Source organism: Cellulomonas sp. P4_D11, from assembly GCF_056401915.1.
Map to the genome: position 1 here is coordinate 55,113 of NZ_JBFUIK010000010.1, position 54,253 is coordinate 109,365.

Genomic DNA, 54,253 nt, shown 5'->3' on the forward strand with positions numbered 1-54,253 from the left:
CGCCGCCGAGGCGCACGGCTGACCCGTGCGCGACCTCCTCGAGGTCGCACCTGGTGTACACGTCGCCACGAGCCTCGTGTACACCACGACGTCCACCGTCGTCGTCGGTCCCGACGGGACGTGCCTGGTGGTCGACCCGGCCGTGACGGCGGGCGAGGTCGACGACCTCGGCGCGGCGATCCAGGAGCGCGGCTGGACCCCGGTCGCCGTGTGGTCGACGCATGCGCACTGGGACCACGTCCTGGACGGCCGCCGGTTCTCCACGCTGCCCCGGTGGTCGGACGGGACCGCGGCGACCGATCCGGAGACCCTCGCGGCCGAGCGCGACGCCGACCCCGAGCTGGCGCGCACCCGCGAGGCCCGCGCGCCGATCGCCGCGGTCGTGGCTCCGTATCCGCGGCGGGAACCCGGCGTCCTCGACTGGGCCGGCCCGCCCGTGCACGTCCTGTCGCACGCGGCGCACGCCCGCCCGCACACCGCGCTCTGGCTGCCCGAGGCCGGCGTGCTGGTCGCCGGCGACCTGCTCTCCGACGTCGAGATCCCCCTCCTGGACCTGACCGCGGACGACCCCGTCGGTGACTACCTCGCTGCGCTCCACCTGCTCGCAGCGCTGCCGGCGTCGGTCGTGATCCCGGGCCACGGCCGCGTCGGAGGCCGGGACGAGCTGCGCCGCCGGCTCGTCGCGGACCGCGCCTACCTGGCCGCGCTGGTGTCCGGCACGTCGTGGGACGACGAGCGCCTGGCACTCCCCTGGGTCGCCGCCGCACACGCCGCGCAGCAGGCGGCGGTGGGACCGTGATCGGTATGGGATGGCTCATCGCGGCGGGCGTCGTCACGCTCGCGGTCCTGCTCCTCGCGCTGGACCGCATGGTCGCGCGCGGCTGGTTCGACCGGCGGCACCCGCGCGAGCGCCGCGCGGCAGAGCACGCGGCCGCGAGCGGCATGCTCGGGGACCTCATCGACGTCTTCCAGCCGAACCGGGTGCACCTGACCGCGGAGCAGGAGCGGCAGAAGCTCGACATCCTGCAGACCGGCGACGCGGCCGGGCGCCTGGACCTCGACAGCGGGGTCGTCCGCCTCGACCAGGACCCGTCCCGCCAGTAGCGTGCCGCGCATGGCACCTGTGGTCTCCCACCTGACGATCGACTGCGCCGACCCCGCCGCCCTCGCCCGCTGGTGGCGCGAGGTGCTCGGCTGGTCCTACACCTGGGAGCCGGCGGACGACGACGACGAGATCGGCATCGAGCCGGCGGACGGCCGCGGCACGGGCTGGCTGTTCCTCAAGGTGCCGGACGTGAAGACCGGTAAGAACCGCCTGCACGCCGACCTGCGCCCGCCCAACGGTTCCGACCAGGCCACCGAGCTCGAGCGCCTGCTCTCGCTCGGCGCCACGCGCGTCGACATCGGTCAGGGCGAGGTGCCGTGGCACGTGCTGGCCGACCCCGAGGGCAACGAGTTCTGCCTGCTGCGCAGCACGCCGGACCAGGTCGCGGCGATCCTCGCGTCGCAGTCGACCGCCGGCTGATCCGGTCCCCCGCACGAGTGACGTGCGGGACGAGGCTCGAAATCGGACGATTCGGTCGGTAGGTTCCTGGGATGGTCAGCGCCGCACTTCCGGTCCTGGGCGACGTCGCGTGGGAGGACTGGGAGCAGTGGCTCCCGCTCGCGCTCTCCGTCGTGACGCTCGTCGCCGCGCTCGGCGCCTGGATCCTCGCGGGCAAGGCGGCGCGGCGCAGCGCACGCCTGGCCGACGCGACCCACAAGCAGGCGAGGGCCTTCGACGAGCAGGTGGCGATCGCCCGCGAGGCACTGGGCCTGGCCCGGCAGGAGGCGCAGAACGCCCGCTCGGACGCCGAGCGGCAGCGCCAGGAGACCGATCGGACGCGGCGCATGCTCGAGGAGACCCGGCTCGACTCGCTGGCACCCAGCATCGTCGCCCGCGCGTTCCCCGACGGCTCCGGTGCGCCCGGCCGCCCCGCGCTGGAGGCGTGCCAGCTCACGGCCGGCGGCCAGGACCGCTGGCGGCCGGTCACCGGCCAGCTCCAGGTCGGCCGGGACCAGACCTACGCGTTCCGCACCGCGCTCACGCTCTGGTTCGAGAACGTGTCCGACCGCGCCGCCCAGGTCGACATCGTCGAGGCCGCCGGCGGCGAGCTGGACCTGCTGCCCGGGCACCCGCTGGTCGTCCCGGCGCGCGAGTCGCGCAGCATCACGTGGATGCGGATGTGGACCTCGCGAGACCTCGACAGCGACCAGCAGATCCAGGACCCGTCGGCGTGGCTGTTCAACCTCGCGTTCACCGCGAGCGACCTCGGCCTGCACGTCCGCGACACCTACGCGTTCGACGGCGACCTGCGGTTCTTCGACCGGGACGGCTCGTGGCTCGTCGTCATGCCCGAGCCGCCCCTGCCCTGGACGTCCGACGTGGCGTCCGTGCTGCCGGGCCGCTCCTACCAGCGGCTCGACGCCACCGTCAGCTGAGCGCCGCGCGCACCAGGGTCGACAGCTTCTTGCCGTCGGCCGACGCCCCGGCGCGCGCCGTGGCCTCCTTCATGACCGCGCCCATGTCCCGCACGGACGTGGCGCCGACGTCGGCGATGACGGACGACACCAGCGCGGCGAGCTCGCCGTCGGACAGCTGCGCCGGCAGGTACGTCTCGATGAGGTCGGCCTCCGCCGTCTCGGTCGCGGCCCGCTCGGGCGCGTTCGCGTCCGTGTAGATCTGCGCGGAGTCGCGGCGCTTCTTCACCTCGCGCGCCAGGATCTTGAGCACGTCGTCCTCCGACAGCTCCTTCTCGACCGTGCCCGCCTTCGCCTCGAACCGCACCGCACCGATGATCTGGCGCAGGATGCCGGTGCGCTCGGTGTCCCGGGCCTTCATGGCGGTGGTCAGGTCGGACGTCAACTGGTCGAGGGTGCTCATGGCAGCCATCGTGCCCCGTGCCGGGCGGTCGGCGCAGTCGGAATGCCCGAGGGGCGGATGAGTCAGTCGATACGCCGGGTTCTGTCCTCGCGCGCGGTTGCCCGCAGCTGCGCGAGTGGCGGCCATCCCTCTACGACGTACGTTGCCGCACGCCTCCAGCGGCCTACCCGGGAGCTCGGGCGAGCAGCCCTCGAACGCTCCCTGTCTGACCTTGCTCCGGGTGGGGTTTACCAAGCCGCACCGGTCACCCGGCACGCTGGTGGTCTCTTACACCACCGTTTCACCCTTACCCGACCGGCGGACCGGTCGGGCGGTCTGTTCTCTGTGGCACTGTCCCGCGGGTCACCCCGGGTGGGTGTTACCCACCACCCTGCTCTGCGGAGCCCGGACGTTCCTCGGCGAGCCCGAGGGCTCGACGCGGCCGCCTGACTGACTCATCCGCGCCGACAGCCTAGCGGGCTCCGCGCGGTCGAGTTTTTCACCCATCCTTCATCCCCTCCGCTCCGAACCAGGGGCATGAACACCACACACGGACTGACCCGGCGCGAGCGCGTGATCCTCGCCCACCTGGCCCTGCCCCTCACGCTCGGCGAGATCGCCGCATCGTTGTTCGTCACCCGGAACACGGTGAAGTCGCAGGTCCGCTCGATCTACATGAAGCTCGGCGTGGCCGACCGGGAGTCGGCGCTCTCGGTGGGTCGCGCGCGCGGCCTGGTGCCGGCGGACCTGGGGATGCCCGAGGTCGAGCAGACGCGGCGCCGCCTCATGGAGATTCCCGTGCCGGCCGTTCAGACGTCGACGCGGTAGGTCAGCGACAGCTCGTCGCCCGAGACCCCGCGGATGCCCCAGTTCTCGGGCGGGCTCTCGATGATGATGACCTCGAGATCGTCGGCCGACAGGCCCAGCGTGGGCGCGACGTCGTCGAAGAAAGCGGCGATGAGCGCGCGGCGGGCCTCCCGGCTGCGGCCGGTGAAGCAGAGGATCTCGACCACGAGGTAGTCCTTGCCGCGCGGCGCGACCAGGTCGTCGGCGTCGAGCAGCAGGAAGCGGTGGAACCGCTTGTCCTGCGGCAGCCCCCACGTGCCGGTGATGACGCGGTGGATCGCGTCCGACACCGAGCCGCGCCGGTCCTGCCAGACGTCGCGCCGGCCGTAGATCTTCACGTGCGCCATGCGGTCCTCCTCGCGCTCGGTCGTCGCGCGGAGCCTACAGTTCAGGCGTGCTCGTGCTCCTGCCGCCCTCCGAGGGCAAGACGCCGCCGCGCGCCCGCGGCCCCCTGCTCGATCTCGACGGCCTCTCCGCGCCCGGGCTCACCCCCGTGCGGGAGAAGGTGCTCGACGCGTTGATCGAGGTCAGCGCGGGGTCGGGTGCCGTTCACGCGCTCGGCGTGGGTGCCACGCTTGCCGACGAGGTCGCGCGCAACACGGACCTGCGCACCGCACCGACGGCCCCGGCGAAGCGGGTGTACTCGGGCGTCCTGTACGCGGCGGCCGGGCTCGACCGGCTCACGCCCACCGGCCGTGCCCGCGCGGCGGAGAGCGTGCGGATCGTGTCCGGGCTGTGGGGGCTCGTGGCACCCGACGACCCGATCCCGGCCTACCGCCTCTCCATGGCCACCCACCTGCCCGGCATCGGCCACCTCCCGGGTGCGTGGCGCGACGCGCTCGACCTCGAGCTCTCCGGCCGGCCCGAGGGCGAGCTGGTGGTCGACTGCCGCTCGGCGACCTATCTCGCGGCGTGGCACCCGCCCGCCACGGCGGACTGGGTGGCCGTCCGCGTGGTCCGCGAGCTCGACGGGCAGCGATCCGTGGTGTCGCACAACGCCAAGCACACGCGCGGGGTGCTCACCCGTCACCTGCTGACGCGGCGCGGCAAGGCGCCGCACGACGCGGCGTCGCTGGCCCGGGTGTCCCGAGAGCTCGTCGGCACCGCCCTGCTCGACGTCGAGCTGGGGCCGCCCGCGCGCGGCGCCCGGACCCTCACCCTCGTCGTGGCCTGAGTGGCCCGCCGCCGGCGCGTGCCCTGGTGGCTCCTCGCCGTCGTCGTCACGGTCGCGCTCGTGTCCACCGGTGCGCTGCCCGCGGCCGACGCCCGCGAGCTGGCCGAGCGCACCCTGCCGATCCTCGTGTTCGTCGCCGCACTCACCGTGGTGGCGGAGATGTGCGCGGGGGCTGGCCTCTTCGACGCGGCAGCGGGGCTCGCGTCGCGCGTCACCGGCGGGCGTCGGTGGGCGCTCTGGGGCCTGGTCGTGCTCCTCGCGACTCTGAGCACGGCGGTCCTGTCGCTCGACACGACCGCGGTGCTCCTCACGCCCGTCGTCATCGCGCTGGCGCGCCGCACTCACACGCCGCCGCTGCCGTTCGCCCTCGCGGTCCTCGCGCTGGCGAACACGGCGTCGCTGGTGCTGCCCGTCTCGAACCTCACCAACCTGCTCGCCGACCACCTCTTGCGGAGGGCCGACGTGGGGTACCTCGGGCTGATGTGGGCGCCCGCGCTCGCCGCGATCGTGGTGACCGTGTCCGTCCTGGCCGTGCGGGACCGGCGCTCGCTGCACGGCCGCTACGACGTCCACCCGCCTCGCGCCGTCAAGGATCGCGTGCTGCTCGGGCTGTGCGCGGTCGCGGTGGGCGCGCTCGGGGTCGCGTTCGTCGTCGGCGCCCCGACCGCGCCGACAGCCGTCGTCGCCGCCGTCGTCCTGCTCGGCGCCACGCTGCTGCGGCACCAGAAGCTCCCGGTCGCCGCGCGCGACCTCGTCCCGTGGCGGACGCTGCTGGTCGTCCTCGGGCTCTTCGTCGTCGTCGAGACGGCCCACGCGCACGGCCTCGGCACGTTGCTCGCGCAGGCCGCGGGCACCGGCGGCACCGCGGGCGACCTGCTCCGGCTGGCCGCGGTGGGCGCGCTCGCCTCGAACGCGATCAACAACCTGCCCGCCTACCTCGCGCTCGAGCCCGCGGCCGCCGCGGATCCGCTCCGGGTGGCCGCCCTGCTGATCGGCACCGGGGTCGGACCGCTGATCACCCCGTGGGGCTCGCTGGCGACCATCCTGTGGTGGCAGCGCTGCCGGACGGTGCTGCTCGACGTCCACGCCGGGACGATCGTGCGGCAGGGCCTGCTGCTGGCGCCGCTGACGGTCGTCGCCGCCACGCTCGCCCTCGTCGCGACCCACTGAGCGTCAGGCGCGCGCCCCCCAGCCCTCGCTCGGCACCCCCACCACGGCGATCTCGTCGCGACGGTCCTTGAACAACCGCACGATGCTCACCGACGCGGGCGCGACCCGCAGCTGGCTCCAGGACGAGGGCTGCGCGCCCATGGTCACGCCGAGCGCCGCGCGGATGGAGACCGCGTGGCTGACGACGACGACGGTGCGGTCGACGCCCCCTGCGAGCAACCCGTCCAGGCCGCCCTGGAGCCGACGCCCGACGTCCTCGATCGACTCTCCGCCGGGCGGCCGGACGTTCGCCTTGGTGTGCCACGGCTCGAGCTGGCCCGGCCACCGCTCCTCGATCTGCTCGGCGGTGAGGCCCTGCCACTCGCCGAAGTTCGCCTCCTGGAACGTGGCGTCCGTCCGGACGGGCAGCCCGAGCCTCTCGGCGATGATCCCGCCGGTCTGCTGCGTGCGCACCATCGGCGACGCGATGACCTCGCTCGGGTACTCGATGTCGCCCCACAGGTCACGGCCGACGCGGTCGACCAGGTCGGCGGCGTCGCGCGCCTGGCGGAGCCCCGTCTCGTCGAGCGGCGGGCCGGGCTCCCCCGACCCCGAGTAGCCGCGTGAGACGGTCATCGTCGTCTGGCCGTGCCGGACGAGGACCACCGTGACGGGCTGCTCCTGGTCGAACCGGACGCCGGCACCGGACGGTCGTGGCGCGCGGCCGGGCGAGCTGGGCGAGGCGACGTCGGTCACGCTCGCAGTCTTGCCCTCCCGGGCCGGGTTGGCGAGCCCTCAGCCCCGGGCGGGCTCCGGGAGCCTGACCAGGATGCGTCCGCACTCCTCGCAGCGGACCACCTGGTCCTCGGGAGCCTTGACGATCGCCTCGACGTCGAGCGGGTTGAGCTCGAGCCGGCAGCTCTCGCAGCGGCGGCCGCGCAGGGCACCGGCGCCCTTGCCGCCCAGCTGGGCGCGCAGCTTCTCGTAGAGCGCCACCAGCCCGGCGTCGAGGCCCGCGACGGCCGTGGCGCGCTCGGCGGCCACCCCCGCGGCGTCGGCGTCGATCGCGGCGAAGGCGGCGTCGCGCTCGGCCTCGACCGCGGCGCGCTTGTCGGCCAGCGACTCGTGCGCGGTGGTCACCTCGGCCAGGGCCGTCTCGTGCGCCTCGAGCCGCTCCATCACGTCCAGCTCGACCTCCTCCAGCTCCGACTGCCGACGCCCCAGGGTGCCCAGCTCGCTCTGCAGCGCCTGGAGGTCCTTCGGGGTGCCCTGCCCGGAGTCGAGCCGCGCCTGGTCCCGCGCGGCGCGGACCCGGACCTGCTCGACGTCGGCCTCGGCCTTGGTGAGCTCGCGCCGCAGGTCGCTCACCGCGGTCTGCGACGTCACCAGTGCCGTGTGCAGGTCGGTCACCTGCGAGTCGAGCTCGACCAGTCGCGCGAGCTCGGGCAGCGTCCGCTTCTTGTGGGCCAGCTGGTCCAGGCGGGTGTCGAGCTCCTGGACGTCGAGCAGTCGTCGCTGGTCAGCTGCGGGTGCAGTCGTCACGGGTGTCCTTCGGTCGAGGCGTGTGGTGCGGCAGGCTCAGGGCTCCCGACGCGACCCGTCCACGGGTCGGTGCTCAGCGTGCTGACGCGCGTGTCCACCGTAGTCCCCGCAGCGGCCGCGTCCGTCTCGAGGGCACGGGCGGCGAGCGCGAGCCACGGCCACTCGGACGCGAAGTGGGCGACGTCGACGAGGTAGGGCGTCCGGTCGCCGTCGAAGGCGGCCCGCTCCCGCAGCTCGGACGCCGGGTGGTGCCGCAGGTCCGCGGTCACGTAGGCGTCGGCGCCGGACGCGCGGACGGCGTCGAACAACGAGTCGCCCGAGCCGCCCACCACTGCGACGCGTTCGACGTGCCCGTCGGGGTCTCCCGCGAACCGGACGCCCTGGGCCGTCGCCGGCAGCGCGGCCGCGACGACGGCGGCGAAGTCGCGCAGCGTCGTCGGCTCCGCCAGGGCTCCGACGCGGCCGATCCCCGTGCGGCCGGGCCACGTCGCGAGCTCGAGGACGTCGAACGCCGGCTCCTCGTACGGGTGCGCCTCGCGCATCGCGGCGACGACCGCGCCACGCAGCCGGCGCGGCGCGACCATCTCCACCCGCGCCTCGACCACGCGCGACGCCTCCCCCGCCGACCCGATCGATGGCGACGCGTCCGGCGACGGCGTGAACGTGCCCTCGCCGGTCGACGTCCACGCGCAGCGCGAGTACTCGCCGATCGCCCCGGCGCCGGCCGCCGCGAGCGCGTCGACGAGCTGCTCCGCGTCGCCCACCGGGACGAACACCACGTGCTTGTCGAGCGCCTCGGCCGGCGCGGGGTCGAGGGGCACCGTGCGCACCAGCCCGAGGGCGTCCGCGAGCGCGTCGGCGACACCGCCGGTCGCCGCGTCCGCGTTGGTGTGCGCCGTGTACAGGGCGACGCCCGACCGGACCAGGCGGTGCAGCAGCGCACCCTTGAACGTGGTGGCCGCGATCGAGTGCACCGGTCGCAGCAGCAGCGGGTGGTGGGTGACGACGAGGTCGGCCTCCCACGCCACGGCCTCGTCGACGACCGCCGCGACCGGGTCGACGGCGTACAGGACGCGGCGCACGGGCTGGTCGGGGTCGCCGGTGACGAGCCCGACCGCGTCCCACGACTCCGCGGTGGACGGCGGGTACCGGCGCTCGAGCAGCCGCACGACGTCGGCCAGGCGGGGGGCGCTCACGTCCAGCACGCTACCGGGCACCCGCCCGCGCCCCGACGACGTCGACCACGTCGCCGACGGCGATCCGCCCGGTCCGGACAGGGACCATCTGGATGCCGAACCACAGCTCGCCGTCCCAACGCCGGTGCCGGGCCAGGGTCACCAGCGGCTCCTTGCCCTTGACCTGGGTGTCGGGGTCGATCGTCGTCATCACGCAGCGCCCGCAGAGGTCGGCGAAGCGCAGCTCGACGTCGCCGACGACGAGTCCCGACCAGCGGTCCTCCGCGAACGCCTCGAGGTCGCCGTCGACCACGAGGTTGGGCCGGAACCTGCGCATGTCCAGCGGCTGCCGGGGCGCCGGGGCCGGTTCGCCGCGCGTGAGCGCCCGCTCGACGCGTTCGTCGTGGACCTCGGCCGCCCACGCGTCGAGCCGCGCCAGGGACGCCGTCGTCGTCACGTGCAACGGCCCGCTGTCGTTGAGGGACATCGGGTCGTCGAGGGTCCCGCCGTGCTTCTCGGCCATGCCTCGCCGGGCCGGGTCGTCGAGCCACAGGAGCCTCGCGGGACGGCCCACCAGCGCCGAGCACCAGGCGTCGGCCTCCGCGCCGGCGCGCGTGGCCGACTCGAGCCGGCTCATCCGCACGGGGACGTCGGCCGGCCCGGCCGGCTCGTCGACCACGAGCGTCGGCCGTCCCGGCGCGGTGAGCCGCACGCCGCCGTCCACGGTGGTCGCGCGGGCGCCGAGCATGGCCGGGTGCTTGCGGGCCGTGAGCGTCTCGCCGGACCCGTCGACGACCATCCAGCGGCGATCGCCGCGCGGCCCCGAGGTGTCCACGGTCATCTCGTCCGTCGGCGTCCCCGCCAGGGACTTCACCGGGTAGACGGTGAGCGCGGAGACGACAGGCATGGGCGGACCCTAACAACGACCGCGACCCGAGCCGCGAGGGCGCGTCGGGCCACGCCGCGCCGTGCGACCATTGGCTGCTCGGGGCATCTGTATCGGGGCGAAGGGCTGAGGGGTGCGAGGGATCGTCGGTCGGGGCGCGCGCGGGCTGCGAGAGCTCGCGATGCTGGTGCTGCTCTGGATCGGCTACACGGTCGTCCGGGCCACGGCCGGCACGGACGTCGCCGCCGCGCACGGGTCGGCGCTCAGGATCCTGCACCTCGAGGGCGCACTCCACATCGACGTCGAGCAGGCGCTCGACCACTGGGCGGCGAGCGTCCACGGCGTCGAGGTCGTCACCTCGTTCTGGTACGCGTCGCTGCACCTGGTGGTCACGGGCTGCGTGCTGCTCTGGCTCTACCTGCGGCACCCCGAGGCGTACCGCCCGCTGCGCACGGCCCTCGTGGTGGCCACCGGTGCCGCCCTCGTCGGCTACCTCCTGCTCCCGACGGCCCCGCCGCGGCTGGTGCCCGGGTACGTCGACATCCTGCAGCGCACCGCCGACGTCGGCTGGTGGCCCGGAGCGGGCGCCGGGGGGTCGGTGCCGACGAACGAGCTCGCGGCCTTCCCGTCCATGCACGCCGGGTGGTCGCTGTGGGTCGGGCTCGCCCTCGTCGTCGCGGCACGCACGCCCGCGGTGCGGTGGGCCGGCGCGTGCTACGCGCTCGGCACCGCCGCCGTCGTGGTGCTCACCGGCAACCACTGGGTGCTCGACGTCGTCGTGGGATGGGTCGCCGTCGCCGTGCCGGCGGTCGTTCTCCTGCGCCGGGCAGGTCTCCCCGCGCACCGGTCGGGCGAGAGCCGGGAGCCGGCGGACGACGTCGTGGGCCCGGCCGGTTTCGAACCGGCGACCTCCGCGGTGTAAGCGCGGCGCTCTGACCAGCTGAGCTACAGGCCCCGACGGACACCCGGCGCACCGGGCGTCTCGACGGGCGCACAGCCTACCGGGCGGCGATCCTCAGGCCGCGAGCTCCGCCAGCGCCTCGCGGTACGCGGTGAAGTCGCGGGCCCGGCCGGGAGGGTTGACCAGGCTCCAGCGCAGCACGCCCTCGGAGTCCACCAGGAAGCTGCCGCGCACGGCGAACCCCTTGACCTCGTCGAACACCCCGTACGAGCGGGCCACCTCGCCGTGCGGCCAGAAGTCGGAGAGCAGGTCGAAGCCGAACCCCTCCTGGGCCGCCCAGGCGCGCAACGAGTGCCCGGGGTCGCAGGAGACGACGAGCACGTGGACGCCGGCCGCCTCGAACTCGGCGATGTTGTCGCGCAGCTCGCACAGCTCGCCGGTGCACGTCCCGGAGAAGGCGAAGGGCACGAACACGATGACGACCGGACCGCCTCGCAGCCCGCTGAGGGTCACGGGCGTGCCGTGGGTGTCGGGCAACGAGAAGTCAGGGGCCGGTGCGCCGAGCGCGGGGGTGCTGTCTGCCATGCCGCGGACTGTAACAACCCACGACCACTCTTTCGTGGTGAGCGAAGTGTCCACATGCTGAACACGTCGCGCGCAGAGGCCAGACCCGTCCCCGTTGACGCCGGGACCGTGCGCGTGCTCCCCCCGTCGTCATGGCTCCCACCAGGCGTTCTATAACGTTTAGGTCACGGCTTATCACGCCCGTATCCCCGGTTTCAGGGCCAACCGGGTGAAGCAGACACGAGCGGCGCAAGTGGGCGACCTGGACATCCGATCTACTCGTAGGCACCATTCTTCCCAACTCGCTCGCAGGACGGTCGTCCAGCCGTCCAGCACGATCGGGAAGAGATGCCAGAACGACGCCCGTCCCACCGCCTGGCGGGGTCCCGCCATGACAGAGGAATGTGCATGCTGACTCGCTTCCGCAAGACCCTGGTTGCCGCCGCGATCGCGGCGGGACTCCTCGCGATCCCCCTGGCACTGCCACAGATGGCCTCGGCAGACACCCAGGCGTGCGCGCCGTCGAGGAGCGACCGGCTGATCCCGGGCGAGAGCCTGACGGCCGGCAAGAAGCTCACGTCGCTGAACGGCAAGTACACGTTCGGCGTCGAGGCCGACGGCACCGTGGCCATCCGCACCGCCGCCGGAGGTGCCCTGTGGAAGAAGGGCCCGTTCGGCACCGGCTCGTCGCTCTCGGTCGAGGCCGGCAGCGACCTGGTCCTCCGGGACAAGGCCGACGTCGTCCGCTGGCACACGGGCGTGCTGTCCGACTGCGCCGCCGTGGTCATCCTCGGTGACGGCAGGTTGGTCCTCGCCGAGAACACGACCGAGCTGTGGAGCGTCCCGTCCGCCCGCCCGAAGACCGTCGCGGTCGAGGGCTGGGACCCCGCGAAGCCGTCCACCACCGGCTGCGCCTCCCTCGGGGGCGACCGGCTCGTCCCTGGCCAGAGCCTCAAGACCGGTCAGCAGATCAGCTCGCCGCAGGGCGGGTGGGCGTTCGCGATCGGCGCCACCGGCGACCTCACCATCCGCTCGTCCTCGGGCGGCGCGGTCTGGAAGAAGGCCGGCGGGGCCGGAGCCCACCTCGACCTCACCACCGGCGGCGACCTGCGGTTCGTGAAGGCCGACGGCACTCTCGTCTGGCACAACGAGGTCTCGTCCCCGTGCGCCACGGTGGCGGTTCGCGAGAACGGCACGGTCGTCGCACTCTCGGAGGGCAAGGTCGTGTGGGGCATCCCCACCGCCAACGTCGCTGTCGCGCCGGCGCCGTCCCCCACCCCGACGCCGACGCCCACGGTGAAGCCGACGCCGACGCCGACCCCCACGCCGACGCCGACGCCCTCCACCGCCCCGGCACCGGCCAAGCCGACCGCGGCGCCGGCCCCGCCCCCTGCTGCCCCGGCACCGCCGGCCGCGCCGGGCTCGCGCAACGCGACCTACTACCCGTTCGCCTCGAACGCGCCGTGGAACATCGCCATCGGGTCGGGCGCCAAGTACGAGTCCGCCACGTCGCCCAGGACGAAGGACTTCCTGAGCGAGAACTCGGTCGTCAACCGCGCCAACTGGTCGATCGCCGTCCAGGTGGCCACCTCGAACGACCCGATCGCGACCGTCACCAACCTCAAGAACGGTGAGGTCTACAAGATCCGTGTCCCCCGCGACACGACGGCGACGACCGGCACCGACATGCACGTGGGCGTCATCCAGCCCGACGGCGTCACCGGCTGGGAGTTCTACAAGTTCACCAACGTCGGCACCGACAAGTGGACGACGACCCGCGCGGTGAAGACCGACCTGCGGGGCGACGGCATGGCCGACGGCGCGCGTGCCTCGGGCATCTCGTTCTACATCGGCCTGATCCGGGCGCAGGAGCTCAAGGCGCTCTCGATCAAGCACGTGCTGGCGATCGGTCTGCCGGACGAGCTGCTCAAGGACGGCCCCGTGTGGCCGGCGCGCACGCAGGACGCCAACGGCGCCACGGCCTACTCGGGCAACGTCCCGATGGGCACGATGGCGGCGATCCCGCCGGACGTGAACATCGACGCGATGAAGCTGACCCCGGAGGGCAAGGCGCTCGGCCATGCCCTGCAGGACTACGGCGCACTCGTCCTGGTCCGGTCCGGTACGGCCTCGCTCTTCTGCGAGCTGTCCTGCGACTCGGCACAGGCGAGCGCGGCGAACGCCGCCTTCGACCAGCTGTACCCGCTGATGCGGGTGGTCACCAACAACACGGCGGCGACGCCCGGTGGCGGCGGCACGCCGCGCCAGCCGGCCCTGCCGGGCCTCACGCAGTGACCCGGTGAGCTGACGGAACGACGAAGGAGGGGGTCCCGGCCGGGACCCCCTCCTTCGTCGTTCGTGCGGGAAGCTGTCAGCGCCCCCGGCCGCGCGCCCCGAGGCGGGTGGCGGACCAGTCGGGAGCGATGGAGAAGGTGCTCATCGCGTGCAGCCCGGAGGTCGTCGCGGCCTCCTCGATGTCGCTGTGCGAGACGTGCCCGGAACGGCCGGCCTTCGGCGTGAGCACCCAGATGGGTCCCCCGTCGTCCAGCACGGTCATCGCGTCCACGAGGGCGTCGGTGAGGTCCCCGTCGCCGTCGCGGAACCAGATCACGGCGCCGTCGGTGACGTCGTCGAACTCCTCGTCGACCAGCTCCGTGCCGGTGACGGCCTCGAGGCCGGTCCGCAGGTCGTCGTCGACGTCGTCGTCGTAGCCGAACTCCTGGATCACCTGACCCGAGGCGAAGCCCAGGCGGGCGGCCGCCTGCGACGCGCCTTCGTCCGCGGTGGATGACACGTCCGGACCGCTCCCTTCCCTCTCGGCGACCCCGTCGGGGGACGCCTGCTCATTGCCGCACACGCTAGCCCACCGCACCACGACGGGCGCACGCAAGACCTGCACGGATGATGGTGTCGGGCGGCCGCGTGCCGCTATGTTCGTGCTCCGCGGACACCCTGGAGGCCCGATGCGCCCGGAGACCCTCTGGTGGCTGTCGTGCCGCCTCCACTCGCGCCGGCTCACCCCGCTCGCCCGTGTGCTCAAGGCGCTGAACTTCCTCGTCTTCCACGCGGTCCTGCCCTACGAGTGCGATGTCCCGCGTGACGTGACCCTGTGGCACCACGGGCTCGGCACCGTGGTCCACCCGAACACCCGGATCGGCCACCGGGTCAAGATCGGTCACAACGTGACCATCACGGCCGGGTCGCAGGCACCGGGGTCGGACCTCGCTGTCGTGCTCGGGGACGACGTGGTGGTGGGCACGGGGGCCCTCGTCCGGCCACGGCGGGGCCACCGGCTGGTCGTCGGCGACGGCGCCCAGATCGGCGCGCACGCGGTCGTCGTGCGGGACGTCCCACCGGGGGCCGTGATGGTGCCGCCGGTGGCCGAGATGCGCGCCGGGACCTCCGCCGAGGCCCTCGCCGAGACCGAGTAGCGGCCGTCCACGGCCGACTGTCGTGGACGTCACGTGGACGTTCCTGGTACTCGGTGTGACTTTCTTGCCCTCGCGGACCGAGAATGGGTCGACTACCCGCACCCGTCGAGCCGCCCACCCAGGCGTGCCCAGCACGGGCCGGGCCAGATGCGCCGCCGATGCCGACCGGGCTCGTGCGCGCGGACGAGAAGCAAGGAGCGCTGGTGGCTTCGATCGACGAGACGGGACCGCTCATCGGCGGCCTGCTCAGCCAGGTGCCGGACATCGACCCGGACGAGACCGGCGAGTGGGTGGAGTCCCTCGACGGGCTCATCGACGAGAAGGGCGGCCCGCGCGCGCGGTACGTGCTGCTGAGCATGCTGCGGCACGCGCGTCAGCGGAACGTGGCCATCCCGGCCTCGCTCAACACGCCGTACGTCAACACCATCGCGGTGGACGACGAGCCGTACTTCCCCGGCGACGAGGCGCTCGAGCGCCGCTACCGCTCGTGGATCCGCTGGAACGCCGCGGTGATGGTCACGCGGGCGCAGCGCCCCGGGATCGGCGTCGGCGGGCACATCTCCTCGTACGCGTCGGTCGCGACGCTCACCGAGGTGGGTCTCAACCACTTCTTCCGCGGCAAGGACCACCCGGGCGGCGGTGACCAGGTCTACTTCCAGGGCCACGCCTCCCCCGGCGTCTACGCGCGCGCCTTCCTCGAGGGCCGCCTGTCCGCCCACCAGCTGGACGGCTTCCGGCAGGAGCTGTCGCACCCGGGCGGCGGCCTGCCGTCGTACCCGCACCCGCGCCTGGCCCCGGACCTGTGGGAGTTCCCGACGGTCTCGATGGGCCTCGGCCCGTCGTCGGCCATCTATCAGGCCTGGACCAACCGGTACCTGCACCTGCGCGGCATCAAGGACACGAGCCAGCAGGACGTCTGGGCGTTCCTCGGCGACGGCGAGATGGACGAGCCCGAGTCCCGCGGCATGCTGCAGCTCGCCGGCCAGCAGGGCCTGGACAACCTGACCTTCGTCGTCAACTGCAACCTGCAGCGACTCGACGGCCCGGTGCGCGGCAACGGCAAGATCATCCAGGAGCTCGAGGCGCAGTTCCGCGGCGCCGGCTGGAACGTCATCAAGGTCGTCTGGGGCCGCGAGTGGGACGCCCTGCTCCAGGCCGACAAGGACCGCGCGCTCGTCAACCTGATGAACACGACGCCGGACGGCGACTTCCAGACGTACCGCGCGGAGAACGGCGCGTTCATCCGCGAGAACTTCTTCGGCCGCGACCCGCGGACCAAGCAGCTGGTCGAGAAGATGACCGACGACGAGATCTGGGCGCTCAAGCGCGGCGGGCACGACTACCGCAAGATCTACGCCGCCTACAAGGCCGCCCGGGAGCACACGGGCCAGCCGACGGTGATCCTCGCGCACACCATCAAGGGCTACGGCCTGGGGTCCGGCTTCGCCGGCCGCAACGCCACGCACCAGATGAAGAAGCTCAAGGGCGACGACCTCAAGACGCTGCGCGACTCGCTGCACATCCCGATCACGGACGAGCAGATCGACGAGAACCCCTACGTCCCGCCGTACTTCCACCCCGGCGCCGAGGACGAGGGCATCCAGTACATGCTGGAGCGCCGCCGTCAGCTGGGCGGGTTCGTCCCCGAGCGGCGCACGACGCACAAGCCGCTGGTGCTGCCGGAGGACAAGGTCTACGAGAGCCTGGCGCGCGGTTCGGGGCACCAGGAGGTCGCCACGACCATGGCGCTCGTGCGCCTGTTCAAGGACCTCGTGCGGGACAAGGAGTTCGGCCACCGCCTGGTGCCGATCATCCCCGACGAGGCCCGGACCTTCGGCCTGGACTCGATCTTCCCGAGCGCCAAGATCTTCAACACGAACGGCCAGAACTACATGGCCGTCGACCGCGAGCTCATGCTCTCCTACAAAGAGTCCGAGTCCGGCCAGATCATGCACACGGGCATCAACGAGGCGGGGTCGGCGTCGGCGTTCCAGGCCGTCGGCACCTCGTACGCCACGCACGGCGAGCCGCTGATCCCGTTCTACTTCTACTACTCGATGTTCGGGTTCCAGCGGACCGGCGACCAGTTCTGGGCCGCCGGCGACCAGATGGCCCGCGGCTTCCTCATCGGCGCCACGGCCGGCCGCACCACGCTGACCGGCGAGGGCCTGCAGCACGCCGACGGCCACTCCCCGCTGCTGGCCGGCACCATGTCCCACGTCGTGCACTACGACCCGGCCTACGGGTACGAGATCCGGCACATCGTCAAGGACGGCATCGAGCGGATGTACGGCGAGGGTCACGACCGTGACCGCGACGTCATCTACTACCTCACCGTCTACAACGAGCCCATGCAGCAGCCCGCAGAGCCCGAGAACGTCGACGTCGAGGGCATCCTGCGCGGCATCCACCTGGTCTCCCCGGCCGAGGGCGACGGACCGCGCGCCCAGATCCTGGCGTCGGGCGTCGCGGTGCCCTGGGCGCTCGAGGCGCAGAAGCTGCTCGCCGAGGACTGGGGCGTCCGCGCTGCGGTGTGGTCGGTGACCAGCTGGAACGAGCTGCGTCGCGACGGCCTCGCTGCAGACCGGCAGGCGTACCTGCACCCGGGCGAGGAGGAGCGCGTCCCGTACCTCACGCAGAAGCTGCAGGGTGCCGAGGGTCCGTTCGTCGCGACGACGGACTTCGACCACCTCGTCGCCGACCAGGTGCGGGCGTGGATCCCCGGCACGTACGCCACGCTGGGGGCCGACGGCTTCGGCTTCTCGGACACCCGCGCGGCGGCTCGTCGGCACTTCAAGATCGACGGTCCGTCGACGGTGGTCCGGGTGCTGCAGCAGCTCGCCCGCACGGGTGCGGTGAGCCACGAGGCGCCCGCCCAGGCGATCGAGCGCTACCGCCTGTACGACGTCACGGCCGGCACGTCCGGCAACGTCGGCGGCGACAGCTGACCTGAGCGTCACGGCACGACGAAGGCCCGGGCTCTCCAGGAGCCCGGGCCTTCGTCGCGTCCGTCGTCAGGTGCCGGGGATCGTCTGCTCGGCGTGGGCGACGTCGCGGGCGAGCTCGCTCTTGAGCTCTGCCACCGCCTTCTGGTCCGGGTACAGGTCGAGCGAGGCGATGTGCTGCTTCGCCTCCAGCGGCCGGCCCGCCTCGATCGAGGCGAGGACCAGCTGGCGCGCGACCTCGGGATCGTGCTCGCGCGGACGCCAGTGGCCCACCCCGAGCCCGAGCGCGTCGACCGGGAGCCCGGCCTCGCGCAGCACGGCGAGTGCCGCGACGAGCGCGCGTCCGGAGGGGTCGCGCTCCGCGGCGGTGGTCAGGCGGCGCACGGTGCCCTCGTGGTCGTCGTGCACTGACAGGCGCGCGACCTCGATGAGCGGGTACCAGGCGCGCGGGTTGCCGGCGAGCTCCTCACCGAGGGCCCAGACGGCGAGGTCCGCGGCGCGCTGGCTCTCGTTCTCGTCGCTCGGTCCGGCGAGCGGGTCCTGGTCGGTGCTCGCCTCCGCAGCACGCCGCCGGACGATCTCGGCCAGCGCGACGAACGCGCGCTCGTTGTTCGGGTCGTCGCTGAGCATCGAGCGCAGGGCGTCCTCGTGGAGCGTGTCACCGCGGCGCGCGGCCTTCGTCGGACGGCGCGCGCCGACCCGCGAGGCCGAGGTCGGCCGTCGCATGAGCTGACGCAGACGGGGCAGAAGTGCCATGACGTGACCCTATCCGGTAGCGACGGAGCCCACCTGGCTGAGGAGATTCCTCACACACCGGACAGGGTCGCGTGCCGGGCCCCTCCGCGCATGGTTTGTCGACTTCCCACAAGGCCCGACCCTATGCTCGCCCCATGTCCAGCACCGCCCAGGGGACCGGCTCCGCCGCCCCGACCGAGAAGCCGGACGCCCCGACGGCGCCGGCCCGCGCCCGACGGCCCGCACCGACGCGCGGGCGTGCACCGGTGCTGGAGGCGCGGGGCGGCCCCGAGACGCAGCGCCGGGTGCGCGACAGCGCCGGGCTGCTGTCGGCGGCGGCGATGCGCAGGCTCGACGACGACCTCGAGTGGTACCGCGCGCTCCCCGCCGAGGACCGGTCGTGGGTGGGTCTGGTCGCGCAGGCGGGCATCACGGCGTTCGTCACCTGGTTCGCGGAGCCGACGCGCCCGCCCCACGGCGTCGGGGACATCTTCGCGGCCGCACCCCCCGAGCTGACCCGGTCCATCTCCCTGCAGCACACGCTCCAGCTGGTGCGCGTCGTCGTCGACGTCGTCGAGAGCCACAGCGACCGGCTCGCGGCTCCCGGCGACGAGCGCGAGGTCCGCGAGGCCGTGCTGCGCTACTCGCGCGAGGTCGCGTTCTCGGCCGCGGAGGTCTACGCCCGCGCCGCCGAGGTGCGAGGTGCGTGGGACGCCCGGCTGGAGGCGCTCGTCGTGGACGCCCTCGTGCGCGGCGACGTCGACGACGCGCTGCGCTCCCGCATCGCGGCGCTCGGGTGGAGCGGGCGGGGATCGACGCTGGTCATGGTCGGGACGACGACCTCCGCGCTCGACGACGTCCGGGCCGCGGAGCTGCGCCGGGCCACGCGCCGCGCCGCCGACGACGCCCTGGTGGGCATCCAGGGCGACCGCCTGGTCGTGTTCCTCGGCGGCGAGGGTGACCTCCGTACGGCGGCCGGCACCCTGCTGCCCCGGTTCGGGCCCGGACCCGTGGTGATCGGTCCGGTGGTCGGGGACCTCACGGACTCCGCGCGGTCGGCCCGCGCCGCCCTCTCGGGACTCCTCGCGGCGCCCGCCTGGGAGCAGGCCCCGCGGCCCGTGCAGGCCGACGAGCTCCTACCGGAGCGCGTGCTGATCGGCGACGTGACCGCGCGTACGGCCCTCGTCGCGCAGGCGTACGCACCACTGGCCGCGAGCCCGGGCTCGCTGCTCGAGACCTTGTCCGCGTACCTCGGCACCGGGCGGTCGCTCGAGGCCGCCGCCCGCACGCTCTACGTGCACCCCAACACCGTGCGGTACCGCCTGCGCCGGGTGTCCGACGTGACCGGGTGGGACCCGCTCGACGCCCGCGAGTCCTACGTCCTGCAGACCGCGCTGGCGCTCGGCAGGCTGGACGCGGCCGCTGCCGCCCCGACCGTCAGCGCGCGCTGACCGCTTGTAGGAGTCGTACAAGGGCGTCGGAGAAGGTTGGTGCACGCCGTGAGGCGGGTCGCCCCGTCCGGCCAGGCAGAGTGGTCGGGTGCTCGCAGTCGTCTGCCCCGGTCAGGGCGCCCAGTCCCCCGGCATGCTCGCCCCGTGGCTCGAGCTGCCGTCCGTCGCCGAGTCGATCGCGCGGGCCTCCCGCACGACCGGCCTCGACCTCGTCGCCCACGGCACCACCTCCGACGCCGACACCATCCGGGACACCGCCGTCGCCCAGCCGCTGCTCGTCGCGACGGCGCTGGCGAGCCTGCGCGCGGTCCTCGACCTCGACGCCGACGCCTCGCTGGCGGTCGCCGCACAGAAGGTGGCGGGCTTCACGGCGGGGCACTCGGTCGGCGAGCTCGCCGCGGCCGCGATCGCCGGCGTGCTGACGGACGACGAGGCGCTCCGCCTGGTCACGGTCCGCGGCGCGGCGATGGCCCGTGCGGCCGCCGTGACGCCGACGGGCATGTGCGCGGTGCTGGGCGGCGACCCCGACGAGGTCCTCGCGACCCTCGCGTCGCACGGCCTGGTCCCCGCGAACGTCAACGGGGGTGGACAGGTCGTCGCCGCCGGCACGCTCGACGCCCTGGCGGCGTTCGCGGCCGCTCCCCCGGCCCGTGCTCGGGTGGTCCCCCTGCAGGTGGCCGGCGCGTTCCACACCGAGCACATGGCGCCCGCGGTGGCGGAGCTGCGCGCGGCGGCCGACGACGTGAGCCCCGGCGAGCCGCAGGTGCGGCTGCTCACCAACTCCGACGGCACGGTGACCGCCTCGGGCGCACGCGCCCTCGAGCTCATCGTCGCGCAGGTGGCGAACCCGGTCCGCTGGGACCTGTGCCAGACCACCCTGCTCGAGCTGGGCGTCACCGGGCTGCTCGAGGTCGCCCCGGCGGGGGTGCTCACGGGGTTGGCCCGGCGTACGCTGCCCGGGGTCGAGACGGTCGCCGTCAAGACCCCCGCCGACCTCGACGCCGCACGTGATCTCGTCCGTCGGCACGCCGGAACCCCCGCACCCACCACCCGGACAAGCAGCCTGGAGAACCCGTCGTGACCCGTCCCACCCTCACGCAGGCCACCGGACCGGCGCACACCCGCATCCTCGGCCTCGGGGGCGTCCGCGGCGAGCGGGTCGTGCCCAACGACGAGCTGGTCGGGCCCATCGACTCCTCGGACGAGTGGATCCGGCAGCGCACCGGCATCATCACGCGTCGTCGCGCCGAGGCGGGCACCGACGTGCTCGACCTCGCGGAGGCCGCGGCGCTGCAGGCGATCGCGAACGCGGGCCTGACCGGCGCGGACATCGACGTCGTGATCCTGTCGACCGTCACCTACTTCCACCAGACGCCCGCCGGCGCCGCGGTCATCGCGGACCGCATCGGGGCGACCCCGGCCGCCGCGTTCGACATCTCGGCCGCCTGCGCCGGCTACTGCTACGGCATCGGCCAGGCCGACGCCCTGGTCCGCGCCGGGACGGCCCGCCACGTGCTGGTCATCGGCGCCGAGAAGATGAGCGACTTCATCGACCCGACCGACCGCTCGATCTCGTTCCTCTTGGGCGACGGCGCCGGAGCGGTCGTCATCGGCCCGTCCGACACACCCGGCATCGGCCCCACGATCTGGGGGTCCGACGGCAGCCAGGCGCAGGCGATCCGGCAGACGCACTCCTGGCTCGCGACGCGCGACGAGGGCGCCGGCTGGCCCACGCTGCGCCAGGAGGGTCCCAGCGTCTACAAGTGGGCCGTCTGGCAGATGGCGCCCGTCGCGCAGAAGGCCATGGACGCGGCCGGCGTGACCGCCGACGAGATCGAGGCGTTCATCCCGCACCAGGCGAACATGCGGATCATCGACCAGATGATCAAGACGCTGAAGCTCCCGGACACCGTCGTCATCGGCCGCGACATCGCCGACACCGGCAACACCTCCGCCGCGTCGATCCCGCTGGCCACCGAGCGACTGCTGCGGGAGGGTCAGGTGTCGAGCGGCGCGCTCGCCCTGCAGATCGGCTTCGGTGCCGGTCTGGTGTACGCAGCCCAGGTCGTCGTCCTGCCCTGAACAACCGAGGTACGACCCCCCGGTTGTACCGTTCGTCCGACCCCACCGCTTCACCACCGAAGCACCACCCGACACGAGGAGACACCGATGGCGTACAGCGAGCAGGAGATCCTGGCCGGCCTGGCCGAGATCGTCAGCGAGGAGACCGGGCTGCCCACCGACTCCGTCCTGCCCGAGAAGTCCTTCACCGACGACCTCGACATCGACTCGCTGTCGATGATGACGATCGTCACGCTCGCCGAGGAGAAGTTCGACGTGCGCATCCCCGACGACGAGGTCAAGAACCTCGCCACCGTCGGCGACGCCGTCACGTTCATCACGGGCGCGCAGGCCTGAGCCTGAGCGACCTGGTCGGTCCCGGGCCGCGACGCCCGGGACCGACCATCCCTCTCGACCGCCGACCTGGAGCACCGATGAGCCACGTACCCGACGTCGTCGTCACCGGACTGGGAGCCACCACGCCTCTCGGCGGGGACGTCCCCAGCACCTGGGCCGCCGCCCTGAACGGCGAGTCCGGCGCGCGGCGCTTCGACAACGACTGGGTCGAGCGCTTCGGGCTTCCCGTCGAGTTCGCGGCGAGCATCAAGGTCGACCCGAGCGAGGTCCTGGCCCGGCCCGAGCTGAAGAAGATGGACCCGTCCGCGCAGTACGCCATCATCGCGGCGCGCGAGGCCTGGGCCGACGCCGGCTCCCCCGAGGTCGACGGCGACCGGCTGGGCTCCGTCGTGTCCTCCGGCATCGGCGGCATCCGCACGATCCTGGACGCGTGGGAGGGCCTGCTCGCCAGCGGCAACGCGCGTCGGGTCCTGCCCATGACCGTGCCGATGCTCATGCCCAACTCCCCGACGGCCTACGTGTCGCTCGAGTTCGGCGCGCGCGCCGGGGCGCACGCCGTCGTGTCCGCCTGCGCCTCGGGCGCCGAGGCCATCGGCTACGCCGTCGAGATGATCCGCACCGGCCGCGCCGACGTCGTCATCGCCGGCGGCACCGAGGCGTCGATCCACCCGATGAACGTGGCCGCGTTCGCCGCGTCACGCACGCTCTCGCTGCGCAACGACGACCCCGAGCGGGCCTCGCGCCCCTACGACGTCGACCGCGACGGCTTCGTCATGGGCGACGGTGCCGGCGTCGTCGTCCTGGAGAGCGCCGAGCACGCCGCCGCCCGCGGCGCCCGCGTCTACGCCCGCATCGCCGGCGTCGGCCTCTCCGCCGACGGGTACCACATCACCTCCCCGGAGCCGAGCGGCGCCGGTCAGATCCGGGCCATGCGCCAGGCGCTCGAGGAGTCCGGGATCGCGCGCATCGACGTCGTGCACGTCAACGCGCACGCGACCTCGACCGTCGTCGGCGACCTCATCGAGGCCCGGTCGATCCGCGGGCTGCTGGGCGACGAGGCCGACCACGTCGCCCTCTCGGCCACCAAGTCGATGACCGGCCACCTGCTCGGCGGCGCCGGTGCCCTGGAGACGATCTTCACGATCCTGGCGCTGCACGACCGGCAGGCACCGCCGACCATCAACGTCGACAACCCCGACCCCGAGCTCGTGCTCGACCTGGTCCGCGACAAGCCCCGCGCCCTGCGCGACGGCGACATCGCGGCGGTCAACAACTCGTTCGGGTTCGGCGGCCACAACGTGGCACTGGTCGTCGCGTCGGTCTGACAGCACAGGAACGGCCCGCCTCCCCGGGGAGGCGGGCCGTTCCTGTCGTGTCCTCAGCCGACGCGGTGCAGCCAGCGCACGGGGGCGCCGGCACCGGCGTACCGGAACGGCTCGAGCTCGTCGTCCCACGCCTGCCCGAGCGCGAGGTCGAGCTCGGTGCGCAGGCGCTGCGGGTCGGCGGCGTGCTCGAGCGCGGCCCTGATGCGGTCCTCCGGCACGACGATGTTGCCGTGCACGTCGGTCGCGGCGTGGAAGATCCCCAGCTCGGGCGTGTGGCTCCAGCGGGAGCCGTCGACACCGTGGCTGGCCTCCTCGGTGATCTCGTAGCGCAGGTGCGCCCAGCCGCGCAGGGCCGACGCGAGGCGCGCCCCCGTGCCCTGGGGGCCCTGCCACGAGTGCTCCGCGCGGTAGAAGCCCGGACCGGCCGGCTGCGCCGTCCAGTCGAACGAGGCGCGCGTACCCAGCACGTTGCCTGCCGCCCACTCCACGTGGGGGCACAGCGCACGCGGCGCAGAGTGCACGAAAAGTACACCGCGGGTGATCGCACCTGCCATGTCGTCCTCCTGATCGGGCTCGAGGTTCGCCTTCCCCAACGACCTCAGTCACAGCTCAGGACAACGCATGCAGTGAGAAGCGTGCTCGCGGCGTGCTGGGGACAGCATGCCGGACGAAGTCGGAGAGCGCCAGCAGCGCCGACTCCGGGCTAGAGCGTGTCGCGGATCGCCCGCATCGCCTTCTTGCGCACGGACCGCTCCAGGCGGTCGAGGTAGAGCATCCCGTCGAGGTGGTCGACCTCGTGCTGGAGGCAGCGGGCCATGAGCTCGACGCCCTCCACCACGACCTCCTTGCCGTCGAGGTCCGTCCCCACCACCCGGGCGTACCAGGACCGGTGCGTCGGGTACCAGAGCCCCGGGACCGACAGGCAGCCCTCGTCGCCGTCCTGGTACTCGTCCTCCGACAGCTCCACGATCACGGGGTTGAGCACGTAGCCCACCTCGTCGTCGATGTTCCAGGAGAACGCCCGCAGGCTGACGCCGATCTGGTTGGCGGCCAGGCCGGCGCGTCCCTCGGTGTCCACGGTCTCGAGCAGGTCCTCGACGAGCCCGCGCACGCGGTCGTCGATCGTCGTGATCGGGTCGCAGGGGGTGCGCAGGACGGGGTCTCCGACAGTCCGGATCTCTCGCATGGCCATGCGCCGATCCTCGCACGGCGGGCGCGCCGGCGAGGGGAGCACGAGCCCGCCCGGCGCCGTGAGGGCCGCGAGTGTGAGCAGAACGACACCCCGGCCCGGCGACATCGATGTCCGACCGGCCTAGACTTTGTACTGACCGGTCAGTTTACCAAGGAGCTCACCGATGACCGCAGCACCCGACACCCTCGCCCCCGAGGTGGACGTCCCGACGCCCGCCGTCGTCGCCCGGGGGCTCCAGCTGCACGCCGACCGCGGCGCCGTCTACGGCCCGGTCGACCTCGACCTCGCGGCCGGCGCGCTCACGCTGGTCCAGGGACCGCAGGGAGCCGGTCGCTCGAGCCTGCTGCTCACGCTGGCCGGCCGGATGGTGCCTGACGCGTCGTCCGACCTCGTCGTCCTGGGCCACCGGCTGCCGCGGCAGCGCGCGCACGTCCAGCGCGAGGTGGCCCTGGCCGGCTTCGCGGGCATCGACGAGCTCGACGACTCGGTCACGGTCGGCGACCACGTCCGGGAGCGGCTCGCGTGGCTGTCCCCGTGGTACCGCCGGTCGCCGCGGGCCGACCAGCCCCTGGTCGACTCGGTCCTCGGCCCGGTCTTCGGCGACCGGCCCGTGCCGGACGCGCAGACCGTCGTCTGGCACCTCGACGAGGTCGACGCCCTGCTGCTGCGCATCGCCCTCGCGGCGGCCCAGTGCCCCGGCCTGCTCGTCGTCGACGACGTGGACCAGGTGCACGACCGCGTCCGCCGCCGCATCGTCTGGGACCGCCTCGAGGCGCTCGCCGCCACGGGCGTCACCGTGGTCGCCTCCTGCGCGGCCGCCGACGAGGCCGCAGGCACGGCCTGGAACGTCGTCCCCGTCACCACCCCCACCGACTGAAGGATCGTCATGCTCTCGCTCACCTCCGGGACCGAGCTGCGCCGGTTCGGCCGCGGACGGCTCCCCCGCCTCGCGGTCGCCGCGATGCTGCTGGTGCCGCTCCTGTACGGCGCGCTGTACCTCTGGGCGTTCTGGAACCCGACCGCGCACGTGGACGCCATGCCGGTCGCCCTGGTCAACTCCGACGCCGGCGCGGACCGCGACGGCTCGCGCGTGACGGCCGGCCAGGACCTCACGGACGAGCTCACCGACGGCGCCGCGCTCGACTGGGTGGTCACCGACGCCGCCGACGCCGCCGCGGGGGTGCGCGACGGCGACTACTACTTCGCGGTCACCATCCCCACCGACTTCTCCGCCGACCTGGTCTCCGCGGGCGGCGACGACCCGACCGCCGCGCAGATCGACGTCACCTACAACGACGCCAACTCCTTCATCGGCACGACGCTCGGCCGCTCGGCCATGGACCACGTGCGCGACGCGGTCGCGGCGACCGCCGGCGAGCAGGCCGTCGACCAGGTGCTCGTCGGCCTCGGCTCGGCGCGCGACGGCATGCTGCAGGCCGCCGACGGCGCGATCTCCCTGCGGGACGCGTCGACGCAGCTGGGCGACGGCGCGCGGCAGGTGGCCGACGGGGCCGCCGACGCCCGCGACGGTGCATCGGCGCTGGCCTCGGGCGCCGCGTCCCTMGACGACGGCGTCGGCCAGGCCGCGGGCGGTGCGGCGCAGCTGGCGGCCGGGGCCTCCGACCTCGCCGACGGCGCCCGGACGGCCTCCGACGCCTCGGGCTCGCTCGCCACGGGGACGCGCAGCGTCGCGGACGGCGTGCACGCCGCAACGACCCAGGTGGACGCCCTGACGGGCCGGCTCCCCGGGCTGTCGGCCGGCCTGAGCCAGGTCACCGCCTACCTGACGGCCCAGGCGGCTGCCGGGGACCCGCAGGCGGCGGCGCTCCTCGCCGGCCTCGCCGGGACCGACCTCCCGTCCGCGGCCGAGGTGGCGACCATGACCGACCAGCTGCACGCGCTCGACGCCGGCGCGTCGCAGGCGGCCGACGGCGCCGCGAGCTTGAGCGGCGGCCTCGGCACGCTGGCCGACTCGTCCGCGACCCTCGCCACCGGCGCCTCGACCCTGGCCTCCGGCACCGAGCGGGCCGCAGCCGGGGCCGACGGGYTCGCCGCCGGCGCCTCGAGCCTGGCGACCGGCACGGCGACCCTCGCCGACGGCGCGGCGCAGGTGGCCGACGGGACGGGCGCGCTGGGCGGAGGCGCCCAGCAGCTGGCCGACGGCCTGACCGACGGCGCGACGCAGATCCCGGACGACACCGACGCGCAGCGCACCGCCCGCGCGGACGCCCTGGCCACCCCGGTCGCCATCGACGACGAGGACGTGGCCCCGGCTGCGAGCCTCGGCGAGGGGTTCGCTCCCCTGTTCATCCCGCTCGCCCTCTTCGTCGGCGGGCTGATCACGTGGCTCCTGCTGCGGCCGATGCCCACCCGCGCGCTGGCCACCCCCGCGTCCGGACTGCGCGTCGCGCTCGCGGGCTACCTGCCCTCGCTCGTGATCGGCGCCGGCCAGGTCCTGCTGCTGCTCGGGGTAGTCGGGCTCGGGCTGGGTCTGAGCATCGGGCACCCCGTGGGCACCGTGGCGTTCCTCCTCCTCGTCGCGGCGGCCTTCCTCGCGGTGCAGCAGATGCTCATCGCGGTGCTGGGCTCCGCGGCGGGCAAGGTCGCCACGATCGCCCTGCTGATGCTCCAGATCACGTCCGCCAGCGGCACCTACCCGGTGGAGACCACACCCGCGTTCTTCCAGGCGATCCACCCGGTGCTGCCCATGACCTACGCGGTCGAGGGCCTGCGCGACCTCATCACCGGGACGCCCGACGCGCGGCTGTGGACGGCGATCGCCTACCTCGTCGCGGTCACCGTCGCCTCGCTCGCGGTGACGTCGTGGAAGGCCGGGCGCCTGCGGACGTGGACCGTGGCGCGCCTGCACCCCGCGCTGAGCATCTGAGAGGCTGACGCCCATGCGCACGTCGGCCACCAGGGAGCACATCGTCGAGGCCGCCCTCGCGCTTGTCGCGGACCGCGGCTTCACGGCCACCTCCGTCGACGACATCGCCTCGGCCGCCGGCGTCGCGAAGGGCAGCGTCTTCTACAACTTCGGCTCGAAGTCGGGCCTGTTCGAGGCGATCATCACCGAGGGCGTCGGCCGGCTCACCGCCGCGCTGCGCGGAGCCACCGAGGGTCTGCACGGCCGCGACGCGCTGGAGGCGCTGGTCACCGAGCTGCTGACCCAGGTCCGGACGCACCCCGACTTCGCGAAGCTCATGGTCGCGGAGACGTTCCGCACCGGCCGCAGCTGGCAGGACTCGATCCGGCTGGTGCGCGACGAGTCGATGGGGGCGTTCGCCGCCGTCGTCGCCGACACCTGGCCCGAGCGGGACGCCTCGCTCGCCGCCGCGGCCCTGTTCGGCGCCACGCTCCTCGCGGGCCTCGAGTGGCTGGTCTTCCAGCCGGACCGCACGCTGGAGGACGTCCGCGCCGCCGTGCTCGGCACGGTCCACTGAACCGCCGGTAGCGTGGCCGGCACCCGATGCCGGCTGGAGGCCCCGCGATGCCGACCGACGACCCGACGACCGGCGTGCACTCCGAGGTCGGCCGGCTGCGCAAGGTCCTCGTCTGCGAGCCGGGCCTCGCGCACCGCCGCCTGACGCCGACGAACGCGGCCGACCTGCTCTTCGACGACGTGCTCTGGGTCGAGAATGCGATCCGCGACCACCGCGCGTTCGTCGCCGAGCTGCGGGCTCGCGACGTCGAGGTGCTCGAGCTGCACGAGGTCCTGGCCCAGACCTTGGCCGTCCGCGGCGCCCGCGACTGGCTGCTCGACCGCAAGATCGTGCCCGACGTCGTGGGCCTCGAGCTGGTCGACGACGCGCGCGAGTTCCTGGAGCGCCTCGAGCCGCGCCGCCTCGCCGAGCTCCTCATCGGCGGACTCGCCACGAGCGACGTGACCGGCGGGTTCGACGACGCCCACTTCGCCCTCGCCGAGTACTCCCTCGATGCCCCGGAGTACGTCATGCCGCCGCTGCCCAACACCCTCTACACGCGCGACACCACCTGCTGGCTGTACGGCGGGCTGACCCTCAACCCGCTCTACTGGCCGGCTCGGCACGACGAGACGCTGCTCATGAAGGCCGTCTACCTGTTCCACCCCGACTTCACCGGGTCCACGGTGTGGTGGGGTGACCCCGAGCGGCACTGGGGACGCTCGACCCTCGAGGGCGGGGACGTCATGCCGGTCGGCAACGGCACGGTGCTGGTCGGTATGAGCGAGCGCACGTCCCGCCAGGGCATCACCCAGCTGGCCGCCGCGCTGTTCGCCCAGGGTGCGGCCGAGCGCGTCGTCGTCGCCGGGATGCCCAAGCTGCGCGCGGCGATGCACCTCGACACGGTGTTCACCTTCGCCGACCGGGACGTGGTGACGCTGTACCCGAAGATCGTCGACGCGATCCACTCCTTCACCCTGCGCCCCGCCGACGGCGGCCAGGTGCACATCACCGACGAGGGCGACGCGCGGTTCGTCGACGTGGTGGCGCGGTCGCTCGGGCTGCCCGCGCTGCGCGTGATCGAGACCGGTGGCGACGTCTACGCGTCCGAGCGCCAGCAGTGGGACAGCGGGAACAACGCCGTCGCCGTCGAGCCCGGGGTGGTGTTCACCTACGACCGCAACACCACCACCAACGCGCTGCTGCGCGCCGCCGGCATCGAGGTCATCGAGATCCGCGGCGCCGAGCTGGGCCGAGGCCGGGGCGGCGGCCACTGCATGACCTGCCCGATCGTGCGCGACCCGGTCACGTTCTGACGCGTTCTGACGCGCCCCCGGGCACGAGAAAGGCCCCTCCCGTCATCGGGAGGGGCCTTCCTGACTAGCGGATGTGCGAGGTCACTCCGCCGCACGCTGCTGCGGCACGCCCGTGAGGAGCTGACGCACCTCGGACTCGTGGAAGCGGCGGTGGCCGCCCAGGGTGCGGACGGCCGAGAGCTTGCCGGCCTGGGCCCAGCGCGTGACCGTCTTCGGGTCGACGCGGAAGAGCACGGCAACCTCGCCCGGCGTGAGCAGGGCGCCCTGCGAGAGCGGGGCCTCGGTGATGGTGGTGACAGCCATGATGGTTCTCCTGTCGTTCGGTAGCTCGGCTGGCCCTGTAGGCCCCGTGGCTTTGCGTCCCCGCCTTGCGGCGGGTTTGCCGTTGTCGCTGACGAAGGGAACTATGCCCGAATCTGGACACTTGTGCAACAACCACCCCCGCACGTTTCGCGCGCAAACGGGTGATTTATATCCGGCCATACCGGGCGCGGGCGAACGAGTAGATGCCGTAGGCGACGAACCCGAGGGCCACGATGACCAGCAGCGCGACCCCCGCGGGCTGATCGCGGAGGGTGTGCAGGGCACCGTCGAGGCCGGTCGCCTTGGACGGGTTTGCCTGCGCGGCAGCCGTGACGAAGAGCACTCCGACGATCCCGAGGGCGACGCCCTTGAGCACGTACCCCGCGACGCCGAGGCGTCGGACGGTCGGCCCGGCGGGTCCCGAGGGCAGGCGGTGGAGGTCCTCGAGGAACTTCTTGGTCCACCCTTTGTAGACGTGGTAGCCGCCGACGACGACGATCGCGAGACCCACGGCGGCGACCAGGAGCCGTCCGCCCGGCGCACCCATGAGCTTGGCCGTCAGGTCCGCGGTCTGCTGCGAGCTGGACGTCCCCCCACCGCGCGCGAAGCTCAGGGCCGCGAACGCGAGCGCGAGGTAGACCACCGCGCGGCCGATCGCCTTGGCCCGGTCCCCCGCGCCGCTCTCGCCCGAGCCCGACGACGTCGGCGAGCCCCCGTGGATCGCCTTCGCCACCTGCCACGCACCGAGCGCGAGGAACGCGACGACGGAGAACCAGAGGACGACGCCGCCGAACGGCGTGCTCGCGATCGTCGCCAGCGCACCCGACTGGTCGGCCTGCTGCGCGCCGCTGCCGAAGGCGACCCGGAGGGCCAGCACCCCGATCAGCACGTGCAGCACACCGCTGACCGCATACCCCGCGCGCGCCGCCAGCTCCCAGGACCGCTCGGCGCTCGCCGTGCTGCTCGTCGACACCACTGTGCTTCTCCTCGTGCGATCGGACCGTGCCCGAGATCGTGGCAGGAGTCGGGCGGTCCGGCGACCGGAGCGGCCAAGATGGTCACCGACCCGGACGAGGAGGAACCCATGTTCGACGTGATCGTCGCCGGGGCAGGGCCGACCGGTCTCATGCTGGCGGCCGAGCTGCGGCTGCGCGGGGTGGACGCGGTCGTGCTGGATCGGGACGCCGAGCCGACGAAGGTCGTCCGCTCGCTGGGCCTGCACGCGCGGACCGTCGAGATCATGGACCAGCGCGGCCTGCTCGAGCAGTTCCTCGCGCTCGGCCGACAGCACCCGGTCGGCGGCTTCTTCGCCGGCATCCGCAAGCCGACGCCGGAGGGGCTGGACACCACCTACCCGTTCGTCCTCGGCATCCCGCAGACCACCACCGACCGCCTGCTGCTCGAGCACGCGATCGGTCTCGGCGTCGAGGTCCGCCGCGGTTGCGCGCTGGTCGGGCTGAGCCAGGACGACGACGGGGTCACCGCCGTGCTGGCGGACGGCACCGAGCTGCGCTCGCGCTTCCTGGTCGGGTGCGACGGGGGCCGCAGCACCGTGCGCAAGGGCCTCGGCATCGGCTTCCCCGGCGAACCGACCACGCACGAGTGGCTGCTGGGCGAGGTGGAGGTGACCACCCCGCCGGAGACGCTGGCCGCGGTCGTGGCGGAGGTCCACACGACCCACCGCGGGTTCGGCGCGATCCCCGTCGGCGACGGGGTGTACCGGCTCGGCGCGCCCGCGGACGGGATCGCCGAGGACCCCTCGGTCCCGCCGACCCTCGACGAGCTGCGACGCCAGGTGCACCGGCTCGCCGGCACCGACTTCGGGGCGCACTCACCCCGATGGCTCTCCCGGTTCGGCGACGCGACCCGCCTGGCCGAGCACTACCGGGTCGGCCGCGTGCTGCTGGCGGGCGACGCCGCGCACGTCCACCCACCGAACGGGGGCCAGGGCCTCAACCTCGGCATCCAGGACGCGTTCAACCTGGGCTGGAAGCTGGCTGCCGAGGTCGAGGGCTGGGCACCGGACGGGCTGCTCGACAGCTACGAGACGGAGCGGCGGCCCGTGGCCGCCGACGTGCTGGACACCACGCGCGTCCTGGTCGAGCTGTCGTCACTCGAGCCCGGCGCCCAGGCCGTGAAGCGCCTGGTGACCGAGCTCATGGACATCGACGCGGTGAACCTGCGCCTGGTGGAGAAGATCACGGCGACCGGGATCCGCTACGACCTCGGCGAGGGTCCGGAGCTGGTCGGCCGGCGGCTCCGCGACGTCAGGCTGGCGCGGGGTCGCCTCTACGAGCTGCTGCGTGGCGGCCGCGGGCTGCTGATCGACCGGACCGGTCGCCTCTCGGTCCACGGCTGGGCGCAGCGCGTCGACCACGTCGTCGACACGAGCGACGAGCTGGGCGTGCCCGCGGTGCTGCTGCGACCGGACGGCCACGTGGCCTGGGTCGGCGACGACCAGCAGGAGCTGGTCGACAGGTTGCGCCGGTGGTTCGGCGCCGACGCATCGGTGGGGCAGGTGGGGCTTGAACCCACGACCCACGGATTATGAGTCCGCTGCTCTGACCGGCTGAGCTACTGCCCCGAGGCACCGCACACCCTACCGACGCTCACTCGGGCGCGTTGTCGGCCTCGCCGCCGAGCGTGTACGGGTCGGTGACGCCCGTGTAGGCCAGGTGCGCGACGAGGCCCTCCTGGGCGTGCGGGAGGTTGTGGCAGTGGTCCATCCAGACGCCGGGGTTGTCGGCGACGAACGCGACCTCGTACGTCTGCCCCGCCGCCAGCTCCAAGGAGTCGGTCCACCACGGGCTGCCCGTCGACGGCGTCCCGTCGCGGGACAGGACGAGGAGGTGGTGGCCGTGCAGGTGCATCGGGTGGGCCTGACCGCTGGAGTTGCGCAGCGTCATCCTGACGATGTCGCCCTCGCTCACCATGAACATCGGGACGTCGGGGTACGTGTGCCCGTTGATGGTCCACTGCAGGCCCGGACGGCCCGCGACGAACCCCGGGCGCCGCCCGATCGCGTAGGTGAACACCCGGTCGGCCGCGCGGGGGTCGAAGCCGACGTCCGCCGGCGTGCCGTAGGTGAGCAGGTCGAGCGTGTCGCGCGGGTCCGCGCCGTCGGAGGCGTCGTCGGACGGTCCGACGACCACCGACCGGGACCCGAGCCGCACGCGGACGGAGTCTCCGCCGGACGGCACGGTCACCTCGAGGTCGGCCCGCCCGCCGCCGGCGAGGACCACGGCCCGACCCGTCACCGCGCCGGGTTCGTGCACGTCGCGGCCGTCGAGCGCGAGCAGGCGGAAGTCGGCACCCGGCACCCAGGCGCGCAGCACCCCGGACCCCGTGTTGACCACGCGGACGCGGACATGGTCGCCCGGTCCGGCGTCGGCCCGCACGTCGCCCGCGACCCCGTTGACGGTCGGCGTCGCCCCGTACGTGTGGACCGCGGCCACCACCTCGGAGTCGTCGTCCGTCGTCACCGGGTGCACCACCAGGACGCCGAACAGGCCGCCGCGCACCTGCGCGTGCGAGACCTGGTGCGAGTGGTACCAGAACGTGCCGGCGTCCTGCACGACGAACCGGTACACGTGCGAGCCGCCCACGGGGACCGCGTCCTGCGTCACGCCTGCGACCCCGTCCTCGGCGTTGGGGACGTCGACGCCGTGCCAGTGCAGTGTCGTGCCGTCGGGGACGGAGCGGTTGACCAGCGTCACCTGGACGAGGTCGCCGACGTCGGCGTCGATCGTCGGCCCCGGGGAGGCTCCGTTCAGCGTGAAGCCCTGGACGGAGCGCCCGCCGCCGAGCTCGACCGGGCCGGCCTCGGCCGTGAGCGTGACATCGACGTCGGGGACGCCGGCGGACGGGCCGGTGAGCGACGCCACGCTCACGGTCGGCCCGTCCGGGGTGGCGCCGTGACCGTGGGTCCCGGCGGTCGTCGTCGGCCCCCCGCCCGTGTCCGGGTAGCCCATGTCCATGACGGACGCGTTCGCCGGCACCAGGCTGGTCCACCAGAACCAGGCGAGCGGGCCGAGGACGAGCAGCGTGGCGACGACGGCCGCCACGACGCGGCGTCGTCGGCCCAGCGCCTCCCGCTCGGTCATGGGTCAGGTGCTCAGGCGGTCGCGGCGGCCGGCGCCGAGGTGTCGGTCGTCGTCGCACCCTTCGGGACCCGCGACCCGGCCGTGATGCTCACGCCGAGGATGGCGAGCGCGTTCAGCCCGTGCAGCGCACCGACCGCGGGGGCGCCGAACGCGACGAAGGCGAGGGCGATCTGCAGCAGGACGAGCCCGAAGATGATGAGCGCGTACCTGACCGCGCCCGCGAACTTCGCGAAGAACGACACGATCAGCAACGCGATGACCAGCACGGGGATGACCATCATCCCGACGGTGCCGTGCAGCGAGTGGCCGAAGTTGCCCTCGTAGTTCGAGTCGATGACGGCGCCGTCCTCGATCTCGTGGAGCGTGGTGAACCAGGCGTACGCGATGGCGCCGGCCTGGACGAAGACTCCGGCGGCCACCAGGTAGGCGAGCACCCGATACGTAGCTTTCATGGCGTGCCTCTCTCGCTCAGTCGTTCGGCAGGGACGCGGTGGGGACCGCGCCTGGAATCCAAGATCCTCGACCGGGCAATCTGATACTTCCGTCCCGGTTTGTCACTCTGACGGATGGATCGGCCCGGACGTGACGCGCGGGTACCGTGGGCCGGTGGCCCCGTTCTCCCGTCGTCGACTCCCCGCTGCCCAGCGCACGCGGCTCGACCTGCGCCCCGGCGACGCCGTCCTGGTGAGCACCGAGCTCGCCGACGGACGCTGGGCCGTCGCGTCCCGCCTGGCCCTGCACCTCCTGGGCCCCGACGGGCCCGCCACGCGCCACCCCTGGTCGGACGTGGACCACGGCTCGCTCGACCCGGCGACCCGCACGATGACCCTGCGCTGGGTCTGGGGCGAGACGGAGCGCCTGACCTTCGCCGAGGTGCCGGGGTCGTACGCGTTCTCGCAGACGTTCCGCGAGCGCGTGCAGCAGTCGGTCGTCCACGCGGCCTCCGTGACCCTTCCCGGCGGTCAGCGTGCGCGTGTGGTCCTGCGTCGCGACGAGGCGGGCACGATGTTCACGCAGGTCCTCGGGGATGCGTCCATCGACCTGTCCGACCCCGCCGTCGCCGCCGTCGTCGACGCCGCCGAGGACGAGGTCCGCGACGCCGTCGGGCTCCCCCGCTGAGCGTCCGAGGCACCCCGGATCGGCTGCTAGAGTTTCTTCCCGCACGATCCCTCGTAGCTCAATTGGCAGAGCATCCGACTGTTAATCGGACGGTTACTGGTTCGAGTCCAGTCGAGGGAGCCAGTATCACCGCAGGCCGGGCCCCCTTTCGAGGGGGCCTTCGTGCTGTCGTGCCCAGCACGTCGCCGGTCAACGACTCGCTGCTCGGCGCCCTGGCTCTCTACGGCCCTCCGCGCCAGTGGTCGATCCGCCGGTGGTCGGGGACGAAGCCGTGGTCGACGCCCCACAGCACCGCCTGCGTCCGGCTCTCGACGCCGATCTTCCGGTAGACCGAGCGGATGTAGGACTTCACCGTGTTCGGGCTGAGATACGTGTGCGCGGCGACGTCGGCGTTGCTGAGGCCCTGGGTGATCAGAGCCAGGATCTCCGACTCGCGGTCGGTGAGGCCCTCGCCACGCCCGGGCCAGTCGAGACCGTTCGCGGGCCGGACGCGGCCCGGGACCTCGCTGACCACGACCTCGCCGGCGTGGACCGCCTCGAGAGCGGCGACAAGCTCACGTGCCGGCAGGGCCTTCGACAGGTATCCGCGGACGCCCTGATCGCGGGCGCTCGCCACCAGCTCCGGGTGGAAGTTCCAGGTGAACACGACCACCTTGCGGGCGCACGGGTTCCGGACCAGCTCACCGATCTGTTCGTGGTCCGACTCCGGCTGGGCGAAGGCGTCGTAGAGCACGATGTCGACGGTCTCGCTGACCGGCGTGTTCGTGTCGATCTCGGCCACGACGATGCGGTCGCGGTACTGGTCGAGGATCTTGGCAACACCCATGACGACGACGTCGTAGTCGTCGACGAGCGCGACGGTGAAGGGCTGCTGGGGTGCGGGCATGCCTCACGGTAGACCCCCCTAGGGGTGTAGTACACCCGCTCTAGGGGTGGTGAACTCGGGGAGTATCAGTCGCCCGAACCAGGAGGTTTCACCGTGCTGGGACTCATCATCACCATCATCATCGTCGGGCTCATCGCGGGCCTGCTCGCTCGCCTGCTGGTCCCCGGCAAGCAGAACCTCTCGATCGCGATGACGATCGTCATCGGCATCATCGGGTCGTTCGTCGGCGGGTTCCTCGGCTACCTGCTGTTCCACAAGGACGCTGCCGACGGCTTCCTGCAGCCCGCCGGGATCATCGGGTCGATCATCGGCGCCATCATCGTGCTGCTGATCTGGATCCGCGTCGGCGGCCGCCGCTCGATCACCAGCTGACCCACCGACCGCGGGTTCCGGTCTCCACGACAGGACCCGCGGTCCTCGTGGCCGCCCGGACGGGTGAAGAGTGGGCGCCCGTCGTGCCGCCGCCGTCCGGCGCTGCCATCTTCCTGTCAGCAAAGCCGACGATCGCGGACCCGCGCCTGGAGCCTTGGCCGCGGACAGCACACGCAGAAGCTCGAGGAGACGCCATGAGCGTGGCACAGACCCTCTGGGCCTCCATCCAGGAGGACCCGGTCTTCATGAGGAAGATCAACGGCTGGTTGACAGTCTTCTGGCTGCTGAACTTCCCACCCGTGATCGCGGTCTACATCTGGGCACCGGACGCCTGGAAGCAGGCGTCGATCCTCTACCTGGCCCTGGTGTCCATCTACGCCAACGTGGCCGGTCACCTGGCAGCGTGGCAAGCATCTCGGATCGAGGTCATCCAGAACGAGGACGCCAACGTGGCGGACGTGCTGGAGAAGGTGGAGGAGATCCACGCGGTCACCGCCAACGGAGCGAGCAAGCGGTGACGGACTGCGGTCGGAGTCGACGCCAGCGGACGACCGACGGCGATCCCTCGGATCGAATCGGCCGGCTCCGCCGGTCGGCCTTCCCTTCGCCCGCGCGTCGTCCCCATGTGCCGTTCGGCGCGTGTCAGCGCTGCAGCGTCAGCAGACCCGGTCGGTACGGCAGCAGGCCGTAGTCCCCGCCGGAGCTGGGAGAACGTCCCTGGTACAGCAGCTGCAGGGTGCAGGGGTCGATGGTCATCGTCTGGTCGTTGCTCGCGCGGACCAGCTCACCGTGGCTGATGTCGTTGGTCCACGTCGCACCGCTGTTGGCCTTGCCGGCGAACGGGTTGCTCTCGCTGGCAGCCTGCGGCGTCCAGGATCCGGAGAGGCTGCTCGCGGTGAACGAGCGGAAGTACCGACCGCTGGAACCGATCGCCTCGACGATCATGAGGTACTGGTTCTGGCGGCCCTTGACCTTGTAGACCTGAGGGGCCTCGAACAGGTTGTTGGTGCTGTCGCTCATGACGACGGTGGAGGACGAGCCGAAGCTGCCCGGGAAGTTCCCGATCGGCATGCTCGCGCGATAGATCTTCCCGTTGTCCCCCGCGAAGAACAGGTACATGTTCGTGCCGTCGCCGATGACCGTCTGGTCGATGGGACCAGTGCCCGAGCCGGAGATCGACCCCGAGAACAGGGCGCTCGCCGACGACCAGCCGTTCGCGTTCGTCGGGTCGTTCGACGTCCGGTACATGAAGGCGGACAGGCCCCACTGGTAGGTGAGCACCCAGACGTTCTTCGGGGCGAAGTAGAAGAGCGAGGGCGCCACGGTCGCCGACGACATCGCGTTCTGCGACGCCGAGCCCATGTCGAACCAGCCGGAGAAGAGGCCGAAGCTCATCGAGCCCCACGACGTGCCGTTGTCGTGCGTGGTCGCGTAGACGAGGTGCTTGCCGTTGAACTCCGCGGTGGTGAAGTCCTTGAGCGAGGCCCAGCCGGACCTCGGGGTGGCGAGCGAGCCCGTGGAGGTCCACCGGTAGCTCGACGGCAGGGTGCACGAACCGGACGGTGGCGGCGTCGTCGGTGTGCCGCTCCCGACCCGGACGAGCTGCCACTGCTGGTTGGCGCCGTTCCAGTCGCTGTACTGGACGATGTTGCCGCCGTCGGCCGTCGAGGCGCCCTGCACCTCGACAGCCTTGCCGCTGTTCCGGCTGATCAGCTGGATGTACCCGTCGACGTCCTGGATGCTGAACTGCTGGTTGGTGGCGTTGTTGTCGGTCCACTGGATGAGCGCGGCGCCGTCGGCGGTGGAGCGGTCGGACACGTCGAGGACCTTGCCCGACAGGCGTGACGCGAGCCGGTAGTAGCCGCTGCCGGAGTCGACGAACTGCCACTGCTGCTGGGCGCCGTCGTTGCGGGACCACTGCGTGATCCGGGCCCCGTCGTTGGTGGCCAGGTTGTACACGTCGAGGGCCTTGCCGCTGTTGCGGTTGACCAGCACGTACGACGCCGACGTGTCGATGGTCGCCGCGCTCGCCGCCGGCGCAGCGATCACGGCGATCGCCCCGCTCACGGCGACGCTCGTCGCGACCAGCAACGCCTGCCACCGTCGGGGTCCCCGGGAGGCGAGAGTTCCTCGAGTCCTTGTCACGTGTCCCACTCCTTCGGGGGTCGCGGGGCGGGGCGCCGGGTCGGCACCCCACCCCGGCTGCGGGTGCCGGTCATCCGACGCGGACGAGCTGCCACTGCTGGTTGGCGCCGTTCCAGCTGCTGTACTGCACGACGGTGGCGCCGTCAGCCGTCGAGGCACCCTGCACCTCGAGAGCCTTGCCGCTGTGGCGGCTGATCACCGTGGCGTACCCGTCGGCGATCGTGACGCGCCACTGCTGGTTGGCCCCGCTGGTGTCGGCCCACTGCACGATCGCGCCGCCGTCGGCCGTCGACCAGCCGGAGACGTCCAGGTTCTTGCCGGACAGCCTGGACCTGACCTCGTAGTACCCGTCGCCGGAGCTGGTGAGCTGCCACTGCTGCTGCGCACCGTCGTTGCGGGACCACTGGGTGATCCGGGCGCCGTCGTTGGTGGCCAGGTTGTAGACGTCCAGAGCCTTGCCGCTGTTCCGGTTGACCAGCACGTACCAGGCGCCGGTGTCGATCGGGGTCGAGCCGCCGCCGTTGCTGCCGCCCGCGTTCAGCGCGGTCAGGACGGAGGTGTACGCGGCCTTCTTGTTGCCGGAGGAGTCGAAGAGCAGCGGGTTGGCCCCGGTGCGCCATGAGTCGCTGTCCCGCACACCCCAGACGGTGATGCCGGTGCAGCGGGCCACCGCGAGGCAGGCGTTGGTCACGGCGGCGTACATGCTCGCCTGGTTCCCGCCCTGCTGGATGTCGAGCTCGGTCAGCTGGACATCCACACCCAGGTCGGCGAACCGCTGCAGGTTGGCCTGGAAGTCCCCGGGAAGGCTGGTGCCGAGGTGCGCCTGGAAGCCGACGCAGTCGATGGGTACGCCGCGGGACCTGAAGTCGCGGACCATGGCGTAGACGCCGGTGGACTTCGCGTTGATGCCGTCCGTGTTGTAGTCGTTGTAGCAGAGCTTGGCACTCGGGTCGGCGGCCCGCGCAGCGCGGAAGGCCGCTTCGATCCAGTCGTTGCCCGTGCGCTGCAGGTTCGAGTCGCGACGGCTGCCGCGGCCGTCGTCGGCGAACGCCTCGTTGACCACGTCCCAGGCATAGACCTTGCCCCGGTAGTGCGTGGCCACCTGCGTCACGTGGTTGAGCAGCGCGTTGCGCAGGGCGGTCCCCGACATGGTCTGCATCCAGCCCGGCTGCTGGCCGTGCCACGCCAGGGTGTGGCCGCGGACCCGCTTGCCGTTGCTCGATGCCCAGCTCAGGATGCGGTCCCCGTTGGTGTAGCTGAACTGGTTCTGCGACGGCTCCGTCGCGTCCATCTTCATCTCGTTCTCGGCGGTGATCATGCTGAACTCGCGGTTCGCGATGGTCGAGTACGTCGAGTCGTTCAGGCGTCCCGCGGCGATCGCGGTGCCGAAGTATCGGCCCTTCTCGGCCGCCGACGCCCCGAGCGTCGAGGCCGCCTGGGCGGGGTTCGCCAGCGCGACGAACGCGCTGAGCAGCAGACAGGTGGTCGCGAGGACCGCCGTCCCCCTCCAGCCGGCCCCGCGGCGACAGGTCGGTTGCGGCGTCGTGGGCATGATGTCTCGCTCTCGTGTCGGGGACGCGCCGTGGGCGCGGCCGGGTGGCGTGCGGGCCACGTGTTAGCGCTCACACGACGACCGCGGCCACTGTGGCACGGTGTGATGCGGGCCCGAACCGGTGCAAAACGTTTCACGAGGCCCTTCTCGTGCGCCCGGCGATCCGTGCCCCGTATCGCCTCGCCGAGGCCCCCGCGCCAGTAGCCTCGTTCCGACCGTCCGTCAGGCGGCGCGGTGTGGTGTCGCTCCGTCGTTGTGCCCAGGAGGCTCGATGGCCGTGAGGCCGGTCCGGTCCGGCTCCGCCGCGGGCGGGTTCGTCCGCGTCTGGTCCTCGGCCGCCGACGCCCCGCGGCTGCGGCGACCGACGGACGTCCTGCTGCTCGTCGGCTCGATCGTCGTCCTGGGGCTGCTGGCGCTGGCCGCACCCGGGCCGACCGGCGCCGACGACGCTCTGGACACGCTCCTCGCCTGGCTCGAGCCCGCGCTCGGCTGGCTCTGGACCGTCATCTACGCCGTCCTGACGTTGTGGGCCCTCGCGGTCGTCCTGCTCGCCGCGGTCAGCCGCGGCCGGCGCCGGCTGCTCGTCGACCAGGTCACGGCGTCCGCCCTGGCCTTCGGTGCGGCGGTGGGTGTCGGCGCCCTCGCCGGGACCGACCCGGCCACCCTCGTCGGCGCGCTGGTGACGTCCGGTCCCCCGGAGGTGTACGTCGCCACCCGGGTCGCGGTCATCACGGCCATCGTCGTCACGGCCTCGCCGCACCTCGCGCGACCGTGGCGGTACGCGAGCCGCTTCGTCATCGCCCTGGGTGCGTTCGCGGCGATCGGCCTCCACGCCACGAACCTCATCGGGGCCACCGCGGCGATCGCGGTCGGGATCGCCGCGGCCGCGGTCGCCCACCTCGTGCTGGGGTCACCGCCGGGGCGGCTCACCGACGCGCAGGTGCAGGTGGCGCTCCAGGATCTCGGCGTGCCGACGACGACGGTGACGCCGACCGCGGCCCGTGCGGGCGCGGACAACCTGCTCGTCGCCCGCACGCCGGACGGCTCGTCGATCCTGGTCACCGTCTACGGCCGCGACGCGTGGGACAGCCAGGTCGTCGGGTCGCTGTGGACCGCCCTGACCCGCCGCGGCGAGCAGGCGCACGTGTGGGGCACGCGGCGGTCCCGGGTCGAGCACGAGGCCCTCTTCACGCTGCTCGCCGCCCAGGCGGGCGTGCCGACGCTCACGGTCGTCGCGGTCGGCATCGCCGAGCAGGGGGACGCCCTGCTGGTGACCAGCGCGCCCCGCACCTCGCTGGGCGAGCTCGGGTCCGACGCGCTGAGCGACGACCTCCTCGGTGAGATGTGGGGCGTCGTCGTCGCCCTGAACAGGGCGGGCATCGCGCACGGGCGGATCGACGGCAGTCGGGTCGTCGTCCGGGTCGACGGCGTCGTCGCCCTCGCGGACTTCGACGCCGCCTCGCGCGCCTCGGACGACAGCGACCTGCGCACGGATCGTGCCCAGCTGCTCGTCGCGACGGCCATCGCGGTCGGCCCCGATCGCGCGATCGCGGCAGCGGTCGCCGCCATCGGTGCCGAGGGTCTGGCGGACGTCCTGCCCTACCTCCAGCCGGCCGCGCTCGGGCGCAGCACCCGCGCCGACGTGCGCGCCGCCAGCTGGTCGCTCGAGGAGCTGCGGGCGGCGGCCGTCGCGGCCGCGGGCGTCGAGGAGCCCCCGCTGGAGCGCCTGCGGCGGGTGACGCCGAGGTCGATCGGCACGCTGCTCGTCATCGGCGTCATCGCGTACCTGCTGATCACGCTGTTGGCCGGCATCGACCTGGCGAGCGTCGCCGCCGCGCTCGCCTCGGCCGACTGGCCGTGGGTCGTCGCCGCGCTCGTGGTCTCCCCCTGGATCCAGGCGTCGCTCGCCGGGGCGACCCTGGGCGCAGCGATGGCGCGCCTGCGGTATGTCCCGGTCCTGATGCTGCAGTACGCGATCCAGTTCATCTCGCTCGTCGTGCCCGCGAGCGCCGCCCGGCTCGCCCTCGAGGTCCGGTTCTTCCAGAAGTTCGGCATCCCCCCGGCCACGGCCCTGTCGTTCGGTCTGATCGACAGCGTCAGCGGGTTCGTCGTGCAGATCACGCTCATCCTCGTGATCCTCGTGAGCGGCCTGCCGGGCTTCACCTCGAGCCTCCGGAGCGGGTCGAGCACGGCGAGCGACGGCTCGTCCGGTCCCTCGCTGATCGCGCTGCTGGTGGCGCTCGTGGTGCTCGGCATCGTCGTGACGCTGGTGGTACCCCGGCTGCGTCGGCGCCTCACCGCGAGGATCCCGGAGATCCGCGCCGCGGTGACGGCGCAGGCGCGGGCGGCCCACTCCGCGCTCGGCGTCCTGCGCCGGCCGGGGAAGGTGGCCGGGATGCTCGGCGGGAACCTCGGCGCGCAGCTCCTCCAGGCCGCCGTCCTCGCCCTGTGCCTCCAGGCGTTCGGGCAGACGGCTCACTTCTCGCAGCTGATCCTCATCAACACCGCCGTGAGCCTGTTCTCGGGGCTCATGCCCGTCCCCGGCGGCATGGGGGTGGCCGAGGCCGGGCTCACGGTGGGCCTGCAGGCCGTCGGCGTGCCCAGCGCGATCGCGGTCTCGACGGCGATCACGTTCCGGCTGGTCACGTTCTACCTGCCGCCGATCTGGGGGGCCGCCGCGATGCGCTGGCTGCGCCGCAACGAGTACGTGTAGCCGGGCGCGTCGGATCGGGGTGCCGCGCTTCGTGGTCAGGTGGAGGGTGGTCATCGGGACGCCCGCTGCAGAGGAGAACTGGGATGTCGAACGTTGTCGCCATCATGTCCATGTCGCTCGACGGCTTCGTCGCGGACGCCGATGACGGCGTCGCCGAGGTGTTCGACTGGTACACCTCGGGGGACGTCGAGATCCACACGGGAGGCTCGGACCCCATGACGTTCCGGGTGTCCGAGCCGAGCGCCGAGCACCTCCGTGGCCTCACGTCCGGTCTGGGCGCCATGCTCACCGGTCGCCGCACGTTCGACGCCGCCCAGGGCTGGGGCGGGAACCACGCGTGGGGCCCGGCGTTCGTCGTGACCCACGAGATCCCCGCCGGGTGGCCGCGACCCGACTCGACGGTCCACTTCGTGACGGACGGCATCGAGAGCGCGGTGCGCCAGGCGAAGGCGGCCGCCGGCGGGAAGTCGGTCGGCGTGCACGGCGCCGACGCGATCCAGCAGTGCCTGAACGCCGGCCTCCTCGACGAGATCAGCGTCGACGTCGCGGCACTGCTCCTCGGCTCCGGTGTCCGGCTCTTCGACCACCTCGTCGGCACGCCCACCACGCTGGGCGACCCGACTGTGGTCGCCGGCGTCGGCGTGACCCACCTGCGCTACCCGGTCCGCACGGCGTAGCCGCCTCGCCAGGCGTCAGTGCGGCGCGTCGGGCGCTCGGTAGAAGTTCCGCTCCCACCGATGACGGCCGATGACCTCTCGCTGCCCGTCGGTCAGGCGGCGGCCGTCGCTCGTCGCCGCGTTGCGCTCGACGTTGCGCACGGTGCGCATGCCAGGGATCACCGTGGACACGGCGGGGTGGTCCAGCACGTAGCGCAGCGCGACGTCGGGCAGCTCGTCGGTGCTGATGCCCAGGTCGTCGACGAGCGCGGCGACGTGCTGCTCAACCTGCGCGGACCGGTCACCCCCGAAGTACGTGGTGCGGAAGTCGCCCTCGGGGAACGTCGAGCCCGCCGTGATCCGACCGGTGAGGCCGCCCTCGTCGAGCGCGACGCGGACGATGACGCCCACACCGTGCTCGGCGCAGGCGGGCAGGAGCTGCTCCGCCGGCTGCTGGTGCCACACGTTGTCGATCACCTGCACGGTGTCGACCGCCCCGCTGCGCACGAGGGCGAGCGCGTTCTCCGGCTGGTAGTCGTTGATCGAGACGCCGAAGAACCGGATCTTGCCCTCCTGGCGGAGGTCGGCGATCGTCTCCAGCCAGTCTCCCCTGCCTACCCACTCGTCGCTCCAGACGTGGAGCTGCAGGACGTCGAAGGCCTCCCGGCCCGACGCCGCCAGGCTCGTCTCGAGGCTCCGCCGGATGTGGTCGCCGGGGAACGCCTCGTCCGGGTGCAGACCGCCGGGTGCGGGCCAGACGCCGTTCTTCGGCGGGACCTTCGTCGCGACGAGCACGTCCGGGTGGTCCCGCAGGACGCGGCCCACGATGCGCTCGCTCTCGCCGTAGCCGCGCGCGGTGTCCACGAAGTTCACGCCCAGCTCGATGGCACGGTGCAACGCGGCGACCGACTCGTCCTCGCGGGCGCCGACCCACTGGGATGCACCGATGCCCCAGGCGCCGTAGCCGATCTCGGACACGGTCAGACCGGTCCTTCCCAGCGGGCGGTACTCCATGCGCACTCCTTGTCAGGCTGCTCGTCGTGGGCGGCGGCCGGCCGGGACCAGCCTCCCCCGGCCCGGGCCGGAGCGCGAGCGGTCCCACCGGAGCCGCGAGCGTCCCGGTTGCGGTCGTTCCCGGACGGCGGTCCACTACGAGCAGGGGGCCTGACCGAAGGAGGTAGCACCATGGACCAGACCGGATGGATCATCGTGGCCGTCGTGGTCGTCGTCCTCGTGATCCTGGCCGTCGTCCTGAGCAGGCGTCGGGGGACGCGCCGGGTCGAGGCCGAGCGCGCCAAGGCACAGAAGATCCGTGAGCAGGCGGCCGTCGACCAGGTGGAGGTCCAGCGGCGGGAGGCCGGGGCCGCACGGCTGGACGCACAGGCGCGCCTCGCCCAGGCGGAGGCAGACGCGCGGGCCGCCGACGCCGCAGCGCTGCAGAACGAGGCGCGCGCACGCGGCGCGGAGGCCAGCGGCGCCCGCACCGAGCTGGACGAGCGCCTGACCACCGCGGACCGCATCGACCCCGACGTCACCGTCGAGGAACCGGTCGCCGCCCAGGAGCCACGCGCCAACCCTCAGGTCTGACCTGACCCGGTCTCCAGCACTGCTCTCAGTGCTGGAGGCCGAGCTTCAGGCCGATCATCGCGAGCCCGAGCAGGCAGCAACGGCCACACCTGGACGGCATCCTGGTGGACCCGGAACCAGACACCGGGTACCCCCCGACGGCCCGTGGCAGGACCCTCGGGACGTCCTGTCGTCGGTCTAGGAGGTCTCGAGCTCGAGCTCGGCGGCGGTCAGCAGGCCGACGTCGATCAGGTCGAGCGGGTGCACGAACTCGCCGCTCACGACGACGCCCCCGGCACGGGCGATCGCACCGCGCAGCGGCTTGGCCCACACGTGCTCGATGAGCGCGATCGCGGCGGCGCTGTCGTCGGGGATGGCGTCGGCGACGTCCCAGACCTGCGCGTCGTCGATGACGTGACCGTCCGACCCGGCCTCGAAGCCCGCGATCGCGCCGGCCTCGGCCCCCTCGTCCCCCGCGAGCCCCAGCCCGAGGAGTGCGCCCACGGTGGCGCCGAAGTCCTCCGCCTCGTCGATGGAGAGGTCGCTCCAGCGCAGCGCCTCGATGGATCCGCTCCCGGACTTCTGGACCACGAGGGCGTCGATGAGGCGGATCTGGTCGTTGTCGCGCAGGTAGGCGAGCTCCTCGAGGATCTCGCCGGTGAAGTTCGGCTGGTCGAAGGCGACCACGAGCAGCTGGACGGGTCCGATGGACATGCTGATCTCCTGGGTGGGACGTCGAAGGGCTGCGGGGGGTCAGGCCGAGAGGAGCTTCTGCTTCTGCGCGTCGAACTCGGCCTGGGTCAGGACGCCGGCGTCGAGCAGCTCCTTGAGCTTCGCCAGGTCGCCGTAGAGGTCGACCGGGGCCTCGGCGGGAGCGGCTTCCGGCGCCGGTGCGGGCGCCTCCTGCGGGGCGGCCTCCTGCGCCGCCTGCTGCTGCGCGTTGGCCTTCGCGGCCCCACGCTGCGAGGCGACGTGGGCGGTGGCGCCCAGGACGGCGGCGCGCCTCAACATCCGCGGCATGATGTGCTCCTTCGCTCGACCCGGTGAGCGCCCGCCGTGCGCCGGCGAGCGGTATGTCCGGTTTCCCCCATGGTCGGCGCGTGGCCGCCCCGCGTGCTCACCCCGAGGCCGACTCACCCGGGTGATTGGCGTCCGGCGGCGTCGACGTGAAGGAGAGGACCTCGATCCCGAGGTCGTACAGCTGGCGCAGCACGCCCTGCACCTGGGCGTGGTCGATGAGCTCGCCACGGAGCTCGGTGGTGCCACCGGCCGGGGTCACGGTCAGCCCCTCGAACGCGTCGCCGAAGCGGACCGGGTCGAGCGCTCCCGCGATGACGAACGTGCAGTGGACCATGACTCATGGTTGCGGGCCGGACGCCGTCAGGCACCACCCGTGGCGGCCGGTCACCCGGGTGAGAGCTTCTCCAGGCGCACCACGATCGCCTTCGACACCGGCGTGTTGCTGCCGAGCGCCGTGCTGCTCAACGGGATCAGCACGTTCGCCTCGGGGAAGTACGCCGCGGCGCAGCCCCGGGAGGTCGGGTACGCCACGACGCGGTAGCCGCGCAGCACCCGGTCGGGCTCGTCCTTCCACTCGCTGACGATGTCGACGCGGTCGCCGTCGGCCAGCCCGAGCTCGACCACGTCGTCCGGGTTGACGAAGACGACGTCGCGGCCGTTCTTGATGCCGCGGTACCGGTCGCTGAGGCTGTACATCGTCGTGTTGAACTGGTCGTGCGAGCGGATGGTCTGCAGGATGAGCCGGCCCGGGGGGCACTCGACCGGGACCAGCTCGTTGACCGTGATCATCGCCCTGCCCGTCGGCGTCGGGAACGTGCGCGAGTCCCGCGGCCCGTTGGGCAGGACGAACCCGCCCTTGCGGCGCACCTGCTGGTTGAAGCTCTCGAAGCCCGGCACGACGCGGGAGATCGACTCCCGGATCACGTTGTAGTCGCGCTCGAAGCCGGCCCAGTCGATCGGGCCGTCGTCGCCGAGCACCGCGCGCGCCAGCCGGGTCACGATCGAGATCTCGGACAGCAGGGACGACGAGACCGGTGGGAGTCCGCCGTGCGTCGCGTGCACCGCGCAGACGGTGTCCTCGACCGACACGAACTGAGGCCCGGTCTCCTGCAGGTCCACGTCCGTGCGACCGAGCGTCGGCAGGATGAGCGCCTCCGCGCCCGTGACGACGTGCGACCGGTTGAGCTTGGTCGACACCTGGACCGTCAGGTCGGTCCCACGCATGGCGGCCTCCGCCGCGGCCGTGTCCGAGATCGCCGCGACGAGGTTGCCGCCGAGGGCGAACCACACCTTGATCTCGCCGCGCCGCATCGCCTCGATCGACTGCACGGAGTCCAGACCGTGCCGACGCGGGGGGTCGAACGAGAACTCGGCGCCGAGGGCGTCGAGGAAGCTGTCCGGCATCTTCTCCCAGATGCCCATCGTGCGGTCGCCCTGCACGTTGCTGTGCCCCCGGATCGGGGAGGCGCCCGCGCCGGGCTTCCCGATGTTGCCCCGCAGGAGCAGCAGGTTGACGATCTCCTTGATCGTGTCGACGCCCTTGCGGTGCTGCGTGAGGCCCATCGCCCAGGTGATGATCACGCGGTCGGCGGCGAGGTACCGGTCGGCCAGCTCGTCCATCTCGGCGACGGTGAGGCCGGTCGCCGCGAGGACCTCCTGCTCGTCGAGCGCCTCGAGGTGTCGGCGGAAGTCGTCGAGGCCGAGCGTGTGCTCCGCCAGGAAGTCGTGGTCCAGGACCGTTCCCGGCCGCCTGGCCTCGGCCTCGAGCACGCGCCTGGAGACCCACTGCAGCAGGGCCATGTCCCCGCCGCTGCGGATCTGCAGGAACTGGTCGGCCATGTCCGTGCCCCGGCCGACGAGGCCGCGCACCGTCTGCGGGTTCTTGTACCGGCGCAGGGCCGCCTCCGGCAGCGGGTTGACGGCGACGATGGCGGCGCCGTTGCGCTTCGCCCCCTCGAGGGCGGTCAGCATGCGGGGGTGGTTGGTGCCGGGGTTCTGCCCCATGACGACGATCAGGTCGGCCTTCGCGAAGTCGTCGTAGGCGACCGTGGACTTGCCGATGCCGAGCGTCGCGTTCATCGCCGTGCCGGTCGACTCGTGGCACATGTTCGAGCAGTCCGGCAGGTTGTTGGTGCCGAACGCCCGCACGAAGAGCTGGTAGAGGAACGCCGTCTCGTTGGCCGTGCGGCCGCTGGTGTAGAAGGCGGCCTGGTCCGGCGAGTCGAGCGCGGTGAGCCGGTCGGCCACGAGCCGGAAGGCGTCCTCCCAGCTCACGGGGACGTAGTGGTCGCTGCCCGCGGCCTTGTGGACGGGTTCGACGAGCCTGCCCTGCATGCCGAGCCAGTACTCCGACTTCTCCAGCAGGTCCGTGATCGAGTGCTCCGCCCAGAAGCTCGTCGGCACCGTGACCGGGGTCGCCTCCCAGGAGACCGCGCGCACGCCGTTCTCGCAGAACTCGGCCTTCGTCCGGTGCTCCGGGTCCGGCCATGCGCAGCTCATGCAGTCGAACCCGTCCTTCTGGTTCATCGCGCCGAGCAGCCGGAGCGAGCGGGACGGGCCCAGATCCTCGAGGGCGTAGGTCATCGCGTTGACGACGGCCGGGAGCCCGACCGCCCACGCGTCGGGCGGCTGGACGGTCATCCGGTCGTAGGACGGATCCTCGACCGGGGGCTTGCGCGGCACTAGACGGAGACCTTCGCGACGGCGGGAACGGCGGTGACGCGTTCGGGCCGCGAGTACACGACCATCGACGACCCGCGCAGGAAGCCGACCAACGTGATCCCCGCCTCGGCGGCGAGGTCGACGGCGAGCGACGACGGCGCGGAGACGGCGGCGAGGACGGGGATGCCGGCCATGAGCGCCTTCTGCGTCAGCTCGAAGGACGCCCGCCCCGACACCATGAGCACGGTGCCCCGCAGCGGCAGCCGGCCGTTCGTGAGCGCCCAGCCGACCACCTTGTCCACCGCGTTGTGCCGACCGACGTCCTCGCGCAGCACGAGCAGCTCTCCGGTTCCGGCGTCGAAGAGCCCGGCGGCGTGCAACCCGCCCGTCCGCGCGAACACCTCCTGGCGCTCGCGCAGCCGGTCGGGGAACGTCGCCAGCAGCTGCGCCGGGAGGAGGAGGTCGTCGTCGGCGACCGTCCAGTGCGAGTGGGTCCGCACGGCGTCGATGCTCGCCTTGCCGCAGAGCCCGCACGACGACGTCGTGTAGAAGCTGCGCTCCAGGCTCGGGTCCGGGGCCGGCACACCGCGGCCCAGCGTCACGTCGAGCACGTTGTACGTGTTGACGCCGTCCTGCGTCGCGCCGGCGCAGTAGCGCGCGGCCGCGAAGTCCTCGGCCGCCGCCACGACGCCCTCCGACACGAGGAACCCCGCGGCGAGGTCGACGTCGTGACCGGGCGTGCGCATCGTGACGACCAGGGAACGGCCGCCCACCCTGATCTCCAGCGGTTCCTCCGCTGCCAGCACGTCCTCGACCCGGCGAGCCCCGTCCTCGAGGCTGATCCGCGACACCCGCCGGCGGACCGCGATTCTCTCCATACCTCAGCATCCCACCCAGGCATCCGAGACCACGTGAGCTGCCGCGCGACGTCGCTCAGCTCGTCGATCCGGGGACGGGCAGGCCCGCGCACTGCGCAACCGCCGCATCTCGGGTCGTGCGAGACATCGGTGGCGTCGTCGCCGGGATCTGCGCCAAGGCGTCTTCGCATGCACCCAGGCGAGTCATGACCGAGGTGTCGGCCGGCTCGGCGTCGTCGTCGCCCTCGTCGGCGGCGGGCGGAGCCGACACCGTCTCGCAGGCGTCCGCGGCACCGGCAGTCTGCGCAGTCGCGCACTTCGAGCGCAGGTCGACAAGGGCGCGCTGCCCCTCGGACCACTCACCGAGCCCGAGGAGCCCGACGACGCACACCCCGACCAGAGCGCCCCGCCACCAGGTCGGGCCTCCCTTGAAGACGTTCCGAGAGCGCTCCTCGAGCAGCTCCAGCGCCGCCCGCAGGCTCGCGCGCCCGACGACCATGTCCAGCCGTTCCGCCTCGGCGGACGCTCGCGACGAGCGGGCGAGCATGCCCGGGTCTGCGGCGGCGCCGTTGCCGGCACGTTCGGCTGACGAGCGAGCGATCCGTCCGAGTCGGAGCGCCCGATATTCGAGAGCCGCGATGCTTTCCGCCAGCTCCTCGCCGGCATGCTGATCGAGGATTCCCCGCACGAGCGCGCGCTCGGACGTCGAGAGGTCGTTGTCGGAGTCGTTGCCTGCAGGCTTCACGGTCGAGGGGGCGAAGACGATCCGGCGTTGCGCCGAGAAGAACAATCGAGTCAGATCCAGCGCCGCGAGGATCGCGACGACGCCGAGGACGCCGACGACCCACCACATCCACTCGAAGCCGTAGGGCAAAGGTGCGAGGTTGGCGAATGCCACCCAGCCGACACCGGCGAGGACGGCAGTCGCGAGGGCACCGACGGCACTGCCGTAGGAGCGGAGGTTCTCGCGGATCTTCTCCATCTGAGCCCGAGTCTCGGTGCTCTCTGCCTCGGCCAACGTTCGAAGGGCTGCGTTCGGCGAAGGGGCGTCCTCTTCCGCGTCCTCGTCCGCGTCGTTCGTGCCGAACACCGACTCGACCGCGTTGACGATCCTGGTCACGAGGTCCACGGTTGCGACTCTCGCGCGAGTCGGCTGGCGACGTCGTCGAATTCCTCGACATATCCGAGCAGCCTGGCGTACACGACCGGGTCCAGCGTCGGATCCGTCTCGGTCCCACCCGTCCGAGCCGTGGAGATGATCCAGGCGTTCAGTGCCAGGCGGAAGGCCTTCGCCTTCTCGCGCAGGTTGCTGGCTGCGTCGCTCACGGTTCCCCCAACGGCACGTGGATCGATGGACCGGTCATGAGCACCGTAGCGCGAGTCATATAGCCCAGTCGGTACCGCTTTGTGCCGAATTCCGCACCGTTGGTCGACATACAGCCTCGTGGACGGCGACCGCCGCACGGCCGTGCATCTCCGGGCACCGGACGCGCACGACGGCCGGCGGCGCGCGTCGCACCCATTGCGCTGCCGAGGTCGCCCGGAGCATCCTCGACAGAGCGCCGCAGTGCTGCGGTCGCGGGACGGTCGAAGGTGATCAGCATGCGACGACCTGTGCTTGTCGTCCTGTTCGCGCTCCTGCTCTCGGGGTTGACGATCACCGCGCCACCGCCCGCCTCGGCCGCGGTGATCGCCGGCTTCAGCGACACGCTCGTCGCCACCGTCATCTCCCCCACGGCCCTCGCTTTCACGGCGGACGGCCGGATGCTGATCACGGACAAGGGTGGTCGGCTGCGGGTCCGGACGGCCGCGGGCACGCTGCTGGCGGCGTCGGCCCTCGACATCAACTCGCGCATCTGCATCGGGTCCGAGCGCGGCCTGCTCGGCGTCGCCGTCGACCCCGACCCCAGCACGAAGGCGATCTATCTCTTCTACACGGCGCGGGGCACGGACGCGACGTGCCCGACCAGCACCACGGGCAACCCGGCGGGCGCGCCGCGCAACCGCGTGTCGCGGTTCGTGCTCGGCGACAACAACGTGGTCGACCCGGCGAGCGAGACGATCCTGCTCGACGGCATCTACACGCCGGCCGGCAACCACAACGCCGGCGACGTGCACGTCGGCAAGGACGGCTACCTCTACGTGTCCACCGGCGACGGCGGCTGCGACTACGCCGGCAACAGCGGCTGCGGCGGCGAGAACAACGCGACCCGCGACCGGAACGTCCTCAACGGCAAGATCCTGCGGGTCGTGCGCACGACCGGCGCACCGGCGCCCGGCAACCCGTTCCTGGGCACCGGGTCAGCCAGCTGCCGGCTGGCCCCCGCCGCCGCCGGCTCCATCTGCCAGGAGACGTTCGCCTGGGGGCTGCGCAACCCGTTCCGGTTCGCGTTCGACCCGGACGCGGCCGGCACGGTGTTCAACATCAACGACGTCGGCCAGAACGTGTGGGAGGAGATCGACCGGGGCACCAGCGGCGCCGACTACGGCTGGAACGGCCGCGAGGGCCACTGCGCCCAGACCGGCGTCGCGACCGACTGCGGCGCGCCGACCCCCGCGGGGACGACCGACCCGATCTTCGACTACGACCGGTCCGCGGGGTGCGGCTCGATCACGGGCGGCGCGTTCGTGCCCAACGGCGTCTGGCCGGCCGCCTACGACGCCGGCTACGTGTTCGGCGACTACGTCTGCGGCAAGATCATGATGCTCGCCGGCGGCACGAGCACCGATCTCGCGACGGGCCTCGGAGGGGCGGTCCACCTGGAGTTCGGGCCGTACGGCAGCACCCAGGCGCTGTACTACACGACGTTCCTCAACGGCGGCGAGATCCACCGGATCAGCTACACCGGGACCGCGAACCGCACGCCGGTCGCCGCCCTCACCGCCACGCCGTCCAACGGCGCCGCCCCGCTGACCACGACCCTGAGCGGGGCCGGCAGCAGCGACCCGGACGGCGACGCACTGACCTACCTGTGGACCTTCGGCGACGGGTCGGCGGGCGCCACGACGAGCACCCCGACGATCTCGCACACCTACGCGGCAGGCACGTGGACGGCCGGCCTGCAGGTGCGGGACCCGAGCGGGGCCCTGTCCGCGCCCGTCACGCTCACCATCAGCTCGGGCAACACGGCGCCGACACCGACGATCACCTCACCGGCGGCGGGCGCGACGTTCGTCGTCGGCGGGAGCTACCAGCTCACCGGGTCGGCCACCGACGCGCAGGACGGCACGCTGCCCGCGTCCAGCCTCAGCTGGACCATCCTGCGGGTGCACGACCAGCACACCCACCCGTTCCTGGGCCCGGTCACCGGCACCGGCATCGCCTTCACCGGACCCGGCCCCGAGGACCTCGCGGCCGCCGCGAACAGCTTCCTGCGGGTGAGCCTCACCGCGACCGACTCGGCCGGTGTCTCGACGACCGTCACCCGCGACTTCCAGCCGCAGAAGGTCGCCGTGACGCTCGGCACGGTCCCGACGGGTCGGCAGCTGTCCGTCAACGGACAGACGGTGACGGGGCCGACGACGGTCACGTCCTGGGCCGGCTTCGCCCTGCAGCTCGTCGTCCCCGCCCAGACGGACGCCGCGGGCCGGGCCTACGGCTTCAACCGCTGGTCCGACGGCTCCTCCGCGGCGACCCGTACGTGGACGACGCCGGCCGCCGCGACGACGCTCACCGCGAACCTCGGGCTGCGCGGGCTGCAGGGGGCGTACTTCAACAACCAGGACTTCACGGGAGCCACCGTGAACCGGCTGGACCCGAGCATCGGGTTCAGCTGGGGCACCGCGTCGCCGATCTCCGGCATCGGTGCCGACACCTTCTCGGTCCGCTGGACCGGCGCGATCATCCCGCGGTACTCGCAGACGTACACGTTCTCGACGACGTCCGACGACGGGGTCCGGCTCTGGGTGAACGGGACCCGGATCATCGACCAGTGGACGACGCACTCGAGCCGGGTGGACAGCGGCACGATCGCGCTCACGGCAGGCGTACCCGTGCCGGTCGTGCTCGAGTACTTCGAGGGCACCGGCAACGCGGTCGCTCAGCTGCGCTGGTCCAGCTCGTCCCAGGCGCAGGAGCTGGTGCCGACCGACCGGATGCGCCCGTACTACGCCGTCAACATGCAGCCGGCCGGCCGGCCGGTCCCGCCCGGGTACGCGGCCGACACCGGCGCCGTCTACGGCAAGCGGTCGACAGGCCTCAGCTACGGGTGGAACGCCGACAACTCGTCGGCCACCCGCGACCGGGACTCGGCGACCTCCCCCGACCAGCGGTACGACACGCTGGCCTTCCTGCAGCTCGCGCCGAACACCAACGCCCGCTGGGAGCTGGCCGTGCCCAACGGCACGTACAGCGTCCGGCTGGTCGGCGGTGACCCGACGTCGTTCGGGTCCACCATCCGGCTCGCCGCCGAGGGCGTGCTCGTGGCGAGCGGCACCACGACCTCGGCGCAACCCTGGATCGACGCCACCGCCACCGTCACCGTGAGCGACGGGCGGCTCACGATCTCCAACGGCGCGGGAGCGGCGAACAACAAGCTCGCGTTCCTCGAGGTCCGCCTGCTCTGACGGCCTACGCCGCCATGCCGTAGGCCGACCCGCGGCGGGCGACCGTCGCGCCGTCCCGCACGATGTCGTCAGCCCCGACCTGCGCTCGCGGCTCGATCACCACGGACTCCCCCACCCGGGCGCCGGAACCCACGCGCGCGCGAGCGCCGACGCGCGTCCCTCGGCCGAGGTGGGCGTTGCGGTCGACGACGACACCGGCACCGAGCACGACGTCGACGTCGACCCAGCTGCCCGCGCCCACGCGCACGCCGTCGTGCACGACCGCGCCGGCCTCGACGTAGGAGGTCTCGGCGAGCCAGGCGCCCTCGTGGACCCGCGCGCCGGGCGAGACGAGCCCGCCCCCGTTGGGGTGCCGGACGT

The 54,253-nt window shown here is 72.7% G+C and carries 56 protein-coding genes, 3 tRNA genes, 1 other RNA gene and 1 riboswitch (2 of these 61 only partly in view); of the genes, 30 read left to right on the plus strand and 30 right to left on the minus strand.

What is annotated here, in order from left to right; translation table 11 throughout:
* The 5 genes from ppgK to AC1DT4_RS08435 all read left to right on the plus strand — a co-directional run.
* Positions 1–22 carry the end of a polyphosphate--glucose phosphotransferase gene (gene ppgK / locus AC1DT4_RS08415; protein ID WP_477089331.1) on the plus strand. It extends 755 nt beyond the left edge of the window, so the window shows 22 of its 777 coding nt (coding positions 756–777); its start codon lies beyond the left edge, outside the window; its stop codon occupies positions 20–22.
* A gap of 3 nt (positions 23–25) precedes the next feature.
* Entirely contained in the window at positions 26–799 is a 774-nt protein-coding gene (locus AC1DT4_RS08420) for an MBL fold metallo-hydrolase (RefSeq protein ID WP_477089332.1), read from the plus strand.
* Positions 800–804: 5 nt separating this feature from the next.
* Entirely contained in the window at positions 805–1,104 is a 300-nt protein-coding gene (locus AC1DT4_RS08425) for a DUF6191 domain-containing protein (protein ID WP_477089333.1), read from the plus strand.
* 10 nt (positions 1,105–1,114) lie between these two features.
* Positions 1,115–1,525: a VOC family protein gene (locus AC1DT4_RS08430; protein WP_477089334.1), complete on the plus strand. Its 411-nt coding sequence runs from the start codon at positions 1,115–1,117 to the stop codon at positions 1,523–1,525.
* Between the two features lie 71 nt (positions 1,526–1,596).
* Positions 1,597–2,481, plus strand: a complete 885-nt coding sequence (locus AC1DT4_RS08435) for a hypothetical protein (RefSeq protein WP_477089335.1) — start codon at positions 1,597–1,599, stop codon at positions 2,479–2,481.
* On the opposite strand, the gene AC1DT4_RS08440 is transcribed toward AC1DT4_RS08435, so the two are convergent.
* Positions 2,474–2,923 (minus strand): GatB/YqeY domain-containing protein, encoded by a 450-nt coding sequence (locus AC1DT4_RS08440; RefSeq protein WP_477089336.1) that lies wholly within the window; start codon positions 2,921–2,923, stop codon positions 2,474–2,476. The genes AC1DT4_RS08435 and AC1DT4_RS08440 overlap by 8 nt on opposite strands.
* Positions 2,924–2,977: 54 nt before the next feature.
* Positions 2,978–3,360, minus strand: an RNA gene (gene rnpB, locus AC1DT4_RS08445) — RNase P RNA component class A.
* Between the two features lie 79 nt (positions 3,361–3,439).
* Here rnpB and AC1DT4_RS08450 point away from each other — a divergent pair.
* Entirely contained in the window at positions 3,440–3,730 is a 291-nt protein-coding gene (locus AC1DT4_RS08450) for a LuxR C-terminal-related transcriptional regulator (protein WP_477089337.1), read from the plus strand.
* On the opposite strand, the gene AC1DT4_RS08455 is transcribed toward AC1DT4_RS08450, so the two are convergent.
* Complete coding sequence (locus tag AC1DT4_RS08455; RefSeq protein WP_477089338.1) at positions 3,712–4,095, minus strand: tautomerase family protein; 384 nt, start codon at positions 4,093–4,095, stop codon at positions 3,712–3,714. The genes AC1DT4_RS08450 and AC1DT4_RS08455 overlap by 19 nt on opposite strands.
* Before the next feature lie 47 nt (positions 4,096–4,142).
* Between AC1DT4_RS08455 and AC1DT4_RS08460 the strand changes: the two genes are divergently transcribed.
* Positions 4,143–4,922, plus strand: a complete 780-nt coding sequence (locus tag AC1DT4_RS08460) for a YaaA family protein (protein ID WP_477089339.1) — start codon at positions 4,143–4,145, stop codon at positions 4,920–4,922.
* Positions 4,923–6,092 (plus strand): SLC13 family permease, encoded by a 1,170-nt coding sequence (locus AC1DT4_RS08465; protein WP_477089340.1) that lies wholly within the window; start codon positions 4,923–4,925, stop codon positions 6,090–6,092. It begins immediately after the preceding gene.
* Positions 6,093–6,095: 3 nt separating this feature from the next.
* Here the strand turns inward: AC1DT4_RS08465 and AC1DT4_RS08470 are convergent, their stop codons facing one another.
* From AC1DT4_RS08470 to AC1DT4_RS08485, 4 genes are read right to left on the minus strand one after another with little or no spacing between them, the layout of a single operon-like run.
* Positions 6,096–6,827, minus strand: coding sequence for a histidine phosphatase family protein (locus tag AC1DT4_RS08470; RefSeq protein ID WP_477089341.1), 732 nt, complete (start codon positions 6,825–6,827; stop codon positions 6,096–6,098).
* A 39-nt stretch (positions 6,828–6,866) separates the two neighbouring features.
* On the minus strand, positions 6,867–7,613 hold the full coding sequence (locus AC1DT4_RS08475) for a zinc ribbon domain-containing protein (RefSeq protein WP_477089342.1): 747 nt from the start codon (positions 7,611–7,613) through the stop codon (positions 6,867–6,869).
* Positions 7,610–8,809, minus strand: a complete 1,200-nt coding sequence (locus AC1DT4_RS08480) for a Nif3-like dinuclear metal center hexameric protein (RefSeq protein ID WP_477089343.1) — start codon at positions 8,807–8,809, stop codon at positions 7,610–7,612. The genes AC1DT4_RS08475 and AC1DT4_RS08480 overlap by 4 nt, the downstream gene beginning before the upstream one ends.
* 10 nt (positions 8,810–8,819) lie before the next feature.
* Positions 8,820–9,695, minus strand: coding sequence for an MOSC domain-containing protein (locus tag AC1DT4_RS08485; RefSeq protein WP_477089344.1), 876 nt, complete (start codon positions 9,693–9,695; stop codon positions 8,820–8,822).
* A 160-nt stretch (positions 9,696–9,855) separates the two neighbouring features.
* Between AC1DT4_RS08485 and AC1DT4_RS08490 the strand changes: the two genes are divergently transcribed.
* Positions 9,856–10,596 carry a phosphatase PAP2 family protein gene (locus AC1DT4_RS08490; protein WP_477089400.1) on the plus strand — a complete coding sequence of 247 codons (741 nt, stop codon included), beginning with the start codon at positions 9,856–9,858 and terminating at the stop codon, positions 10,594–10,596.
* On the opposite strand, the gene AC1DT4_RS08495 is transcribed toward AC1DT4_RS08490, so the two are convergent.
* Positions 10,556–10,629, minus strand: a tRNA-Val gene (locus tag AC1DT4_RS08495). The genes AC1DT4_RS08490 and AC1DT4_RS08495 overlap by 41 nt on opposite strands.
* 60 nt (positions 10,630–10,689) lie before the next feature.
* Positions 10,690–11,160: a peroxiredoxin gene (locus AC1DT4_RS08500; RefSeq protein WP_477089345.1), complete on the minus strand. Its 471-nt coding sequence runs from the start codon at positions 11,158–11,160 to the stop codon at positions 10,690–10,692.
* Positions 11,161–11,547: 387 nt separating this feature from the next.
* Between AC1DT4_RS08500 and AC1DT4_RS08505 the strand changes: the two genes are divergently transcribed.
* Positions 11,548–13,434: a hypothetical protein gene (locus AC1DT4_RS08505; RefSeq protein ID WP_477089346.1), complete on the plus strand. Its 1,887-nt coding sequence runs from the start codon at positions 11,548–11,550 to the stop codon at positions 13,432–13,434.
* Positions 13,435–13,510: 76 nt separating this feature from the next.
* On the opposite strand, the gene AC1DT4_RS08510 is transcribed toward AC1DT4_RS08505, so the two are convergent.
* Positions 13,511–13,933, minus strand: coding sequence for a DUF3052 domain-containing protein (locus tag AC1DT4_RS08510; RefSeq protein WP_477089347.1), 423 nt, complete (start codon positions 13,931–13,933; stop codon positions 13,511–13,513).
* Between the two features lie 169 nt (positions 13,934–14,102).
* On the opposite strand from AC1DT4_RS08510, the gene AC1DT4_RS08515 reads away from it, so the two are divergent.
* On the plus strand, positions 14,103–14,570 hold the full coding sequence (locus AC1DT4_RS08515) for an LbetaH domain-containing protein (protein ID WP_477089348.1): 468 nt from the start codon (positions 14,103–14,105) through the stop codon (positions 14,568–14,570).
* Positions 14,571–14,773: 203 nt separating this feature from the next.
* Entirely contained in the window at positions 14,774–17,518 is a 2,745-nt protein-coding gene (gene aceE, locus AC1DT4_RS08520) for a pyruvate dehydrogenase (acetyl-transferring), homodimeric type (protein WP_477089349.1), read from the plus strand.
* A 66-nt stretch (positions 17,519–17,584) separates the two neighbouring features.
* Here aceE and AC1DT4_RS08525 read toward each other — a convergent pair whose 3' ends face one another.
* Positions 17,585–18,271, minus strand: coding sequence for a hypothetical protein (locus tag AC1DT4_RS08525; protein WP_477089350.1), 687 nt, complete (start codon positions 18,269–18,271; stop codon positions 17,585–17,587).
* A 134-nt stretch (positions 18,272–18,405) separates the two neighbouring features.
* Here AC1DT4_RS08525 and AC1DT4_RS08530 point away from each other — a divergent pair, with 134 nt between their 5' ends.
* The 5 genes from AC1DT4_RS08530 (at position 18,406) to AC1DT4_RS08550 (ending at position 23,444) form a co-directional block, all read left to right on the plus strand.
* Positions 18,406–19,701, plus strand: coding sequence for a PucR family transcriptional regulator (locus tag AC1DT4_RS08530; RefSeq protein ID WP_477089351.1), 1,296 nt, complete (start codon positions 18,406–18,408; stop codon positions 19,699–19,701).
* An 88-nt stretch (positions 19,702–19,789) separates the two neighbouring features.
* Complete coding sequence (locus AC1DT4_RS08535; protein ID WP_477089352.1) at positions 19,790–20,782, plus strand: ACP S-malonyltransferase; 993 nt, start codon at positions 19,790–19,792, stop codon at positions 20,780–20,782.
* Positions 20,779–21,783, plus strand: coding sequence for a beta-ketoacyl-ACP synthase III (locus tag AC1DT4_RS08540; RefSeq protein ID WP_477089353.1), 1,005 nt, complete (start codon positions 20,779–20,781; stop codon positions 21,781–21,783). The genes AC1DT4_RS08535 and AC1DT4_RS08540 overlap by 4 nt, the downstream gene beginning before the upstream one ends.
* 87 nt (positions 21,784–21,870) lie before the next feature.
* Positions 21,871–22,119 (plus strand): acyl carrier protein, encoded by a 249-nt coding sequence (locus AC1DT4_RS08545; RefSeq protein ID WP_055913595.1) that lies wholly within the window; start codon positions 21,871–21,873, stop codon positions 22,117–22,119.
* 77 nt (positions 22,120–22,196) lie between these two features.
* On the plus strand, positions 22,197–23,444 hold the full coding sequence (locus AC1DT4_RS08550) for a beta-ketoacyl-[acyl-carrier-protein] synthase family protein (protein WP_477089354.1): 1,248 nt from the start codon (positions 22,197–22,199) through the stop codon (positions 23,442–23,444).
* A gap of 53 nt (positions 23,445–23,497) precedes the next feature.
* Here the strand turns inward: AC1DT4_RS08550 and AC1DT4_RS08555 are convergent, their stop codons facing one another.
* Positions 23,498–23,998, minus strand: a complete 501-nt coding sequence (locus AC1DT4_RS08555; RefSeq protein WP_477089355.1) for a DUF3145 domain-containing protein — start codon at positions 23,996–23,998, stop codon at positions 23,498–23,500.
* Between the two features lie 149 nt (positions 23,999–24,147).
* Positions 24,148–24,636, minus strand: a complete 489-nt coding sequence (def, locus tag AC1DT4_RS08560; protein WP_056090379.1) for a peptide deformylase — start codon at positions 24,634–24,636, stop codon at positions 24,148–24,150.
* Positions 24,637–24,799: 163 nt separating this feature from the next.
* Between def and AC1DT4_RS08565 the strand changes: the two genes are divergently transcribed.
* The 4 genes from AC1DT4_RS08565 to AC1DT4_RS08580 are packed head-to-tail and all read left to right on the plus strand — an operon-like array spanning position 24,800 to position 29,374.
* Positions 24,800–25,513, plus strand: a complete 714-nt coding sequence (locus tag AC1DT4_RS08565) for an ATP-binding cassette domain-containing protein (protein WP_477089356.1) — start codon at positions 24,800–24,802, stop codon at positions 25,511–25,513.
* A gap of 9 nt (positions 25,514–25,522) precedes the next feature.
* Complete coding sequence (locus AC1DT4_RS08570; RefSeq protein ID WP_477089357.1) at positions 25,523–27,523, plus strand: YhgE/Pip family protein; 2,001 nt, start codon at positions 25,523–25,525, stop codon at positions 27,521–27,523.
* Positions 27,524–27,536: 13 nt separating this feature from the next.
* A complete protein-coding gene (locus AC1DT4_RS08575) occupies positions 27,537–28,079 on the plus strand; it encodes a TetR/AcrR family transcriptional regulator (protein ID WP_477089358.1) in 543 nt (180 codons plus the stop codon).
* A gap of 47 nt (positions 28,080–28,126) precedes the next feature.
* Positions 28,127–29,374 carry an arginine deiminase gene (locus AC1DT4_RS08580; RefSeq protein WP_477089359.1) on the plus strand — a complete coding sequence of 416 codons (1,248 nt, stop codon included), beginning with the start codon at positions 28,127–28,129 and terminating at the stop codon, positions 29,372–29,374.
* A gap of 81 nt (positions 29,375–29,455) precedes the next feature.
* Here AC1DT4_RS08580 and AC1DT4_RS08585 read toward each other — a convergent pair whose 3' ends face one another.
* Entirely contained in the window at positions 29,456–29,677 is a 222-nt protein-coding gene (locus AC1DT4_RS08585; RefSeq protein WP_477089360.1) for a BldC family transcriptional regulator, read from the minus strand.
* A gap of 16 nt (positions 29,678–29,693) precedes the next feature.
* Positions 29,694–29,768, minus strand: a riboswitch (cyclic di-GMP riboswitch).
* A gap of 75 nt (positions 29,769–29,843) precedes the next feature.
* Positions 29,844–30,650 carry a DUF1206 domain-containing protein gene (locus tag AC1DT4_RS08590; RefSeq protein WP_477089361.1) on the minus strand — a complete coding sequence of 269 codons (807 nt, stop codon included), beginning with the start codon at positions 30,648–30,650 and terminating at the stop codon, positions 29,844–29,846.
* Between the two features lie 111 nt (positions 30,651–30,761).
* Here AC1DT4_RS08590 and rox point away from each other — a divergent pair, with 111 nt between their 5' ends.
* Positions 30,762–32,228, plus strand: coding sequence for a rifampin monooxygenase (gene rox, locus AC1DT4_RS08595; RefSeq protein WP_477089401.1), 1,467 nt, complete (start codon positions 30,762–30,764; stop codon positions 32,226–32,228).
* On the opposite strand, the gene AC1DT4_RS08600 is transcribed toward rox, so the two are convergent.
* The 3 genes from AC1DT4_RS08600 to AC1DT4_RS08610 form a co-directional block, all read right to left on the minus strand.
* A tRNA-Ile gene (locus tag AC1DT4_RS08600) sits at positions 32,188–32,261 on the minus strand. The genes rox and AC1DT4_RS08600 overlap by 41 nt on opposite strands.
* A gap of 25 nt (positions 32,262–32,286) precedes the next feature.
* Positions 32,287–33,780, minus strand: coding sequence for a multicopper oxidase family protein (locus tag AC1DT4_RS08605; protein WP_477089362.1), 1,494 nt, complete (start codon positions 33,778–33,780; stop codon positions 32,287–32,289).
* Between the two features lie 11 nt (positions 33,781–33,791).
* A complete protein-coding gene (locus tag AC1DT4_RS08610; protein WP_477089363.1) occupies positions 33,792–34,232 on the minus strand; it encodes a hypothetical protein in 441 nt (146 codons plus the stop codon).
* 154 nt (positions 34,233–34,386) lie between these two features.
* Here AC1DT4_RS08610 and AC1DT4_RS08615 point away from each other — a divergent pair, with 154 nt between their 5' ends.
* Entirely contained in the window at positions 34,387–34,899 is a 513-nt protein-coding gene (locus AC1DT4_RS08615; protein ID WP_477089364.1) for a hypothetical protein, read from the plus strand.
* 47 nt (positions 34,900–34,946) lie between these two features.
* Positions 34,947–35,022 (plus strand) — tRNA-Asn (locus AC1DT4_RS08620).
* Positions 35,023–35,119: 97 nt separating this feature from the next.
* Here AC1DT4_RS08620 and AC1DT4_RS08625 read toward each other — a convergent pair.
* Complete coding sequence (locus AC1DT4_RS08625; RefSeq protein WP_477089365.1) at positions 35,120–35,785, minus strand: response regulator transcription factor; 666 nt, start codon at positions 35,783–35,785, stop codon at positions 35,120–35,122.
* Between the two features lie 93 nt (positions 35,786–35,878).
* On the opposite strand from AC1DT4_RS08625, the gene AC1DT4_RS08630 reads away from it, so the two are divergent.
* Positions 35,879–36,157, plus strand: a complete 279-nt coding sequence (locus tag AC1DT4_RS08630; RefSeq protein ID WP_477089366.1) for a GlsB/YeaQ/YmgE family stress response membrane protein — start codon at positions 35,879–35,881, stop codon at positions 36,155–36,157.
* 194 nt (positions 36,158–36,351) lie between these two features.
* Complete coding sequence (locus AC1DT4_RS08635; protein WP_477089367.1) at positions 36,352–36,675, plus strand: hypothetical protein; 324 nt, start codon at positions 36,352–36,354, stop codon at positions 36,673–36,675.
* Between the two features lie 124 nt (positions 36,676–36,799).
* Here AC1DT4_RS08635 and AC1DT4_RS08640 read toward each other — a convergent pair whose 3' ends face one another.
* Together AC1DT4_RS08640 and AC1DT4_RS08645 are read right to left on the minus strand one after the other, a co-directional pair.
* On the minus strand, positions 36,800–38,224 hold the full coding sequence (locus tag AC1DT4_RS08640; protein ID WP_477089368.1) for a non-reducing end alpha-L-arabinofuranosidase family hydrolase: 1,425 nt from the start codon (positions 38,222–38,224) through the stop codon (positions 36,800–36,802).
* Between the two features lie 148 nt (positions 38,225–38,372).
* A complete protein-coding gene (locus AC1DT4_RS08645) occupies positions 38,373–39,854 on the minus strand; it encodes a glycoside hydrolase family 10 protein (RefSeq protein ID WP_477089369.1) in 1,482 nt (493 codons plus the stop codon).
* Between the two features lie 271 nt (positions 39,855–40,125).
* Here AC1DT4_RS08645 and AC1DT4_RS08650 point away from each other — a divergent pair, with 271 nt between their 5' ends.
* Positions 40,126–42,567, plus strand: coding sequence for a flippase-like domain-containing protein (locus AC1DT4_RS08650; protein WP_477089370.1), 2,442 nt, complete (start codon positions 40,126–40,128; stop codon positions 42,565–42,567).
* 83 nt (positions 42,568–42,650) lie between these two features.
* Positions 42,651–43,244, plus strand: a complete 594-nt coding sequence (locus tag AC1DT4_RS08655; protein WP_477089371.1) for a dihydrofolate reductase family protein — start codon at positions 42,651–42,653, stop codon at positions 43,242–43,244.
* Between the two features lie 15 nt (positions 43,245–43,259).
* On the opposite strand, the gene AC1DT4_RS08660 is transcribed toward AC1DT4_RS08655, so the two are convergent.
* Positions 43,260–44,237 (minus strand): aldo/keto reductase, encoded by a 978-nt coding sequence (locus AC1DT4_RS08660; RefSeq protein WP_477089372.1) that lies wholly within the window; start codon positions 44,235–44,237, stop codon positions 43,260–43,262.
* A 171-nt stretch (positions 44,238–44,408) separates the two neighbouring features.
* On the opposite strand from AC1DT4_RS08660, the gene AC1DT4_RS08665 reads away from it, so the two are divergent.
* On the plus strand, positions 44,409–44,810 hold the full coding sequence (locus AC1DT4_RS08665; RefSeq protein WP_477089373.1) for a hypothetical protein: 402 nt from the start codon (positions 44,409–44,411) through the stop codon (positions 44,808–44,810).
* A gap of 177 nt (positions 44,811–44,987) precedes the next feature.
* Here AC1DT4_RS08665 and AC1DT4_RS08670 read toward each other — a convergent pair whose 3' ends face one another.
* The 7 genes from AC1DT4_RS08670 to AC1DT4_RS08700 form a co-directional block, all read right to left on the minus strand.
* A complete protein-coding gene (locus AC1DT4_RS08670; protein ID WP_477089374.1) occupies positions 44,988–45,503 on the minus strand; it encodes a hypothetical protein in 516 nt (171 codons plus the stop codon).
* A 39-nt stretch (positions 45,504–45,542) separates the two neighbouring features.
* Complete coding sequence (locus AC1DT4_RS08675) at positions 45,543–45,809, minus strand: SHOCT domain-containing protein (protein WP_477089375.1); 267 nt, start codon at positions 45,807–45,809, stop codon at positions 45,543–45,545.
* A 97-nt stretch (positions 45,810–45,906) separates the two neighbouring features.
* Positions 45,907–46,143, minus strand: a complete 237-nt coding sequence (locus tag AC1DT4_RS08680; protein WP_477089376.1) for a hypothetical protein — start codon at positions 46,141–46,143, stop codon at positions 45,907–45,909.
* Between the two features lie 50 nt (positions 46,144–46,193).
* A complete protein-coding gene (locus tag AC1DT4_RS08685; protein WP_477089402.1) occupies positions 46,194–48,449 on the minus strand; it encodes an FdhF/YdeP family oxidoreductase in 2,256 nt (751 codons plus the stop codon).
* 41 nt (positions 48,450–48,490) lie between these two features.
* Complete coding sequence (fdhD, locus tag AC1DT4_RS08690) at positions 48,491–49,348, minus strand: formate dehydrogenase accessory sulfurtransferase FdhD (protein ID WP_477089377.1); 858 nt, start codon at positions 49,346–49,348, stop codon at positions 48,491–48,493.
* A gap of 55 nt (positions 49,349–49,403) precedes the next feature.
* Positions 49,404–50,456, minus strand: coding sequence for a hypothetical protein (locus AC1DT4_RS08695; protein WP_477089378.1), 1,053 nt, complete (start codon positions 50,454–50,456; stop codon positions 49,404–49,406).
* A complete protein-coding gene (locus tag AC1DT4_RS08700) occupies positions 50,444–50,653 on the minus strand; it encodes a hypothetical protein (protein ID WP_477089379.1) in 210 nt (69 codons plus the stop codon). Before AC1DT4_RS08700 ends, AC1DT4_RS08695 begins: the two co-directional genes overlap by 13 nt.
* A gap of 276 nt (positions 50,654–50,929) precedes the next feature.
* On the opposite strand from AC1DT4_RS08700, the gene AC1DT4_RS08705 reads away from it, so the two are divergent.
* Entirely contained in the window at positions 50,930–53,893 is a 2,964-nt protein-coding gene (locus tag AC1DT4_RS08705; protein WP_477089380.1) for a PQQ-dependent sugar dehydrogenase, read from the plus strand.
* Positions 53,894–53,897: 4 nt separating this feature from the next.
* Here the strand turns inward: AC1DT4_RS08705 and AC1DT4_RS08710 are convergent, their stop codons facing one another.
* Positions 53,898–54,253, minus strand: partial view of a transferase gene (locus tag AC1DT4_RS08710; protein WP_477089381.1) — the 3' portion only. The gene runs 61 nt beyond the window's last position; 356 of the gene's 417 nt are visible here — the last part of the coding sequence; its start codon lies off the right edge, out of view — the gene reads right to left on this strand; it ends in the stop codon at positions 53,898–53,900.

Bases quoted from the DNA above. Each gene is read 5' to 3' on its own strand.
- AC1DT4_RS08705 (WP_477089380.1), top strand. From the start codon at position 50,930: ATGCGACGACCTGTGCTTGTCGTCCTGTTCGCGCTCCTGCTCTCGGGG.
- AC1DT4_RS08530 (WP_477089351.1), top strand. From the start codon at position 18,406: ATGTCCAGCACCGCCCAGGGGACCGGCTCCGCCGCCCCGACCGAGAAG.
- AC1DT4_RS08515 (WP_477089348.1), top strand. From the start codon at position 14,103: ATGCGCCCGGAGACCCTCTGGTGGCTGTCGTGCCGCCTCCACTCGCGC.
- AC1DT4_RS08625 (WP_477089365.1), bottom strand. From the start codon at position 35,785: ATGCCCGCACCCCAGCAGCCCTTCACCGTCGCGCTCGTCGACGACTAC.
- AC1DT4_RS08685 (WP_477089402.1), bottom strand. From the start codon at position 48,449: ATGACCGTCCAGCCGCCCGACGCGTGGGCGGTCGGGCTCCCGGCCGTC.
- AC1DT4_RS08435 (WP_477089335.1), top strand. From the start codon at position 1,597: ATGGTCAGCGCCGCACTTCCGGTCCTGGGCGACGTCGCGTGGGAGGAC.
- AC1DT4_RS08680 (WP_477089376.1), bottom strand. From the start codon at position 46,143: ATGGTCCACTGCACGTTCGTCATCGCGGGAGCGCTCGACCCGGTCCGC.
- AC1DT4_RS08455 (WP_477089338.1), bottom strand. From the start codon at position 4,095: ATGGCGCACGTGAAGATCTACGGCCGGCGCGACGTCTGGCAGGACCGG.
- AC1DT4_RS08575 (WP_477089358.1), top strand. From the start codon at position 27,537: ATGCGCACGTCGGCCACCAGGGAGCACATCGTCGAGGCCGCCCTCGCG.
- AC1DT4_RS08655 (WP_477089371.1), top strand. From the start codon at position 42,651: ATGTCGAACGTTGTCGCCATCATGTCCATGTCGCTCGACGGCTTCGTC.
- AC1DT4_RS08500 (WP_477089345.1), bottom strand. From the start codon at position 11,160: ATGGCAGACAGCACCCCCGCGCTCGGCGCACCGGCCCCTGACTTCTCG.
- AC1DT4_RS08610 (WP_477089363.1), bottom strand. From the start codon at position 34,232: ATGAAAGCTACGTATCGGGTGCTCGCCTACCTGGTGGCCGCCGGAGTC.
- AC1DT4_RS08635 (WP_477089367.1), top strand. From the start codon at position 36,352: ATGAGCGTGGCACAGACCCTCTGGGCCTCCATCCAGGAGGACCCGGTC.
- AC1DT4_RS08650 (WP_477089370.1), top strand. From the start codon at position 40,126: ATGGCCGTGAGGCCGGTCCGGTCCGGCTCCGCCGCGGGCGGGTTCGTC.
- AC1DT4_RS08440 (WP_477089336.1), bottom strand. From the start codon at position 2,923: ATGAGCACCCTCGACCAGTTGACGTCCGACCTGACCACCGCCATGAAG.
- AC1DT4_RS08580 (WP_477089359.1), top strand. From the start codon at position 28,127: ATGCCGACCGACGACCCGACGACCGGCGTGCACTCCGAGGTCGGCCGG.
- fdhD (WP_477089377.1), bottom strand. From the start codon at position 49,348: ATGGAGAGAATCGCGGTCCGCCGGCGGGTGTCGCGGATCAGCCTCGAG.
- AC1DT4_RS08505 (WP_477089346.1), top strand. From the start codon at position 11,548: ATGCTGACTCGCTTCCGCAAGACCCTGGTTGCCGCCGCGATCGCGGCG.
- AC1DT4_RS08430 (WP_477089334.1), top strand. From the start codon at position 1,115: ATGGCACCTGTGGTCTCCCACCTGACGATCGACTGCGCCGACCCCGCC.
- def (WP_056090379.1), bottom strand. From the start codon at position 24,636: ATGGCCATGCGAGAGATCCGGACTGTCGGAGACCCCGTCCTGCGCACC.
- AC1DT4_RS08485 (WP_477089344.1), bottom strand. From the start codon at position 9,695: ATGCCTGTCGTCTCCGCGCTCACCGTCTACCCGGTGAAGTCCCTGGCG.
- rox (WP_477089401.1), top strand. From the start codon at position 30,762: ATGTTCGACGTGATCGTCGCCGGGGCAGGGCCGACCGGTCTCATGCTG.
- AC1DT4_RS08450 (WP_477089337.1), top strand. From the start codon at position 3,440: ATGAACACCACACACGGACTGACCCGGCGCGAGCGCGTGATCCTCGCC.
- AC1DT4_RS08665 (WP_477089373.1), top strand. From the start codon at position 44,409: ATGGACCAGACCGGATGGATCATCGTGGCCGTCGTGGTCGTCGTCCTC.
- AC1DT4_RS08555 (WP_477089355.1), bottom strand. From the start codon at position 23,998: ATGGCAGGTGCGATCACCCGCGGTGTACTTTTCGTGCACTCTGCGCCG.
- AC1DT4_RS08660 (WP_477089372.1), bottom strand. From the start codon at position 44,237: ATGGAGTACCGCCCGCTGGGAAGGACCGGTCTGACCGTGTCCGAGATC.
- AC1DT4_RS08550 (WP_477089354.1), top strand. From the start codon at position 22,197: ATGAGCCACGTACCCGACGTCGTCGTCACCGGACTGGGAGCCACCACG.
- AC1DT4_RS08645 (WP_477089369.1), bottom strand. From the start codon at position 39,854: ATGCCCACGACGCCGCAACCGACCTGTCGCCGCGGGGCCGGCTGGAGG.
- AC1DT4_RS08675 (WP_477089375.1), bottom strand. From the start codon at position 45,809: ATGCCGCGGATGTTGAGGCGCGCCGCCGTCCTGGGCGCCACCGCCCAC.
- AC1DT4_RS08565 (WP_477089356.1), top strand. From the start codon at position 24,800: ATGACCGCAGCACCCGACACCCTCGCCCCCGAGGTGGACGTCCCGACG.
- AC1DT4_RS08605 (WP_477089362.1), bottom strand. From the start codon at position 33,780: ATGACCGAGCGGGAGGCGCTGGGCCGACGACGCCGCGTCGTGGCGGCC.
- AC1DT4_RS08525 (WP_477089350.1), bottom strand. From the start codon at position 18,271: ATGGCACTTCTGCCCCGTCTGCGTCAGCTCATGCGACGGCCGACCTCG.
- AC1DT4_RS08425 (WP_477089333.1), top strand. From the start codon at position 805: ATGGGATGGCTCATCGCGGCGGGCGTCGTCACGCTCGCGGTCCTGCTC.
- AC1DT4_RS08490 (WP_477089400.1), top strand. From the start codon at position 9,856: ATGCTGGTGCTGCTCTGGATCGGCTACACGGTCGTCCGGGCCACGGCC.
- AC1DT4_RS08670 (WP_477089374.1), bottom strand. From the start codon at position 45,503: ATGTCCATCGGACCCGTCCAGCTGCTCGTGGTCGCCTTCGACCAGCCG.
- AC1DT4_RS08545 (WP_055913595.1), top strand. From the start codon at position 21,871: ATGGCGTACAGCGAGCAGGAGATCCTGGCCGGCCTGGCCGAGATCGTC.
- AC1DT4_RS08585 (WP_477089360.1), bottom strand. From the start codon at position 29,677: ATGGCTGTCACCACCATCACCGAGGCCCCGCTCTCGCAGGGCGCCCTG.